The sequence below is a fragment of the Enterococcus sp. E4-150 genome (genome assembly GCF_035726465.1).
Taxonomy (GTDB): Bacteria; Bacillota; Bacilli; order Lactobacillales; family Enterococcaceae; genus Enterococcus_B; species Enterococcus_B faecium.
Genome location: NZ_JAPRGK010000015.1, coordinates 1 through 43,347 on the forward strand (window position 1 = coordinate 1; position 43,347 = coordinate 43,347).

The window sequence follows — 43,347 nt, forward strand, 5'->3', positions numbered from 1 at the left end:
AATTGGAGCTGTCCTTATGGACCTTCATGACGAATGGCTCAGTTCTACAAGAAAATATATTAAGTTTGATCAATGAGAGACCGGTAAAACATTGTATAGTATTTTACACAGGATTATGGACTTGACTTTCTGATGATTTTCCTACAGATGTTTTTTAACAAAGATTCCTTTTATAAAAGGTTTCTATAACCTTGGAATAATAACTCTCTTATTGATAATTATAACTTTGCCTTTCTAAGGCGAATACCATCTACTAAAAATAAACAAATAAATATGTTATTTAAAAACATAAAAAGAACGGGACAAAAATGTCCCGTTCTTTTTCTCACAACCGAATAAACAGTATTTGAGGGCTATTGATGCAGCTAAAACGAATTACGCTTTGTTAGCTGAACCGAACCAGTCGATATGAGATTTAGCATCTTCAACGATTGCTGCTTTACCTGGAGCTAATAATTTACGAGGGTCGAATCCTTTACCTTCTTTATCTTTACCAGCTTCGATATATTTACGAGTAGCTGCAGCAAATGATAATTGGAATTCAGTGTTAACATTTACTTTTGAGATACCCATTGAGATAGCTTTTTCGATTTGATCTTGAGGAATACCTGATCCGCCATGTAATACTAAAGGCATGTCTGGACCTACAGCATCAGCAATTGCTTGTAAGTGGTCAAAAGCTAATCCTTTCCAGTTTTCTGGATATTGACCATGGATGTTACCGATACCGCAAGCTAAGTAGTCGATACCTGTAGCAACCATTTGTTTGCATTCTTCAATATCAGCTAATTCGCCGTTACCGATGATTCCGTCTTCTTCTCCGCCGATTGAACCAACTTCACATTCAACTGAGATACCTTTTGCATGTGCTTTTTCAACAACGTCTTTAGCTAATTTCAAGTTTTCTTCAAATGGTAGATGTGAACCATCGAACATTACTGAAGTATAGCCTAATTCGATACATTCCAAAGCAGCTTCGTAGTCACCATGGTCTAAGTGGATAGCAACTGGAACAGTGATGTTCATTGCTTCAACTAAATCAGTGATTAAATCTTTACAGATTTTGTAACCACCCATGTATTTAGCTGCACCCATTGATGTTTGGATAAGTACTGGTGCTTGTTTTGCTTCAGCCGCTTCAAGGATTGCTTGAGTCCATTCCAAGTTGTTTGTGTTGAATCCGCCGACAGCGTAACCGCCTTTACGAGCAGCTTTTAAAAATTCAGCTCCTGATACTACTGGCATAATAAAATTCCTCCTAAGTTTTGTAAAACTAAATTTGTTAAGACAATTCTTAACCAACGACCCTATTTTACCAAACATTTCGGTAGTTTTCTACTAAAATCAATGAAAATGAAAATTTTCAAGAAGTTTTTTGCAAAAAATAAAATATCCAATAGCGCTTTAATCGAAAAAAGTCTTTTGCTTTCTATCTTTTTTCCTACAAATAATAACAAATCAGAAAAAGAGAAAAGTGACAAGAAAATTGCTTATCCCCTTTTCTTGCTACTTTTCTCTTTCTATCAAGTTCAAAAATTATTTTGTTTCGTGATCTGCTAATGATGCTCCGACAAATGCTTTGATTAATTTTTGCGGGCGATTTGGACGAGAAATCAATTCTGGGTGGAATTGGCATCCCACAAAGAATTTTTTCTCTGGCAGCTCTACGATTTCTACTAAACGGTTATCTGGTGAGACACCTGAAAAGACTAGCCCTTGTTCTTCAAACAATTGACGATATTTGTTGTTGAACTCATAGCGGTGACGGTGACGTTCTTGCACAACATCGGCTCCATCATATGCTTCAGCCGTCTTCGTTCCTTTTTTGATTTTACATGGGTATAATCCAAGGCGTAAAGTTCCACCCAAATTCTCGATGTTTTCCTGATCAGCCATTAAATCAATAATATTGTTTGCTGTATCTGGATTCGTTTCAGCTGATGACGCATCTTCTAATCCAACGACGTTACGTGCAAATTCGACACAAGCCATCTGCATACCAAGACAAATACCTAAAAACGGAACGTCATTTTCGCGAGCATAACGAATCGCTTCGATTTTCCCTTCTACTCCGCGATCACCAAATCCACCAGGAACCAAGATTCCATCTGCGTCTTTCAAACGTTCTTCTACATTTTCTCTCGTTAATTCTTGTGCTTTGATCCAATCGATCTCGATGTCTGAATTATAGGCGAAACCAGAATGTTTCAATGCTTCAACTACTGAGATATATGCATCTGGTAACTCGACATATTTACCGACAAGCGCAATCCGTACTTTTTTCTTCAAGTTCAAGACACGTTCTTCTAATTCTTTCCATTCTGTCATGTCTGCTTCTGGTGTATCTAGTTTTAAATGGTCGCAAACAATTTGATCCATTCCTTGTGCTTGTAAAACTAATGGGATGGAGTAAAGTGTATCTACATCTGGCGACTCGATAACTGCTTCTGGTTCGACATCACAAAATTGTGCCAATTTATTTTTCACGCTTTGAGAAACAGGTTGCTCTGTACGTACCACCAAAATATTCGGTTGGATACCTAAACCACGTAGCTCTTTTACACTGTGCTGCGTTGGTTTAGTTTTCATTTCTCCAGCAGCTTTCAAGTAAGGAATCAATGTTGTATGGATATACATAACATTATCTGTACCGACATCTGCTTTCATTTGACGAAGTGCTTCAAGGAATGGCAAAGATTCTATATCCCCTACTGTTCCCCCTACTTCTGTAATGATCACATCTGAATCAGTCATTTTAGCTGCTCGCATGATTTTTTCTTTGATCTCATTTGTAATATGAGGAATAACTTGAACAGTTGCTCCCAAGTATTCGCCCTTACGTTCTTTACGCAAAACTTCAGAATAGATTTTTCCTGTCGTCACGTTGGAGTATTTGTTCAAATTGATGTCAATAAAACGTTCGTAGTGGCCCAGATCCAAATCTGTTTCAGCACCATCATCTGTTACGAATACTTCTCCGTGCTGATATGGGCTCATCGTCCCCGGATCCACGTTGATGTATGGATCAAATTTTTGGATAGTTACTTTTAAGCCGCGGTTTTTCAATAAGCGTCCTAAAGAAGCTGCAACAATCCCTTTTCCGATTGATGAAACGACACCGCCGGTCACAAAAATATATTTTGTCATAAGTTCAAAAACTCCTTTTTAATTTATGTGCAGGAAAAGTCTCAGAAAATAAACAAAGCTCCCTATTCTTCAATAAGAATAGGGAGCCGAAATTTCTGTAAACTTCTGACCCTCTAAAAGGGTGCCCAAGGTGTATAATACAAGCTGACTAAGGGAAAGTCAAGTACTCAAATGAATACTATCCGCTTACAATTTTTTCTTTTTCGATATCCTTTGAGAAATTATTTCTTAAGTCCTTTATGAGTGCAAAAAAAATTTAACCCACATAATAAGCTTGATATAAACATAGCTAACGTTAAACCTAAGCAAATCAGAAAATCGTTACTGAAAAATTTTAAGTGAAACAATAGATAAAAAAATAAAACAAACATTATGATAGATAATATCCCACCTAACAAAGAACTACTTTTTCCTACTTGCAGCAACAGTTTATATAGCTTATCGTAGAAACAATCTTTTTCTTTCACCCTTATTTACCTCCTTTACGTAAAAAACGTAGTCCACAGTTCTCGGATTTTTGGCATATCTTTTCTATTAAATAATATCAAAAACAAAACAGTTCCACTAATTTTTTCAAAGATGACCTTTTTTTCAACAAAAGTGCCTTGTAGGGATTCATTGAAGGTAACGAATCACATAAGTAAAAAATAAGGAGATGCGACAAAAGTCGTGCCTCCTTATTTCTAAATAAACGGTGTTCTCCTGCCAACTCCTCGGTCACAAGTCACAATATCCATCAAACATGAGAAGCTGTTTTTGAAATTGCTCCTTGTGACTCAGAGTTAAACGGCAGGCTTACGACCTCTTGATAAACGGTGTTCAAAAGCCAGTTTCTCGGTATCAAGCCAAATTTATGCAAAAATGTAGAAAGCCATTTTCACAAAATTTTTCTTAATACTCGAAACTAAACGTCTTTTTCAAAACCTCTTGGTAAACGGTGTTCAAAAGCTTGCATCTGCGGTAATAAGTTCAGCCAATTCAAAAACAAGAAAAGCTGTTTTTGCTTGGCTATTCTTATTACTTGTTGCAGGGCAGCTTTTTCACAACCTCTCCACTAAACAGTGTTCAATCAGCTGACCCTCGGTATTAGCTCAAAAAACGGCAAAATATGAGGAACTATTTTGACGTTTGTTTCTCTAATACTCAGGTCAAAACGCTGATTTCACAGTCTCTAATTCACGTTATTCCTGTTTTAATAAAGTTCTAGATATTGTTCTCTTTCCCACTCGGAAACAGTTTGTCTGAATGCCGCCCATTCGAGACGTTTTGCTTCAACAAAATTTGAGAAGATATGTTGTCCTAATGCGTCAATCATTACATTATCCTTACGCAATTCTTTGATAGCATTATGGATAGTTGAAGGTAAGTCCTGGATATGTGCAGCTTCTCTTTCTTCCTCATCCATTACATAAATGTTACGGTCAACAGCTGCTGGCGGTGTGATCTGATTACGGATACCGTCTAGTCCTGCTTGCAACAATACTGCCATTGCCAAGTATGGGTTTGCAGATGGATCAACTGACCGCAATTCCAAACGTGTGGATAAACCGCGAGATTCTGGTACACGTACTAATGGCGAACGATTACGACCGCTCCATGCGACATAAACAGGCGCTTCATAACCTGGAACGAGACGTTTATAAGAATTGACTGTTGGATTGCAAACGGCTGTGTAGGCACGAGCATGTTTCAGCAAACCACCTAAGAAATGATAAGCTGTTTCACTTAGTTCCAATTCACCATCTTTATCATAGAAAACATTTCCTTCATCATTGAACAAAGACATATTGCAATGCATACCAGAACCATTGATCCCAAATAACGGTTTCGGCATGAAAGTCGCGTGAAGTCCATGCTTGCGTGCAATCGTTTTGACAACGAGCTTGAAGGTTTGGATATTATCACAAGCATCTACCACATCTGCATATTTAAAGTCAATTTCATGCTGTCCTGGCGCTACTTCATGATGTGAAGCTTCCACTTCAAAGCCTAGACTTTCTAATTCCAACACGATGTCACGGCGGCAATTTTCACCTAAATCTGTTGGTGCAAAATCAAAATAACCACCTTTATCATTCAAGGTCGTTGTGATCCCACCGTCTTCGTCTAATTTAAATAAGAAGAATTCTGGTTCAGGTCCTAAATTGAAAGAGGTAAAACCAAGGTCGCGCATATCTTTCAATGCTCGTTTCAAATTCCCGCGAGGATCGCCGGCAAATGGTGTCCCATCCGGATTATAGATATCACAAATTAAACGAGCAACTTTTCCATGAGCACTTTCCCATGGGAAGATCATCCAAGTGGAGAGATCTGGATACAAATACATATCGCTTTCTTCAATTCGAACAAATCCTTCAATCGAAGAACCGTCAAACATCATTTTATTTTCTAATACTTTGTCGATCTGGCTCACTGGAACTTCTACATTTTTGATCGTACCTAAGATGTCTGTGAACATCAATCGTAAAAATCGTACGTTTTCTTCCTCAATGATTCGTTTGATTTCTTCACCTGTTATCTGTTTCTTTACCATGGTATCCCTCTTCCTTTTTTAATTTATTCAGTCAAAGAATTGTCTTTGCAATCCTTGCGACTGATAATGACCTGTTTTGCTTAACCCACCTTGCGCCAAAATCTCATCACGAAAAATTTGTCGAACGTCATGATCTGTCAACGGCTTCTTGTTTTTTGCTTCTTGTTTTTTCGCCTGTGCCATTTCGTATACACGTTTGATCCCAGCCATATTCAATCCATCTGAAAGATAGTCTTTAATCTCAAGCAGCATATCAATATCATTCAGCGAATACATACGTCGGTTTCCTTCGCTTCGTTCCGGATGAACTAAATCTTGTTCTTCATAATAGCGAATTTGCCGAGCAGACAAATCAGTCAGCTTCATAACTGTACCAATTGGAAATACGGACATAGATCGGCGCAATTCCTTTTCTCCCATCAGACGTCCCCTTTCGTTTTATAAGTTGGCTAAAGTGTACCAATTAAAAAAAATATTGTCAACTGCATATGTTAGGTTTTCTAACATGAGATCTCTATTTTTTTATAAAATAACAAAAAACAAGAAAACAAAAAAGGTATCTAGTTGATTTTCGTACCAGATACCTTTTATTTTTTTATTATACTGTACTATCCTTTATTAGTGTTTTTATTGTTAAAAAAACAAAATTTTATTGGTTTTTTCTTAACCATTTTGAATTGGTTTTTGCAAACCCTTTAACTTCATATTCGTTTGTTTCTTCCATGTACGCTTCGTCCAAAACCATTGTTTGTCTTCTCAACTCGCTTAATTTCTGTCCTTCGTTGCTTGGCACAGAAAGTGTATAAGGGGTCATTAGTTCCATCAGCTGACGTTTGATTGCTTCGATCAACGCCATCTTACCTTCTTTCGTCTGAGTAGAAATCAATACATTTGGAAATAGCGTAGGCGTGAACATCGCTGGGTCGATCTGGTCTGCCTTATTGTAAACAGTCAGTATCGGCATTTCTTTCATATTCAGTTCATCCATCAATTTTAGGACAGTCTGCTCCTGTAAAATACGATCTGGAGAACTAGCATCGACTACATGTAGCAAAAGATCCATATTTTGACTTTCTTCTAATGTAGAATGGAAAGCATCGATCAGTTGCGTAGGCAGGTCTTGGATGAACCCGACGGTATCCGTTACAGTAATCTCAAATCCTTCAGCAAAACGCCATCTCTTAGTCAATGGATCTAACGTTGCAAACAATTGATCTTTCGAATAAGTATCCGCTTGTGTCAATAGATTCAAGATAGTTGACTTCCCGGCATTCGTGTAGCCAATAAGTCCAATCTGAAAAATCTCGCTATTTTTTCTTTTTTGGCGATTGCGCTCTCGATGAGCTTCTACTTCTTTCAATTCTTTCTTAACAGCAAAAATTTTATTCCGTATATGTCGGCGGTCTGTTTCTAACTTTGTTTCACCTGGCCCTCTTGTTCCGATCCCACCGCCAAGACGAGATAATGTTTTCCCTTGCCCTACTAAACGAGGCAGCAGGTATTCTAACTGAGCAAGTTCAACCTGCAGCTTCCCTTCTTTCGAACGAGCACGCATCGCAAAAATATCTAAGATCAGCTGCACGCGATCAATCACCGGAAGACCAACAGCATCGGTAATCAGTTGGCTCTGTCTCGGAGTTAGCTCATGATTAAAGATGATCAAATCCGCTTCATGCGCATCCGCTTGTTGAACTAATTCTTGTAATTTCCCTTTACCGATAATCGTTTGCCGATCCACTTGTGGTCTCTTTTGTGTAATTGTGAATACGACTTCTCCTGATGCGGTATTCGTCAGCTGAACTAGCTCTTCCATTGACTCTGAAAAGTAACGCTGGTTTGCTTCGGTTTCTACCCCTACGATGATCACTTTTTCTTCCATTTTATTCCGCCTCCAGCCATTTTTTGATTGTTTGCTCAATCTGACTTTTTTGATTTGGCTCACTTATAAGATCAAACCACTGTGCATCCAAACGGTTACGAAACCACGTCAACTGACGTTTCGCGTATCTTCTCGAATGTAGTTTGACTTGTTCTGTTGCTTCTTCCAATGTTTCTTTCCCTTCAAAATAAGGGAAAAATTCTTTATATCCAATACCTTGACTGGCCTGGACTTCTCCAAGCTCATACACCTTACGCGCTTCTGCTACTAAACCTTCTGCTAGCATCAAATCGACTCTTTGATTGATTCGTTCATAAAGAATACTACGCTTCGTATCTAATCCAATCATGAGGTAATCATACAATTGCTTTGGCTCTTCTTTAGGTGCCGTGATACTATGTCCTGTCGTCTCTAAAACTTCCAGAGCTCTTATCACCTTTCGTTGATTGTTCCAGTGGATTTTCTCAGCAGCTGCCGGGTCTTTTTCTTTCAACTGATTCCATAATGCTTGGGAACCAATTGTTTCAGCTAACGTTTCGTATTTTTTTCTAATCTCAGGATTCGCTTCTTCTGTCGCTCCTAACTGATAATCATATAGAAGGGATTGGATATACAGACCCGTACCACCAGCTATGATAGGTAGGTGCTCTCGGTTCGCAATTTCAGTAATCAATTGTCGACCTGAATGCTGAAAATCAGCGGCTGAGTAACGTTGAGTAGGTTCAATCACATCAATCAAATGATGCGGAACATCATTCATCTCTTCTTCTTTGATTTTTGCTGTACCGATATCCAGATTTTTATAGATTTGCAGTGAATCACCACTGATGATCTCTCCTCCAAATAGTTGTGCGAGTTCCACACTTAGCGCTGTTTTACCGACTGCTGTCGGACCGACGATCACTAATACTTTTTCCATATTTTACCTACTTTTCGTTGATTGTTTCCACCGAAGAGCTTTCTCCGGAAAATCAGTTATTATTCCATCTATTTTGAGTTCTTGACATTTGGCCATTTCTTCTTCATCGTTAATCGTCCATGCACGAATTGCTTTTGGAAAATCAGCTGCCTGGACTGGATGTTCGAACAACCAAGTATTTTTTGGATGTACTCCTTCTATATAAGGGGTTTCTGCTGCTAGCTGGATCTTTTTATCAGAAGTACTCATCAATAAGTCCAGCTGTATCTCCGGTTCCAGTAACGCGATTTTTTCCAAAGAATCCAAATGAAAGCTGCAATATGCATGTTGAAAAGGCCAATCTCTACTTTTTAATGTTTCGGCTAATTTTTCTTCGATACCGGGATATTCATACTGATCAGTTTTAATTTCAATCATTAGCATCCCTCGGTAATTTTTTTGGAGAAGCAGTCCTAACACTTCTCTCAATTCAGGAACTTTAGCTGCTGGAAATTCTTTGCTGAATTTGCCTCCTGCATTCAATTTTTTGAGTTCTTCCAATGTTTTTTCTCGAATCAGCCCTTTACCGTTAGTCGTCCGATCCACTTCTTCGTCATGCATAACGATCAAATAACCATCTTTGCTTAGATGAACATCTAATTCGATACCATCTGCACCTACTCGTACAGCTTCTGCAAATGCAGGAAGGGTATTTTCTGGGTGGGTACCGCTGCTTCCGCGATGAGCATAGATTTGTAACATCTTTCTTCACTCCGTTCAGTTCTATTGTATCATTAAGAAAAAAAGAAAGCATTGCCACGCTCTCATGTGCAACGGCAATACTTCAAAATATCAGCTCCAAACATCATCTTTCGAGAAGAAACCAATCGGCTGGCGCGTCATAGTCTTCAACTGTGCTTTTTTTTCATTGATCATTTCAGTCAAACTATCCGTAAAATTCTCTAAAATCACGCGTCCGCCTTTATAAGCATATCCACCAATCTTCATTGTTTCATCTGGAGATAAAATCACTTTTCGATGGGAGATGTTCTTAAACAGCTCATCTAAAATATAATTTGGCAGATAAAAACTATTCTGCGCTGAAAATGATTGGAGATACGCAAAATCGTCAATCGTGATATAACAATCATCGAATGCATCAAAGCTGACATATTCTTCCATCAGCGTCGTCCGTTTTTGCAAGATCTCGTTGATCTTTTTATTTAATTGGTTCAGCGTCTCGATTTCTTTGACTTTCAATTCCAATTCACGTCTACGCTGTTCTTTATTTTCCAAGTGACGCATTTGCAGTATCATGCCGATATAGACAACTACAGCACCCGTCAACACGCCGATAAGACCGGTAATACCAACTATCAATCTGTTGTTCCTCCTTGTTTTGCTTCTCTGCTTATCATACCATAAAGCAGGTTTATGCGACTAATTTGCCTAAGTTTTTTATTTGACCTTTTTTGACCAAAAATGTATACTACTTTTTAGGTATTAGAAACTAAATTATGGTACACTATTTCTAAACGAAACCAAGGAGGAACTCTATTATGAATTTAATTCCTACAGTCATTGAACAATCATCACGAGGCGAAAGAGCTTACGATATCTACTCACGTTTATTGAAAGACCGTATCATCATGTTAAGCGGCCAAGTAACTGATGATCTTGCTAATTCGATCATCGCCCAATTGCTTTTCTTAGATGCTCAAGATTCTGAAAAAGATATCTATCTTTATATCAATTCTCCTGGTGGTTCAGTTACAGCAGGTATGGCTATCTACGACACAATGAACTTTGTCAAAGCTGATGTCCAAACAATCGTTATGGGTATGGCTGCTTCAATGGGAAGCTTCTTGCTGACAGCTGGTACAAAAGGGAAACGATTTGCTTTACCAAATGCTGAGATCATGATCCATCAACCTCTTGGCGGCGCTCAAGGTCAAGCAACTGAAATCGAAATTGCGGCACGTCATATTTTACAAACACGCGAACGCTTAAACAAAATTTTAGCTGAACGCACTGGCCAACCGCTTGAAGTGATTGAAAAAGATACAGACCGTGACAACTATATGACAGCTGAACAAGCAAAAGCATATGGATTGATCGATGAAGTCATGGAAAACAGTTCTTCATTAAATTAATCTGTTTCAAAAGAAGCTTTTTAAGCTCTCTTATCTAAACCAAAAAAAGGATGGCCAGCTCAAACTGACCATCCTTTTTTTATTTTTATGGATGCTACTGCCTATCTTTTCTCCTTGAATTTTCCTTGCGCATGCATCCGACCTATTTCGACATAATGCTGGATGTTTTCTTTGTTTTTTTGGATTTCTTCTTTTGTCAAAGGTCGGATCACTTTAGCTGGACGACCAAAAGCCAAGACATTAGGAGGAATAACTTTTCCTTCTGTTACTAATGATCCAGCACCAATCAAACTATTCTCACCAATAACCGCATGATTCAATATCGTGGTTCCCATCCCGATCAGCGCCCCTTTTTCGATTGTACAGCCGTGTAGCATGCACTGATGTCCTACCGTCACATTCTCCGCAATATCTACAGGTGCATCATGATCGACATGGATGATTGTACCATCTTGGATATTCGTTCTTTGTCCTATTTTTATCCAATTACTGTCCCCGCGTAAAACAGCTTGATACCAGATCGTCACATCTTCTGACAATGTCACATCACCAATCACTGTGGCATTTGATGCTATAAACCGTTCCATATTTATTTTTCTCCTTTCATTTTTTGTAGAAACTAATCCTATTGAATAAAGATATCATAGCATATATTTATTTCATAAGAAAAAAACAGGTAAAACCTGCTCAGGCCAGATGTCTATTTACAGTATCTGGTAACTGACGTTTTACCTGTTTTTATTGTACATCTATATTTTCTTCTATTACTTTTTTTAAAATTAATTCGTACACTTCTATTTGTGCTGCCAAGCGTTCGATTTGAAACTCATTTTCAAAAAAATCAGCTGAATCAAATGGTTTTGTCTGACAGACGTGCGTTAAACGATCAATTTCTCTTTTGGCTTCAGTGATTTTTTCATTTAAAAACTGTTCCATCTCCGTGTCCTCACTATTCTTGATAACTTTACTTTACCATTATCAAGAATAGAGAACAAAAAATAAGTTTTAAACTGTTTTATTCTTATATGACTTATTCTGCTTCCTCAGCAAATTGGCTGTTATACAGTTTTTCATAAAATCCACCTTGTGCCAATAAACTCTCATGCGTTCCTTTTTCAATGATCTGACCTTGATCCATCACTAGAATCAGATCTGCATCACGGATTGTCGATAAACGGTGAGCGATGACGAAACTTGTCCGTCCCTCCATCACGCGATCCATTGCTTTTTGAATCAACGCTTCTAAACGGGTGTCTACTGAACTTGTTGCTTCATCTAAAATCAAGATTTTAGGATCGGAGACCACTGCTCGGGCAATCGTCAGCAACTGTTTTTGTCCTAAAGACACATTGTCTCCCTCAGAATTGATGGCCATATCATATCCATCTGGCATTGTTCGGATAAAATGATCTACGTTTGCTGTTTTCGCAGCATCAACTACTTCATAATCTGTCGCATCAAGCTTTCCGAAGCGGATATTATCTGCAATCGTTCCTTGATAAAGCCATGCATCTTGCAAGACCATACCAAATAGCGAACGCACATCACTGCGACTCATTGATTTGGTGTCAATTCCATCAATCCTTATTGCTCCTTTGTCTACGTCATAAAAACGCATCAATAGATTGATCAATGTCGTCTTGCCGGCACCGGTCGGACCGACCACAGCTACGGTTTGACCAGCTTTCACTTCAAAATTCAAATCTTGGATTAATGGTTTCTTCGGATCATATGCAAAATCGACATGATCGAATGTCACATCTCCTAAAATCGTTTCTGGCAGTGAAGCATCTACTTTGTTTTCTTTTTCTTCTGGCTCATCTAAAATCTCGAATACACGTTTCGTTGCCGCTGATGCACTTTGCAAAACTGAAGACAATTGTGTCACGTTCCCCATTGGCTGACTGATTTGCCAAATATATTGGATGAATGCTTGTAGTTGACCGACAACGATCGCCCCAGTAATAACATAAAAGCTTCCTAGAACAGCCATACCAATATAAGTAGCATAGGCAGTTAACTGAACTAGAGGCATCATCAAGCCAGAAATGAATGCTGCACGAAACCCAAAGTATTTCAAGCTGTGATTAACTTTTTTGAATCCTTCCAATGTTTCTTTTTCGCGTCCATATACTTTCAATACACTAAAACCTGTCATATTTTCTTGGACGTAGCCGTTTAGCTCACCAAGAGAATTCTGCATGCTTTGAAAATATTTCTGCGAAGCATTGATCACTCGTTTGGAGATCCAGATCGATGTTGGAATCATGATCATAGAGATCAGCGCCATCATCGGCTGGATATAAAACATCATTGCTGCAGCCAACGTAATTCCCAATATCGCATTTACGATACCAATAAAAGCTTGTTGTAAAGCACCGCTGACTGCATCTACATCATTCGTCACACGAGACAAAATATTTCCTTGCTGGTTTTTATCGAAATATGAAACCGGAAGACGATTGATTTTTTCTTCTATGTCTCTTCTCAAATCATGCATGGCACTTTGAACGACATTTGTCATCAAAACACCAGAAAGTAATTGCGAAATACAATACCCTATTCCAACAACTGTGATCCAAATGAGACATTTGAATATATAAGAAAAATTGATTGATTCGCCATTGGCAATATTACGGCTGATTTCTGTAGTAGGAAGTCCTGTAACATATGGCAAAGCCACGTTGAAAGCCACTGTTAGAACTGTAAATAGGATCACTAAAAGAAAAGTCCCACGATACGGTCTGATATATCGAGCTAAACGTTTTAAGGAAGAAAAGGTTTTTTTCATGCTAATTCCTCCTTTGATAATTGAGAAGCGGCAATATCATAATAAATCGGGCATTCTTCCAACAACTCCCGATGCGTCCCCATACCGACGACTTCTCCTTCATTTAATACGATGATCTTATCTGCATGCATGATCGTTCCCACACGTTGTGCTACGATCAATACAGTAGATTCTGTCGTTTCTTTTTTCAGACGAGCACGTAACTTCGCATCCGTTTGATAATCTAATGCAGAAAAGCTGTCATCAAAAATATAGATTTCCGGACGGCGTATGATGGCTCTGGCTATTGCCAATCGTTGTTTTTGCCCACCTGAAAAATTGGAACCACCTTCTGATAAATGTTCATTAAATCCATCTGGTTTTCGAGAAATGAATTCTGAAGCTTGAGCAATCTCAGCTGCACGTTCCATTTCTTCTTGCGTAGCATCTTCTTTCCCGTATCGCAAATTATCTGCAATCGTTCCAGTAAATAGCAACGCTTTTTGCGGAATAAACCCAATCTTATCTCGCAACTTGCTTAGCCGATAATCTCTCACGTCTACTCCATCGATCAAGATCTTTCCTTCACTCACATCATAAAAGCGAGGAATCAATTGGATCAACGTAGATTTTCCGCTACCGGTACTTCCAATAAAAGCAACGGTTTCTCCTGGAGAGGCTGTAAAACTGACATTTCGAATCACTGGTTCTTGCGAATGGCCTGGATAAGCAAATGTTACATTTTGAAATTCGATATACCCTTTAGTTTTTGTATCAGATATACCCTTTGGATCTTCTACAATCGAAGGTTTGGCATCTAGGGCTTCTTGGATACGTCCAGCTGAAACAGCTGCTCTTGGATACATCATGAACACACTGGCAAATAACATGAATGAGAACAAGGCATGGAATATATACTCGATAAACGCAATCAAATCTCCTACACGAAGCTCGCCTGCATCGATTTGCACTGCCCCGCTCCAGATGATCAATACCATTACGATATTAAATAAGAAATAAAAACCCGGTTGTGCAACAGCCATCAAACGGAATAAGCTTTTTGAACTAGAAGCATAATTCTCATTGACTACAGCAAAACGTTTTTCTTCAAACTTTTCATTGACGAATGCACGAATCACACGCAATCCTGAAAGATTTTCCCGCAAGATACTGTTGATTTTATCTAAGTTTTTTTGTTGCTTTTTAGATAACGGTTCAGACACCTTAGCAATCGCTACGACTGCCAATAATAGTAAAGGTAATGCACCTACTACATACAAACTGAGTGTCACACTTGTACGCATGACCATGTACAAACTGACAATGAACATCATTGGTGCCATAAAACCGATACGTAAAATATTTTGCAGGAACAACATGATCTGATAAGCATCGTTTGTTGTACGAGTGATCAATGAAGATACGCCTAGATTTTCGTATTCCTGATGCGAATAACTTTGGATCTTTTCGAACAAATCATCTCGAATATCTGCTACGATATTAGTCGTAATCCTCGAACCAAAATAACCTAACAAGATATTCAAAATAATACCGATTACAGTAATAACGATCATAAATATCCCTTGTTGCTTCACATAATCAAAATCATCATTGCGGATTCCTACATCGATCATACGTGCTAAAATCGTAGGAAGTCCTAATTCAATCAAAATAAAACCAAATACGCATATGAAATTGAAAAACAAGAATTTCTTATAACGCATGGTATAATGCCACATTAGTTTCACTTTCTCATCTCCTTTTAATCTTTTGTTACATTTTCATTACTAAAAATGATAGCACAACGAGCCTATTAATAGAACACTTCTCTCATAAAAAAGTCATTATGATTATAGCGGGATGATAAACATTGATTTTTTCTTTCAATCTAGTTGATTTCTATACTTATTTGCTGTTTTATGCTAGAATAACAATTAATTGTTGTATATTTTTTATACAGAAGGTACGGTTGAAAAAATATCCGAACAGATAAGCAAAAACGAGGCTTGTCTCTTTGACTCGAATCCAGTATTCTAGTCAAAGTATATGAAAAACCAGGTGGCTTGTCCCCTCGTTTTGTGTTGTCTAAAAAAATCAACTAGCTAAATCACTGCTTTACGCAGATAAAGGAGACAAAACAATGATCTATAAAGTTTATTATCAAGAAACAAAAGTACGCAACCCTAAACGGGAAGAAACAAAATCTCTTTACATTGAGGCAAAAAGCGATGTAGACGCTCGCCAACGTGTGGAAGAAAATACCCCATACAATATTGAATTCGTTCAACTTCTAGAAGGAAGTCATCTAGAGTACGAAAAAGAAAATGCTGATTTCTCATTAGTGGAGTTTTAATATGAAACTTTCCATCAAAAATAACGAGACAGGCGTCTTTGCTATTGGTGGATTAGGTGAAATCGGGAAAAATACGTATGGGGTACAATTCCAAGATGAAATCATTTTGATTGATGCCGGGATCAAATTCCCGGAAGACGATTTACTTGGAATTGACTATGTCATTCCCGACTACAGCTACATCATACAAAACTTACACAAAGTAAAAGCCTTGGTGATTACTCACGGGCACGAAGACCACATCGGCGGAATACCCTACTTGCTGAAACAAGCAAATATTCCTATCTATGCTGGTCCTCTCGCATTAGCGTTGATCACAAACAAATTAGATGAGCATGGCTTGCTTCGAGATGCAGAGCTCCATGAGATCAATGAAGATACGATCATCCGTTTTAGAAAGACTTCTGTCAGCTTTTTCAGAACGACCCATAGTATCCCAGATGCATTAGGGATCGTGGTGAAAACACCTTCTGGAAATATCGTAGCGACCGGAGACTTCAAATTCGATTTCACTCCTGTTGGCGAACCAGCAAACTTGCATAAAATGGCTCGTATCGGGGAAGAAGGAGTCTTGTGCCTTTTATCTGATAGTACAAATGCTGAGATTCCAACATTTACTAAATCAGAAAAAACGATTGGGCATTCTATTTTGAAGATCTTTTCAAAAATCGAAGGACGTATCATTTTTGCCAGCTTTGCTTCTAACATCTTCCGTTTGCAGCAAGCAGCAGATGCCGCTGTGGCAACTGGTCGTAAAATCGCTGTTTTCGGACGAAGCATGGAAAATGCCATCGTCAACGGTCAACGTTTAGGATATATCAAAGTTCCAGACGGCACATTTGTAGATGCACACGAAATCAATCGCTTGCCTGCCAATGAAACGATGATCCTATGTACAGGTTCTCAAGGAGAAGCGATGGCCGCGTTGAGCCGCATCGCGAATGGTACTCACCGTCAAATCCAAATCCAGCCAGACGATACAGTGATCTTTTCAAGTTCACCTATTCCTGGTAATACAACAAGTGTCAATCATTTGATCAATTTGCTGTCTGAAGCTGGTGCAGAAGTGATTCACGGAAAAATCAATAACATCCATACTTCCGGTCACGGTGGTCAAGAAGAACAAAAATTAATGCTTCGTTTGATGAAGCCAAAATATTTTATTCCTGTCCACGGAGAATTCCGCATGTTGAAAGTACATGCTTCTCTAGCACAAGATGTAGGTGTTCCTGCAGAAAACTGCTTCATCATGGAAAATGGCGATGTTTTAGCGTTAACTAGCGATTCTGCGCGTCCTGCTGGGCATTTTGTGGCTGGAGATGTGTATATCGATGGTAGCGGGATCGGTGATATTGGTAATGTCGTTTTACGTGACCGTCACCTGCTTTCAGAAGAAGGTCTTGTATTAGCTGTCGCGACAGTGGATATCAAGAAAAAAGAAATCTTGGCTGGTCCAGATATTCTCTCTCGTGGATTTGTCTACATGCGAGAATCAGGAGAAATGATCAATGAAGCTCAGCGAATCTTATTCCACGCTTTAAGAGAATGTTTGAATGGACCTGACTGTTCAGAATATAAATTGAAAGAAGCGATGACTGGCGCGCTTCAGCCTTTCTTATTCGAACGTACAGAAAGACATCCAATGATTTTGCCAATGGTAATGACACCAGATGAAGAATAAATAAGAGGTTATGAAATCAGCACCTTGTCCTGAATATGAGAGAAAACAAATGAAAAACATGAGAAGCCATTTTTGTTTGTTCTTATTCCTTGATACAAGGTGGCTCTTTCATAGCCTCTTAAATTTATTTACTTTTTCATACAAAAAAATACCTGCCACAAGAGAAATTGTCTCTTGTGGCAGGTATTTTTGTTACTCGCTTTGTTCTCTCGTAAAAATTGATGTCTACCATCAATTTGATTTACAGATAAAATTAAGCTTTTACAACGTTTGCAGCTTGTGGGCCACGGTCTGATTCTTCAACGTCGAAAGTCACTGCTTGACCTTCTTCTAATGTTTTGAATCCGTCACCTTGGATAGCTGAGAAGTGAACGAATACGTCGCTTCCATCTTCACGTGAGATAAATCCAAATCCTTTTTCAGCGTTGAACCATTTTACTGTTCCGTTTTCCATAATAATATCCTCCTCGTGCCAAAAGCACTAATTTAAATTGTAACATTGCTCGTGTACGATAGAGGTGCAACAGATGTTTCAACTTCTATTCCCAAACAAAATTACAATATAATTGTACACTTGCTTCATTTTTTTTGCAAGAAAGCAACTTACTTCTCTTCCATCATTCCTTCTTCTCTCAAACTAAAATATCGTTTGCGTCCGATGATCAAGTGGTCCAATACAGTGATCCCCATCATTTCTCCACACTTTTGTATCCTTTTGGTAAAATTCATATCCTGCTGCGATGGAATTATATCTTATCAAGAGTAAATTACAAAAGAATCATTTAAATCAATACTTTCACTTTGAATACATGTATTTGAAGTGAAAGGTAATTATTTCAAAAATAGTAAAACCTGTATCTTAAATTACTTAATAGTAACATAAGATACAGGCTGATTTTTATTCATTGTTATTTAACTAAAGCACCCGTTAGTTCAATAAGCTTTTCGTTCATAAATATGAAAATAGTATGTATAAGGATTTTTTTCATCTGTTATTCCTTGTGTAACAGATACTTCGCTCCACTCTTCATAATTCACTTCTGGAAAGAATGTATCTCCTTCAAATTCGTAATGAATTTTTGTAATGTACATTTTCTCAACATATGGTAGAAACAAATTATAAATTTGTTCTCCCCCGAAAATGAAAATTTCCTCTTCGTTATTACATATCTCAAAAACATCTTCTATTGAATGGACAATTTCACAACCATTAAAGCTGAAACCCTTATCTCTTGTCAGAATAATATTTCTTCTTCCAGGTAATGCTCTTCCGATTGATTCAAGATTCTTCCTTCCTAATATAATTGGATATCCCTTTGTAGTATTTTTAACATACTCCCAATCCTTTGGGATTCTCCAAGGTATGTCATTCTCTTTACCTAATACCCTATTCTTATCCATCGCAGCAATTAAAGAAACTTTCATATATCACACAGCCTTTCTTAACTATTTTACCATTTAATTTCTTATTCCTTGTTAAGCTATCCTGCCCCGTTAGTTTAAGTGCATCCTTTCACAATCTGTCTACAGATTAATAATTAAAACTACTCTTTATTATACAGATCTCCATATAATTTTTGAATTTGGTTCTGTAATTTTTTATTTTCTTTTTCTAATTCCATAACTCTTCTTTTTAAGGTTTTAATAAGGATTTCCTCCGAACGAGAACTTTTCTTGGGTTTTGAGACTACATTTGATGTTATTTGACGCTCACGAAGGGATTCTATTCTTTGCCTAATATCGTGTTCCTTATAAAGCCATGATTTAGAAACATTAGCTTCCTTTGCTATTGAATTAAAATTAATAGCTTTACCTTCAATCGAAAATTTAGAAATCGCTTTGTCTACTTTTTCCCTTGTCTTTTGTGATTTCTGCTTCGCCAAACGTACAATTTCTGTTGTATTTCTAACTTGTTTATCCATTGATAATTACCCCGTCAAGCTTCCAATGATTTGTTCTAAACGCTCTTTAACACGGCTATTAGTCTCTATTTGTCTTTGCCATTGTTTATCCTTTGCTATGGTTAATAACTCTTCTGTACGCTCTAACTGTTCTTCGTGCTGTGGTAAGAATTGCTTACTGGTACAGAAGTGAGTGCAATCTAAGCATGCATTCGCATGTGGACAACCACCTGCTATTACTGGCAATCTACAATAACCATTTGGAAGCACTTGTGCATTTATATTTTTCTTGAACCATTGAAGCTCTACATCATCGACTTCACTATCATCATCTAGATTGAGCACATCTCCATTATTGGTAACCAGTTTTTCTTGAAATTTAGTAAATTCATTTTTTAGAGTTTCATCAAAGATATGAGCGTATCTGCTTGTCATTTCTGGGCTTTCATGTCCCAAAAATTTCTGCACAATATGCTGGGGCACCCCGTTGTTAATCATTCTTGTTCCTACTGTATGGCGAAAGGCATGGGCATGGAATCTATAAATCTCGCCTGATTTATCCACTATATTTTGCTCATAAGCTAATTTATTTAATTCGCCTCTAAATGTTTCTTGTTTTAATGGCGATCCATCTTTTCTTGGAAAGAGGTATTCACTATCTGGAAATTCCTCTGAAACTTTATCTTCCCGAACTTTAATAAGTAAAGCTACCTCTTTAGATATTGGAACTATATGCTCCTTTTTCATTTTCCATTGATAATACTTTAAAAAGTAATCTCCATCTTTGTCCTCTAATAGACAGCCTTTTTTCAAGGTGCACAATTCACTTATCCTCATTCCACATTCTTGAACAATCATAGTCATCGTAGCTATATATTCGGGTAATTTATCAAGATGACTGTTCAATTGCTCTAGAACGAATTCGTCTATAAAGCGAGGTTTTGCTCTTGGTATTTTCGGATAGTCCTCGGGATAAATTAATAATTTGGAAGGAACATCATCCCATTCTAGCCTATGAAGGGTACTAAATAGTCCTTCCAATATAGAGATCCTCCCAGTTATTGTACTAGGTTTTATCCCCATCATGTTTAGTTCACTTAAATATGCTTCAATTTCCACTCTCGTTAATTGGTGTACTCTCTGAACGTGTTTAAACTTTATGTCCAGAAAATTAAAGAACTCTTTAAGTTTTTGGGCAATATCACTTACATAGGAAAAGCTATCCATGTTCAATCTTAACTTACAATATCTTTTTACAAGCTGTTTAAAATATGTATTCCGAAACCCTTTAAAGTTAATTGTATATTCATATTGTGTTGGGTTAACCTTATCATCTGGCAAAGGTAAGTTTCGTCTATCCCAAACGTCTTTATCCCACTCCTCTCCATCAAAATAAAAATCCTCATAAAACTCAATAAATTGTTTTAGATTAGTAACATAGTAAGAATTAGCTTTTACAGGTGTTTTTTCTTGATTAGCAGTAATCTTATAATTAGTGGTGGTAATTCTAACACCCTGTTTTGTCAAATATGTTCTATACTCCGTCATTGCTTTATCAATAGGAACTTCAGTAATTGAAGTAATGCTGGGATACTTTAAATCTAAAAAATCCAACATTTTATTAATTACTGTTCCTTTTCTAATCCAGACAGTTTTTGCATTCCATATTCTATTGTTTAAATGGTAAAAATAAAAATATTTCAATTCTGTTCTTAACCACAGATTTTTAACACGTTCAAAACGAACCCAACGATTTCTTAAAGCAGGATTCTTACTTAATTCTATGGCAGAAGGATGTGGACATTTTCTTATATCCCAACTATTATTAGCCCAAAACCCTTGCATTTCTTCATTCATTACAGCTATTTTTTTGCTGATCTCACTCTGACTGATAATTTTCCTTTTACTAGAAGCATTCATTTCTTATGCTCCTTTCTCTCAAGGTATTTATTAAACTCATTTTTCATATCCTGATCTGAAAGATGAACATAGGTATTTAACGTTGTCTGAACATGTGCGTGACCTAATCTCTTTTGAACGAACGCAACATCCCATCCTTCCCTAATTAGCTGCGTTGCGTGAGTGTGGCGAAGCATATGCGATGTAAATTCTATTCCAGTCCTTTTAACTATTCTTCTAACTAGATCAAGAACACTTTGGTACTTTAGTGGTTTCCCAAAATAGCCTTCTTTTAAGGAAATAAAAACATAGTCATGCTCCAATTCCTCACTATACTCATATACCAAGTAATCTGTATAAAGTGACATCAGTTCTTTACTCACATGTATTGTTCTTTCCTTCCTTAATTTAATATAAGCTTCATTAACATTAACATCTCTAGGTGTTAAATGGATTTGATTGTCCCAAGTGGCAATATCTTCAAGCCTAAGCGATAACACTTCACCGATTCTTAAACCACCCTCATACATAAGCATTAAAATTAACTTATCTCTTTTCGTATGACAAGCGTCAATAATTTGCTTAACTTCCTCTGCTGTCAATGTTCTTATCTGTTTCTTTTTAACCCTTAACTTTAAGACATTCTTTTGGTATCTACCCTTATTAACATGATGTAAAAATCCTTTGAAGTTTCTTCCCTTTGCTTGTTTAAATACATCAATTGATTTAAATTCTCCTAATCTACTTAAATAATCAAGAAAACTCATAACGGCATTTAAAATTGTATTCACTGTCGTTTCTTCTCTTATGGCTTCTTTTGACTGAAGATCAATTACATTATTTGCTGTTGGATATCTCAACCAACCTACGAAGTCTGCTAACAACTCAAAGTTAATATCATTAAGAATAACGCCTCTCTGTTCCATGAACTCATACAGCAACTTTAAATGATAGCAGTATGCTTTAATGGTATTTGGAGACTTACCAGTGTTATCTAAGTATTTAATAAATTTCATTACTGGTTCAATTAGCTGGTATTCTTTATCTAGTAATAAATACAATGGATACGGCTTATTCTCCACTTCTATCCTTTGAACCCTCACACACTCCCCCCCTCTTTAAACACTTTAAGTACTACAAATTATAAACCTTGTTAAATTTTATTTAAAGTAAAATCTCCCTTTAACATCTCCTCCTAAACTACTTTAACTACTATTATTTATTATACTATGGTTAAAACATTACCAGAAGGATGATTATGCGCTAAAACGATCCTTGCTGCACAATAACGTACAGCATAATGGAAAATTTCTCTAGGATGAGCGACTGACTGATTCAGCGAACCGATGAACACTGTTTTTTTTAAGATCACTTGATTCTTCGTGTCCAAATAAATACAAACCAAATGTTCTTGTTTGTGATCTTTCATTTCCAGAATCAATTGCTGGGCCAATTCGTAGCTGGTACGAACCGGCGAAGCCGCTCTTTCATGATCCGTCTGAATTCGTCGACCTAATTCGATCAAGGCTTTGATTTCGATTGCTTTCACGCGTCCTATCCCTCGAATCTCTTCTAACTCATGCAAAGTAGCCTGTCGTAAAGAGGCCAGTCCTCCAAACGTTTTTAACAGATTTCCAGCAATCGACATCACACTATAAGGGTGTTGACCGGTACGCAGTAAGATTGCCAAAAGCTCCTGATCCGATAAAGCTTCAGCGCCATAAATTTCCATACGTTCCCTTGGTAAAGAGCTAGTAGGTACTTCTTTGATCAATCGTTTTCCCAAAAAAACATCTCCTTTCTATCTTATCTAAAATAAGATACGAAAAGAGATGGATTTTTATTTTAACAATGCAGGGATTTCATGTAACGAAGAAACAACCCCAGCTGTTTTTTTGATCAATTCTTGGGATGGTGGAAGCAGATCTGGTACCATGACTACCGGGATCTCAGCCGCAGAAGCTGCTAAAATACCATTTTGTGAATCTTCTAAAATCAATGTTTCTTTCTTCGCTGTACCTAGCTTCTGATTAGCTAACAAGAAAATTTCTGGGTCTGGTTTTGCTCGTTGAACATTTTCTGCAGAAACAATCGTCTCAAATCGTTCAAACAGATTGTTCTTCTTCAATAAAAGTTCAATGACTGCTCGTTGGTTACTGGAAGCGACAACTTTGGGAATCTGATGTTCTTCTAAAAAAGAGAGGAGTTCCAACACACCGGGCTTCATTTGTACCGCTCCTTGCGAAAAACGTTCAAGCGTTTCCTGGTATGAATCATCTATGAATCTTTGTACACTTGTTTTGCCAAATTCCGAGAAAATCATATGATAATTCGCCCATACTTCTTCATCTGAAACACCTAAGAATTTTAAATACAGGTCTTTATCATAAGGAAAACCCATCTTGTCTGCTACTACTTGTGTGGCTTCGTAATACACTAACTCTGTGTCGAACAGCAAACCATCCATGTCAAAAATCACTGCATTATACTTCATGATCTCCTCCTAATTGTATTAATAAATGGCGAACTTCTGAAATGAAATAAAGTGAACCGGTCACAACTAATACGTCTTCATTTGTCATCTTTTCCAATATATCTGCTAATCCGAATTGCCACAATGAAACGATTGATACTCTCTCACTTGCTAAATCTGATACTTCACTTAATTCGATGGCTTTTGGATGTTCAAAGGTCGTCAAATAAATATGGACATTTGGTACTTGCTGCAATCGTTCTAGCATTTCTCTAACATTTTTAGTTCGTAAGGCGGAAAACAAAATGTTGATTTGATATCCTTTGAATTCTTTTTTCAAATTCTCAACAAGCCGGTTCATTGCATGCGTATTATGGGCACCATCTAAAACAACTAATGGCTCGTTACTCAAACGCTCCATTCTTCCTGGCCATCGAGATTTCTTCAATCCCTTCAAAACATCTTTTTCTCGGAAAGGCAGCTTTTCCAATTGACAGTAAACAAAATACAATTCGATGGCTACTCCTGCATTTTCAGCTTGATGTTGCCCTAAAAGCGGAGTGGTTAATTGAGGGATCTTTCCTATTTCATTAAAAAATTCAAATACTTCTCCCCACATCTCATCAGGATGCAGATAGTTTATTTTATAATTTTCCCCGTATACATAAAGCGGTGCATTTTTTGCTTTAGCTGTTTGTTGGATGACAGTAAAAGCTTCTGGGGCAATATTTCCTGTTACTACTGGAACGCCTTGTTTGATGATTCCAGCTTTTTGTGCAGCGATTTCTTCAATTGTATCTCCAAGTATTTCGGTATGATCAAGTCCAATCGTTGTTATTCCCGTCAGCATTGGTACAGCTACATTGGTAGAATCCAATAAGCCGCCTAAGCCAACTTCGATAATCGCTACGTCCACTTTCTTCATCAAAAAATAATCAAATGCCATTGCTGTTAATGTCTCGAATTCAGTAATACCAGCTACTGCTTCAAATTGATCAAGTTGTTTGATCAGTGGCTGATATTTTTTTACAAGCTGGATCAAATCATTGTCTGGGATGCTTTTGCCATTGATTGCGATCCGTTCATTGAACGTTTCGATATAAGGTGAAGTAAATGTACCTACTGTCAGCCCAGCCTCTTCTAATAGGCTTCTCAAATAAGCTACAGTAGAACCTTTTCCGTTTGTTCCAGCGATATGGATCGTTTTTACTTTTCTCTCTGGATGCCCTACCACTTCTAATAAAGCTTCGACTCGGTCAAGGCCAGGACGTGAACCAAATGGTAATCGACTATGGATCCATTCTATTGCTTCTTCAATCGTCATCAACAATTCCCCCATTTCTCTTTTATTATAACAAATAGAACACATAAGAAAAATAAAAGTATGACAAAGAGAAAAGAAACAGAGAGAGGAACGATTTTATCAACTACTTTATTGACTCTTGATACATGATCCATCTCCCTCCTTCTCCTACATAATAAGAGTAGACTAAAAAAGAGATGTGACAAAATTTATGTCACATCTCCTTATGAATCGAAGCTAAGAGTGAGGCTCAAACTCTTTCCTGTAACGATGTTCAATCAGCTAGCTTTTTGTAATAGCTAGCTGATTTCACACTCTCTTTTTCTATTCTTATTGAATAGTACGCAAACTTTCGATTCGTTCTTTGACAGCCGTTTGCTTCTCTAAATAATCTTTTTCTTTTGCACGCTCTGCCTCTACTACTTCTTCCGGCGCGTTAGAAACAAAACGTTCATTAGAAAGTTTTCCTTGGACACGTTTTACTTCGCTTGTCCACTTTTCCAGTTCTTTTTCTAATCGTTTGATTTCCTCTTCGATATTGATCAATCCTGCTAACGGCAAGAAGATTTCTGCACCTGTCAGAACAGCTGACATCGCTAGATCTGGTGCAGTGATCTCACTTGATATCGTCAACTCTTCGGGATTACAGAAGCGTTCGATATAGCTTGTATTTTCAACTAAAAATTGATCGATTTTAGCATCGTTTGTTTTAATTAGCAACGTAATTGGTTTAGACAATGGTGTATTCACTTCTGAACGAATATTTCGAACGGCTCGAATCAATTCTTTCAATACTTCCATCCCTTTAGAAGCTGTTTCATCATCAAACTCTGGACGTACAACAGGATATTCTGCCACTACTAGAGAATTTCCCTGATGAGGAATATGTTCCCATATTTCTTCTGTAACGAATGGCATGATTGGATGCAATAAACGTAGGATCTGATCAAGTGTATGAACTAAGATGCTACGGGTGGTTTGTTTTGAAACAGCATCATCTCCATAAAGTACTTCTTTACTCATTTCGATGTACCAGTCACAAAAATCATCCCAGATAAAGTTATACAGTTGTCGACCTGCTTCACCAAATTCAAAACGATCAAATAGCTCAGTTACTCGTTCGATCGTTTCATTCAAACGAGTAAGGATCCACCGGTCAGCCACTGATTTTTCTCCAGATAAATCGATCTCTTCTACGGTCATTCCTTCGATATTCATGATAACGAAACGTGAAGCATTCCAGATTTTGTTGATAAAGTTCCAAGAAGCATCCATTTTTTCATAGCTGAAGCGGACATCTTGTCCTGGTGCAGAACCATTCGATAAGAACCAGCGGAGAGCATCTGCTCCATACTTTTCGATTACTTCCATCGGATCGATTCCATTACCTAATGATTTACTCATCTTCCGCCCTTGTTCGTCACGGATCAATCCATGAATCAAGACATTCTCAAATGGACGTTCGCCAGTAAATTCCAAGCTTTGGAAAATCATTCTGCTTACCCAGAAGAAAATGATGTCATAACCGGTTACTAAAGTGCTAGTAGGGAAGTATCGCTTATAATCTTCGCTTTCCGTATCTGGCCAGCCCATTGTTGAGAAAGGCCACAAAGCTGAACTAAACCAAGTGTCTAAAACATCAGGATCTTGTACCCAGTTTTCACTATCCGCTGGTGCTTCCATCCCTACATACATTTCACCTGTTTCTTTGTGATACCATGCAGGAATTTGATGTCCCCACCATAATTGTCGTGAGATTACCCAATCATGGACATTTTCCATCCAACGTAAAAACGTTTGATTGAATCTTGGAGGGAAGAATTCCACTGCTTGATCTGTTTCTTGGTTATCAATGGCTTTTTTCGCTAACGGCGCCATTTTTACAAACCATTGAGTAGACAGCCGAGGTTCAACAACGACACCTGTCCGCTCGGAATGACCCACACTGTGGATCATCGTATCGATTTTAATCAATCGACCGATTTCTTTCAGATCTTGCACGATTGCTTTACGAGCAGCAAAACGATCCATTCCAGCATATTTTCCTGCTAGTTCATTCATCGTACCATCATCATCCATAACATTTACGCGTGGAAGATCATGACGATTACCTACCTCAAAGTCGTTTGGATCATGTGCTGGAGTGATTTTTACTACACCTGTCCCGAATTCCATATCTACATATTCATCTGCAATGATTGGGATTTCTTTATTGACTAAAGGTAGAATCACTTTTTTGCCGATGAGCGCTTGATAACGCTCGTCTTCTGGATGAACAGCAATCGCCGTATCTCCCAACATCGTTTCTGGACGGGTTGTCGCAATTTCTACTACGCCTGATCCATCTGCTAGTTCATAGCTCATATGATAAAAGGCGCCTTCGATATCTTTATGAATAACTTCGATATCAGATAGAGCTGTTCGTGCTTGAGGATCCCAGTTGATGATATATTCACCACGATAAATCAAACCTTTTTCGTATAAGGTAACAAAAACTTTACGTACTGCTTCAGATAATCCATCATCTAATGTAAAACGTTCCCTACTGTAATCTAAAGATAAGCCCATTTTAGCCCACTGTTCGCGGATGTGGCTCGCATACTCTTCTTTCCATTCCCACACTTGATCGATGAACTTTTCACGACCTAGATCATAACGAGAAATCCCTTGCTCTCTAAGCTTCGCTTCTACTTTTGCTTGTGTCGCGATTCCTGCATGGTCCATACCAGGCAGCCATAAAGTATCATATCCTTGCATTCTCTTTTGACGAATCAGCATATCTTGCAAGGTCGTATCCCAAGCATGCCCTAAATGAAGTTTTCCAGTAACATTTGGGGGCGGGATCACGATTGAATAAGGTTTTGCTTTTTTATTTCCGCTCGGTTTAAACAAATCTTGTTCTAACCAATGCTGATAACGTCCAGCTTCAACTTCTTGCGGATTATATTTTGTTGATAGGTTATTTTCTTCCGTCATGCTGTTTTCCTCCTTTAAACTAAAAAACGTCCTAAAATACTTTCGTATTCTAGGACGTATGATTTACGCGGTACCACCTAAATTGCAATAATCAATCATTATTGCCTCTCAAGTGAGTTAACGATCACGACTCGTCTATCTCTACTCCATTCAAGACAGAAACTCCCAAGCTACCTTCACTGGTTGTCATTGAGAACCTTTCAGCAGATAGTTCTCTCTCTAAGAATGAATGTGCCAGTTACTCCTCTTGTTCAGCGTTATGCTTCATTCTACAATGGTTTTTTTTTTTAGTCAACAAGTGGTCGTGAAAAAACCACTTCATTTAGTACTAAAAAATTTTTGAAAGAATTACGACGAGTTCTCGCAAGATCAATAAGCCTACTCAAATTTTCCTAAGAAAAAACTTCTGAGTAATTCTCATCAAAGTAAATAAGCGTCTGCAACTCGGTTGTCAAATCAATGTATTGAACATTGACATAAGCTGGAACAGTTACTCTGTCAGGCGCAAAATTAAGTATAGCGGTTACATTTCCTTTGACAATTTCATCAATAGCAGATTGTGAATATTTACTTGGTACCGTAGAGATTGCTACTGTCACATTTTTTGTTTTGGCTATCTCCGCGAAACGATCAATCGGATAGATCATTTCTCCATCAATTACTCGATTGATCAGTGCTGGATCATTATCAAAGACGCACACGATATTTAGATTTTCATTTCTTCTAAAATTGTTGTGTTTCAATGCTTTGCCAAGATTTCCATATCCTACTAATGCGATTCGTTTTTCTTCTTTAGTATTAAGGATATTATTGAATACATCGATAAGGAAAGGGACATCATAGCCATATCCGCTTCTGCCTAGCTCGCCTAATTGCGAGAAGTCTCTGCGGATCGTTGCAGAAGGAATTTGGGTGATTTCGCTAAACTCATTTGATTTGATTCTACTTATGCCTGAGTCATCCAGCATCTTCAAGTAGCGTAAATATAAAGGTAATCTTTTCGCAGTTGCTTTTGGCAGTGTATCTGTTTTTTCTCGCATAACGACGCTCCTTGTTAATAATTTCACATATTTAGTGTAACATGTTTCTAACCCGGGAGCAAGGTTACAAGTAGGAAGGAAAAGGGTGTGAGACAAATAAAACGGTGTTCAAAAGCTTGCATCTGCGGTAATAAGCTCAACCAAACGTAAAATATGAGGAACTATTTTTGTTTGGCTGTTCTTATTACTTGATGCAGGGCAGCTTTTTCACAACCTCTGATACACGGTGTTCCAGAAGTAACTTCTTCGAAAAATAAGCCGAAATTTCACAAAAATTTGAAAAGCAATTTTCGTAAATTCCTTCTTATTTCTTGAAGCTGCCCACTTCTGTCACAACCTCGCTATTTCATGGGAAATTCTCTTTTTTATATCATTTATCAACTGTAGCTTGATCTCTAAATAAAATTTTATTTTTCAGTTAGTAAAAAAGAACCGGCTTTTCCATAACTTCTTGATAAATGGTATTCAATCAGCTAATCTTCGACATTAGTTCAAAAACGGTAAAATACATGGAGCTATTTTTTCGTTTTGTTTCTCTAATACTCTGGTCAAAACACTATTTTCATAACCTCTTATAGCAATTCTGAAAATTCTTCAGTTTTTTCATTAGACGATTCTGCTTGTATCTCTTCCATCTTCAAGCCAGCTAGTGCTCGTTGGATCATTTCATCTATTGCTAAACGCTCTTCATATTGATGGACCTTTTCCAGTTGAGGGCGTGTTTTTGGCTGTGGAGGAGCAAAAATCGTACAGCAGTCTTCAAAAGGCTGGATAGAAAGATTAAATGTATCGATCTGTTCTGCTACTTCAATGATTTCAAGTTTATCCATTGTCGCTACAGGCCGAATGATTGGCGTATTCGTTACTTCATTGATAGCTACCATACTTTGCAAAGTTTGCGAAGCCACTTGACCTAATGATTCACCATTCAAAATGACTAAACCATGACGAATACGGCGAATTTCATCGGTCAAACGCAACATCATTCGACGAGTAATTGTCATCCAATATCCTTGTGGCACTGACTTTTTGATTTCTTCTTGAATCTCGGTAAATGGCACTTCGATAAAATGGATCGTTCCCACATAAGGTGCTAGTTTGGCTGTTAGATCTTTTGCTTTTTGCAGTGCTTGTTCACTTGTATACGGCGGACTAGCAAAATGAACAGCTTCAATTTCCACTCCCCGCTTCATGGCAAAGTACCCTGCTACAGGAGAATCAATCCCCCCAGAAAGCATAAGCATTCCTTTTCCGCTTGTTCCTACGGGCAATCCTCCAGATCCCTTGATCGTTTCATACGATAGATAAGCGCCATCACGCCGAATCTCTACACGTAATGGAATATCTGGTTGACGCATTTGAACTTGGATATGCGGGAAAATATCAAAAACAGCATTACCTAATATTTGATTCAATTCATTACTTGTCAATTCAAATTGGTGATCGCTTCTTTTAGCGATAATTTTAAATGTTTCTTTCCCAGTATAAATTTCTTTCATGATGTCTTGAACAGCTTGTTTCAAAACTTCGACATCTTTTTCTACACGAATACTTGGAGAAAAATTTTGGATCCCAAATATTTTTGCTAGTTTTGGAATAACTAGCTGCCCGTCTGCGCCATTCAATAAAAGATGCATCCGGTCCCGATCAGCATGGATTTTGATTTCTGGAAAGTCTTTCAAAGCTTGTCTGACATTTTGTGCTAGTTGCATGATAAAGCTTTTTCGATTCTTTCCTTTTGTCGAAAGTTCCCCATAACGGACCATAATTTCACTGTATTTCACAAGAACACTCCTCTTTTAATTGATTGCAGAAAATTTCTTATAAAGCTGCTTGAAAATAATCATAAATTGCTCGACTTCTGCAAGCGAATTGTTTTCATCTAAGCTGATTCGAACAGCAGATGTAGCCAGATCATTTGGTACATGCATTGCGTGCAATGTACTGCTTGCCATATGTTTACGTGAGGAGCAGGCACTAGTAGTAGAAACAAATATTTGTTTTTCTTCTAAGGCATGGACGAGAACTTCGCCGCGAATTCCTTTTAGAGCAAAACATAAAATATGCGGTGCATAGTCAGTTCCTTCTGAAAAAATCGTCACTTTCTCATACGTCTTCAACGCATTGATTAGAGCTACTTTTAAGCGTTGTGTCTGCTCAGGTTTTTGTTCCTTTATCTCTAATGATAAACGTAAAGCTTTAGCCATAGCCACAATACCTGGAACATTTTCTGTCCCACTTCGCTGATTTCTTTCTTGCCCTCCACCTGTCAGTAATGGTGCTAAACGACGACCCTTTTTCCAATAAATGAAACCAGTTCCCCGTGGGCCATGGAATTTATGAGCTGAAAATGTTGCAAAATCAACTCTTTCTGTCAACCATTGCGAGAATGGTACTTTTCCAATCGCCTGAACAGCATCTACATGGAAATGAATTTTAGGAAAATCATCCAAAAGATCACTGATTTCCTGGATGGGCTGAATCGATCCTACTTCATTATTCACAGCCATAACAGAGACTAATACTGTCTCTTTTCTTATTAATTCTTTCAATTCGTCGACACGTACAAATCCGCGTTTATCCACTGGGGCGATACTTACTTCGATTCCTAATTCTTTTAATTGTTCTGCTGTCTCGCTGACGGCCGGATGTTCGACTCCTGAAATGATCATATGATTCCCATATTCTCTTTTTTCGATCATCGTTCCTTTTAATACCCAGTTATCTCCTTCTGTTCCGCCTGAAGTAAAATAGATTTCTTCTGGTTCTACATGGATCAAATCAGCGATCTGCTTTCTTGCTTGCTGCAACAACCGGTTAGCTTGATTGCCTAAATCATGCAAGCTTGATGGATTCCCAATAATCCGCTGACTGGTTTTTACATATGCATCTAAGCTTTGCGGAAAGATTGGGGTTGTTGCACTGTTATCAAAATATATCATAAGAAACCCCTCTTTTTTGAAATTCTTTTCTATTATAACGGTTGTCCAAGGTGCTTTCAAGAGCAGGTGAAATTTTCACTTGTTTCAATTTTCAAATATACAAAAAAAGACAAGAACAAGACAATAATCCGTCTTGCTCTTGCTGGTTTACTAACTTTTTTGCTTTATACTAAGTCTGGATGATTAAAATAAAAATCTTCGATGCGTTTGAAAGCACCTGGTTCTACTCGCTCTAATGCTGTACCGATTTCGTCTAATGCTTCTTGATAGTGATATTCTTTATTGAATAAATAGTAGCTTTTATCAATTGCTTCTCTCACTTCTTCGTGTGTATGACGATAACGATTTGCATATTGGAGCATTTGCTCCGTTAATGCTGCTGCATCTACTAAATCATGTGTCTTCTTATCTAATAATTCTAGATCTTCTTCACATAGAGCAACTAAACGATTGACCTCTTCCATGTTTACTCGAATTTTATTCAAGACAACACTTAGTTCTTCAATACGGTCAGTAGCAACAAAAAAGAATTCTAGGTAATCATTCGGCAAGCCAGGCAAACGTTGTTTTTCTACAAAACGTTTCAAACTGCGCAATTTGAATTCGAATGTATCGATCTTTTCTTGCGCTTCTTTTTCGCCTTTTCTCAATTCATGTAATGAGTCGTCGATCTCTACTTGTTGCTTTTCGATATCTTCTAAGACTTTGAAGACTGTTTTATAGAACGTGCGCACTTCTGAATAAGGAATTTCGTGTTGACGGATCTGTGGAATCATCTGTTCATTTTGACGTTCCATTTCTTCCACTTCGGTTTGGAAACCTCGTACACGGCCAATTTCATTGTGGTTCAATGTATAGCTTTGAGATGTGTGATCCAGCTCAATCAATAATTGACGGTTATTCTTTGTTGTATGTTTGATATACTCTGCAATCGTTGATTGGTTAGTTTTTACATATCTCTGAGCTTCCATTTCCCGTTCTAAGATATCATATAACGAATCAATCAAATCAGCTGTTTCACGGTTTTCAAATTCGACCGTTTCAACTTCTGTTTTTTCAAGATTGGCTAATGAATTTTCAATTCTTCGACTTACTTTTGCGATATCTTCAGCAAGATCTTCTTCTGGGAATACATATTGTTCTTCCATCAATTTCTCGTAAGTATCACTGATTTCTTCAAGTTGTTCAGGGAAAGTGGTATGGAGCTCCTCATACAGCGGTGGAATTTTTTTCATCAGAGCTTCCACTTCATACGTATGTTTTTCTGCTTTATCCAAAACCTCGCGGGCTTCAACAGGGTCTCCAGAAGTGTTTAAAGTCACAAACTGCGTAAATTCTTTTTCGATCACTTTGATCTGTTTTTGCAATTCAAAAAGAGCTGGTCCGTATTCATGCTCGTCTTCTCTGACTTTTTCTTTCAGCTCTTCATAGACGTCAAGTGCCTGCTGAACAGCTAGTGAGTTGCGTTCTTCCGTTTCCCGCAATTCCTTTAGACCTTCACGGATTTCCGTCACTTGTTTCTCCATTTGGTCCATTGTAGCTTCTGCTTCAACAACTGCTTTTTTTCCTTTTAAGAACCGAAAACTTTCATTGAGGTTTTCCACTTCGAAAATTTGACTTTCTAGCTCAGCGAACGAGGAAGTAGATATGTCATTCCATTTTTGACTCCATTCACGAAAGGTATTTTGGCTTTGCCCAACCAGATGCATTTTTTTAACATCATCGACTTCTTCAATCACTGGCAAGTCAAATAATTCTTCCTTGCGTTTTTCTAAGGCATCCAATCGATCTTGGTTTTTTTTCTTCATCAAGTAACTAACCAAAAAGACGACAATGGCGACTATAATGATTGCAATGACGATTCCGATGATAACATTATTTCCCATTTATGGTTCCTCCGTTTTCAGTATGCATCTTTTATGCAACAGATGGCGTTCTGCTTGGCATAAATCCAAATAATACGTCTCTCGTGCAAAAGACATCTATTCTAGATTATAGCATACTATTTTCATGCATTCACTAACTTAAACGAAAATCTTTTGTTTTTCCATCGTATAAAGATAACAAAAATAGTGAAACTCTGATCACTCTTTTTCATTTGTACACATGCCTATATCAGCGGATTTTTTCTTAGCAATCGCTTCTTGAATCTGACGTTGGATTTCTGCCGCGATTTTAGGTTCTGGAGCATATTCCATCTGCCAGTTTTCAGGTTTCAACACTTTATTTGTTACAGGGTCATAATGAGGTTTTCCATCTGGAAATAATTTCCCCATATTTGCCTGATGGACGATTTCGAATATTCGATCAGGCACTATTCCTAGTAATGAAAAAGAACCATAAGTAAAGTAAAGGATATCTGTCAGTGCATCTACTTGTTCAATCAGCGGATCACTTCCCCACTGTGTTTTACCAAATATTTTTTCTTCTGCTTTATCTAATGCTTCGTGCAGCAGCATAACAGCTTCATGCAGTTGTTCTTTATTAGGTGAAGTAGCTGCAACAAATTCAACAAGTTCTTCTATTTTGAACGCAGCACGTGTATGAGCTTCATTTTCTGTAAAAGCCGTGGGTATCTCTGGTCTTCTTGGATCAAAAGTTTTGTGGAATGTTTCTACTTTTTGAAAAGGTGTCTCTGCTTCCATACTGATTTTTTCCTTCTTTCATTGACTAATAAATCAGACCGAAGTGTTTCAGTCCTTCGTATATCCCATCTTCTTCATTTGATTGAGTCACAAAGTCTGCAGCATGTTTTACTTCGATCTGAGCATTCCCCATGGCCACTCCAATTCCTACACCTTTCAGCATCTCGATATCATTGTAATGATCGCCAAATGCCATAATTTCTTCCATTTCAATTCCGACAGCATTTGCGAAAGCTTGGATGCCTAGTAATTTTGAACCACCTTTTGGGATGATATCTACAGTATACGTATTTGAACGCTGAAACGTACACTCGGGAAAGCGATGTTCTAACTTTTTCTGTTCTGACTCCGGACTGAGCAATATACATTGATAAATTGGTTCTTTTAATATCTCTAACGTTTCATAACGATCCTTTTGTCGGTGAGGGCTAAAAACCTGGAGGATTTTTTTCATCAGACGTACCGGGAATTTACGCGGTAAAAAGCTGACTAGTCGCTTGATAAAAATCGATTGTCCTAATAGCATCGTCGTTGATCCATCTAACCGATTTCTCGCACCAAAAACGATTTGTCGATGGTTCTCATCTGCAAATTCAACAATATGTTCCAATACTTTTTGTTCAAAAGGGTGGTCGATAATCGTGCGATCTGCAGTAAAAACCAGTTGACCATTATACACGACATACATATCTAATTCCAATTCATCAATGATTTCTTTGATCTTTACTGGGCTGCGCCCCGTTGCTACACCGCATAAAATGCCGTTTTTCCGAGCATATTCAATTGCTTGTTTTGTTGATTCCAACGCTTTTGAACGATTGGTGACCAATGTTCCGTCAATATCAAAAAAAATAGCTTTGATCATAGACTTCGCCCCTTTCTTGAATAAAATAAGCCCTTAAAACAGATCCATTTGGGTTGGATTGAGTCCATCTGGCTTGATATTTAATATTTTTTGCAGTGCTAATGCATTTTCAGCCGCATCACCACCAGAATTATTATTAAAAATCACACCTACCTCTTTTGTCTTAGAATCAACTACTTTGACTTCATGTGCTAGTTCTTGCAGTTCTTTTTCTGAATAACGATATAACGTTCTTTTTTTACGCCACTCTTTATCATTTGCTTGCCATCCTTGCGCATTCCTACCATGGAATCGAAAAAGAGCAAAGTTCGGATTGGTGACAAATGGATCAAAAGGAATCGTTGTATTCAGCAACTGTGGCTCATCGATGATGGCTAAAGAAAAAGCGGCTTTAGACATAAAGTTTCTTGTACGTTCAAGAAATTCATCGCTGTACCAAGAATAATCCCGCAATTCTATAGAAACAGGATAACCCTCAAACCACTTTCTAAGTTTGCGCAAGTACTGGACATTTTCTTTAGTACATTTGAATGATGAGGGGAATTGGACTAAAAAGCAAAACATCTTTCCAGCATCTACCATCGGCGACATAACATCTAAAAAATGCGCAATCATCTCTTCTTCGGTCTGATAATAAGGCTTCCAGTCTCCTTGACCGCTGATTCCTTGATAGACTTTGACTACAAAGCGAAATGATTCAGGTACTTCATTTATCCAATTCTCAACTGAGGACTTTCGGGGAATTCCATAATAGGCAGTATCTAATTCCACTAAGGGTAGAAATCCGGCATATTCATACAGAGTGTTATTCTTTTTGCCAGTTAATTTGTCATGTTCTTTAAACGATGTTAATCCGATTCTGATCATTTTCGACCACCTTCGTAATTGTTTTCTCTTGACTGCTTTTTTATAAAAGAAACTCAACCAAATACTCCGTGCATTAAGAGGTCAAGGTCGAGTCTTCTTCGTTTAAGTAAGGGCAGCTTTTTTATAATAAGTCTGGCTATTGTTATTCTTCACTGATAGCAAAACTCTTTTATATAGTATACAATAAGATTTAACGGCTATGCAAAATTATTCGTAAGGAAGTCTGTAAAATGAAAAAAATACTTGTACTACACACCGGCGGAACGATCGCCATGAAAGAAAACATGCTCACGGGCGGTGTTAGTCCTGATGTGGCAAACCCATTATTAGATGCAGAAATCACAATCCCCAAGCATGTAGAATTATTAGTTGAAGATATCTTCAATCTTCCCTCACCACACATCATGCCTTCTCACATGTTGGTATTAAAAGAACGTATCTTGTCCGCTTATGCATCAGGTATATCCGGAGTGGTGATCACACACGGTACAGATACATTAGAAGAAACTGCTTTTTTTCTTGATACAACGATTGGCGACAAATTACCAATTGTTTTGACTGGGGCAATGCGTTCAAGTAATGAACTTGGAAGTGACGGCCTTTATAATTTTGAAAGTGCGATTCGTGTCGCAAGTTGTGAAGAAGCGCTAGATAAGGGGGTTTTGGTGGTCATGAACGATGAGATCCATTCTGCACGCTACGTGACAAAGACCCATACCACAAATGTTGCTACTTTCCGAACACCTACATTGGGTCCCATCGGCTTAGTAACTAAGAATCGAATTTTATTCTTGCAGGAACTTTTAGAAACAAAGCGACTGGACATTTCCGCTGTAGATGGGACTATCCCGATCGTTAAAGCATATGCTGGGATGCAAGGGGACTTATTGGAAGCCATCGCCCATACGAAAGTAGACGGTTTGGTAATCGAAGCTTTAGGTGCGGGGAATCTCCCTCCACAAGCCTTAGCTGCTTTGGAAAAGCTTCTTGTCCAAAAAATCCCTGTAGTACTTGTTTCTCGTTGTTTCAATGGAATCGCAGAGCCTGTTTATGATTATGAAGGCGGGGGAAAAGAACTAGAAAAAATGGGGATTATTTTCTGTAACAGTATTAATAGTCAAAAAGCACGTTTAAAACTATTGATTGCTGTAAACTATGGTTTGTCGGGTGAAGAATTGATTTCGTTTATCCAAAACTAAACATCATTATCTAATAGCTAAACTTAAAAAGAGAGGCTGTGACAAAAATAGCTTCTTCGAAAACTAAGTCGAAAATTTACAAAAATTTGAGAAACAATTTTCGTAAATTTCTTCTTATTTCTTGAAGCTGACCCCTTCTGTCACAACCTCTTTTTTATTTATTTTTCCATATAATATTTGCTTCACAATACAGCTGTTCTTGCATTCGGATTTCATGTTTTGTTTTGACACCATTTTCGATAGGGATTTGTTCAAAATGGCTTTCGATCTCATTCCCGTACTCTACTTCTTTATCAAATCGAATAATTACTTTTTCTGGAACATGCGTAGTCAAAAAGTCATATCCTAATACGTCAATGATCCAATTAAAATACATCGCATTATTAACATGCTGATTACTATCGATATCATAAAAACGAACACGATATGGCAACATGAAGCCCGAATCAATCTTTTCAATTTTTTCCTGACGCTTGATTTTCTTGATCTTCTCACTCTCAAAAGGAGCAATGATCTCTTCATTAACACTGCTCATTTTTCGATTCACAAAATCCATCAATACGAAAACAGATTCTATTTTGACTAATTCTTTCCCATCTTCATCATGGATCCAGAAGTTCCGATAACAGAAAAACTTATTGTACTCCATGGCTTGAGTCGTTACTGAGATTACTTCACCGACTCTAGGGAGACGATTAATCTCCATGGAATAATTCGTGATGACCCAAGTAAGTCCAAAGCTATTGACGAATTCACTGCCTCTTCCCAACTGGTCGCTTTGATCTTCAGACGTTTTGATAACTACTCCTAACATCGAAGGAAATGTCATCGTTTGGTTGATGTCACACTCATAATATGAAACTTCATGCTTTTTGGTATATTTTTTTGCCAAAAACACGCCCTCCTCTTAAAAATTTTCTAGTAATTGATCTACTTGGGAACCGTAACTTTCTCCAAACATATTCAAATGTGCCAAAAGATAATATAACTGGTAAATCGGCAGTCGGTCTTTCCATCCCTTTTCTAATGGAAATATAGTTTGATAAGCATCTAAAAATTCCGGTCGGAAACCACCGAATAACTGGCTCATTGCAATATCTTGTTCCCGATTCCCATAAGAAACAGCTGGGTCGACAAAAACTGGATTCCCTTGCTGGTCAAAGAACACATTACCACTCCACAGGTCTCCGTGCAAGAGGCGTGGAGTGATCTTTTTTGGTTCAACCGATTTCAATACACGTTCTTTAAATCGCAGATACTTTTCTTGACGCTGTACATTCCATCGATTCGTTTCTTCTGCCAAAGAAATCTGGGATTCAAGCCGATCTTTAAAGAAAAAAGTCCACCAATCTTCTTCAAAAGAATTTTTCTGAACAAGTGTACCCAAATAGTTATCTTTACGAAAACCAAATTGTGGCGCTGTTTGCTGATGGAGATTAGCTAAAGCTGCAGCAAGATCTCGTTGATCCCCTTTTCCCGGCTCGATCCATTCCATTAACAAATAAGCGCCTTCACTTGTTTCACCTAGCATATACGTATCAGGTACACGTACGAATGCTGACAGTTCTTTTAATCCGTCTACTTCTGCTTCAAAAAATCCTTTTTTTACATTCGGATGGATTTTTAAAAAATAAGCACGATGTTCGGTTTTTATACGATAGGTCTGATTAACATCGCCACCAACAACTGGAATCACTTTACCATTTAATTTCAGATCAGATAAAACAGTTTGGATATCCATGACTTTCCCCCCTACTCCCAATTTTATTCTACTTCGTCATCATATTTTTAATGATAAAAGGATTATTTCCAATCCTTATCCTTTATTTAGAATTATAGCACAGAGACCATAAAAAACAGGGAATGGACTTTAAAGATAAAAAGAGCTGGCTTAAGCCAGCTCTTTTTATCTTTACTACATACTCTTCATTGAAATACTCGTCTATGCTAAAGCACCCATTGGATCCCACGGAGATAGAACAATTGGTTCTTCATTGAACGCATTTAATTGCTCTTTCGTCAATAAATCTTTTCTTACAACGATTTGGTACGTATATTCGTCCATCCAGGCATCACTCATAACGAAGAAGCCATTCTTTCCAACTTTTTCGCCCCAGCTATTTTCGACTTTCCATTTTGTTGATTGCCCGTCTATTAAGTCAACACCGGTCAATACCATCGCATGGGTCATCAGACTTTCTCCAAAATCTAAACGTTCAGCTTTAGTCATTGTAAAATCCGTATCAAATAGATCATCCATTGAATAAGCATCTAAGGCCATGATGCCGCTAGTTCTAGTAGAAGATTGACCTACATCACAACCAAACCAAACAGATTCTCCTTCTTCAAGCTGAGCAATCGCTAATTTTTTGAAAGTTTCCATATCAACATTCAGATATTTGACTTCTTTCCCGCCAACGACATTTCCTAGCATCTCTACTGTATAAGAACGATTGAATGGTTTGTCTTTTGTTGGTGCATTGATCACGCTAACATAATCATCTAATTTTACACCGATGTATTTATCATAAAAAATTTGTGGTGTCAGTCCTCGGTCAAGATGATAGTTTTTTTCTTCATCGCGGTACTCAAAATCGAATTCTTTTGGAGGTGTTCCTAATGAGATAGATAAGAAGTTATAAATGCTTTCTAGCATTTCTTCTTTCTTTTCTTCAATAGCGTCTAATGTTTCTCCTTGAGCAACCATTTTCCGTAACACTACTGCATCTTTACGCAGTAATTTGTTCAAGTAGTTATTCAAATCTCGAGAATTTGAACTATTCGCACTTTCCGGCATCACCGATTTAGGCACAACGCCATATTTTTGGAATAATGAAACGATCATATCCCATTGGCCGCCATCTTGTTGAGGAGTAGCGAGTAAGAAAGCTACTTTCCGGCTATCGATTGCCTCTTTTCCTGTTGCAATGATGTTTTCATAGAAATAATTTGCCTTTTCATATTTATCCCAGAAAAAAGTGTAATTTTGTGATAATTCAAACTCTTTTAAATGGAATTGATTCAGCATCTTATGACGGAATGTGTTCAGTGCAGCAAACATCCAGCAACGCCCCGATTGCATTTGATTAGCCACTTTCCCCGTAGCCAAATCTATAGAAAATACCGGTGTATTCTCCACATGTGCTGAAACATTTTCAGCAGAATCGGTAATTCCGTTCTTCACAACTGCCCGCTGCAATGCCTGCTGTTTGATATTTGCTTGAAACTGTTTGTTAAATTTTGTTGTCATATCAGGCGTAATAGCTTTCATCCAATCATCCTTCCAAATCCAAGTTATACTTCGTATTTTACTCTTAAGAATTTAGAAATACAATCTCTTCTATGATGAAAATTTCACTTGAATGAGAATATACTTACAATTTCATGAAGGAAAACTTCATACGGTATCGATAATTTTCAGATAAAAATGGGGATATTTCTATGCGATCATGATAATGGACTGTATAATAAAGAAAAGGCTTAGAAGAACATAATTCTACAAAATAACGTTCAAGAATGCTGAATGAATAAAATACTATAATGCAAGAAAGGAGGATAAATAAAATGAAAAATCTGATGGCTGGCGGCTTTTTGTTTGTAGGTGGTAGCATACTTATGAATACAGAACATTTTGGAAATATTGTCCCTTTCCTTGGGGTAGCTTGCGCCTTGATTGGTGTAGGGATGCTGATTTATTTCGTATTTAGCGATGATGGGAAGTATGGTTGATTATGAGTAGCCAACTCTACTCTTTCGTAAAGATTACAACATACGTGACAAAAACAGAAAGCTTGATTCATCATAATAATAAAAGAAAAAGAAACCCAAGTGATTGGATTTCTTTTTCTTTGCATAAGCTTTATTTACTCCGGCAGTAGGACTCGAACCTACGACATCATGATTAACAGTCATGCGCTACTACCAACTGAGCTATGCCGGAATCAAGTACATGAATATAATATCAATTTCTTCTAAATAACGCAATACTTTTTTTGAATTTTTTTATTATATTATCAAAGAAACCGTTCGCATTTTTTGTTATTTTTATTTTTTCTAAAATCTGTTTTCCTATTAGAGAAACACATTTTTTCGAAAAAATTCTGTTGACAAATACATTAATATTCGTTATCCTATTATTTGTATTAATGATAATGCCGCTTTAGCTCAGCTGGTAGAGCGCTTCCATGGTAAGGAAGAGGTCGCCGGTTCAAACCCGGCAAGTGGCTTCCTTAAACAGTGCAGCATATTGGTTTAACAATGTGTCTGCGCTGTTTTTTTATTTTATGTCATAAGAAATGAATGTTTATATTTTAATAGCACAAAGAAAGTCTATATGATAACTATAAAAAGGAGAGCAATATGAAAATTGTTTTTTTGCATGGTCTAGGCCAAGACGAACAATCATGGAAAGATGTAATCTCTTATCTACCCAATAGTTATTCTTGCAAAAGCCTTTCATTGTTCAATCATTTAAACAGCACAGACACTGCTACTTTAGACGACTTAACCAAATACATCGAAGTACAATTGAATCAGATAAAGGAACCTTTTATTTTATGTGGATTATCTTTAGGCGCTGTTATTGCTTTAAACTATCTTGCAACTCCTTCTCCATATTTAAAAAAGGTTGTTTTAGTCGCTCCACAATTTGAGTCTCCTAATCGCTTATTGCTTACTTTCCAGAATATTTATTTTTACTGCGTACCTTCTAAGATATTTGAAAAATTAGGTCTATCTAAAAAACAAACCCTTACCCTACTTCGTTCACTTGAAACATTAGACTGCAAAAAACAGCTTCGTACATCACGACTTCCTAAATTGATTTTATGTGGTACCAAAGATCATGCGAATAGACCAGCAGCAAAACGTTTATATAAACTTTCAACGAATGGCCGGCTACTCTTTATTAAAAACGGAAAACATGAATTGAATAGAGAAAAGCCAGAAATAATGGCACAAGCTATGCGATCTTTTATCGAAAATAGTTAATTTAAAAAAAGACGACAAAATGTGTCGTCTTTTTTATTTACCATGGTAAGAATGTTGTCTTGTTTTTTCAATACAGCTTGATTGAGACTAGTTTTATGGATCATGGATCAATGAAGAGAAAATTATTGTTTCATGCCAGAGAATTTTTCTGGTCGTAGATCTACTAATTGAACATGACTGTCTAAAGAACCACTTGGGCTTTCAAGAGTAAATACACCTAGACGTGGATCTAAAGAAAGGGTCATATGTTCATCCATGTACATTTTTGAATAATCTTTTATATAAACATCCCCAATATCACTATCTAATTGGAGTTTATAATCATTTTTTCTCTGTTCTTTATCAAGAAGAAGTAAACGAAAACTAGTATCTAAAGAGCAAACACCCATTTTAGAATATTCCCCAACGCCATCATCTAAATCCAATATAACTGTTGCGCCTTCATCAATATATTTTTGTAATCTTTCTTGTGCTTGTTCCGTAATTTTAAGATACATAACTAATACGCCCTCTTTCTTTTTCTTACAAAAGCATGCTAGCATATATTAATAAAATTATCTAAAGTCCTGCTCAAAACAAAAAGATGTAAGAAATATCTTATGATATTTCTTACATCTACTTTTACTCCGGCAGTAGGACTCGAACCTACGACATCATGATTAACAGTCATGCGCTACTACCAACTGAGCTATGCCGGAATAACATCAGCGTGGCGACGTCCTACTCTCACAAGGGGCAACCCCTCACTACAATCGGCGCTAAGAAGCTTAACTTCTGTGTTCGGCATGGTTACAGGTGTATCCTTCTCGCTATCGCCACCACACTGTGGTGTTA

The 43,347-nt window shown here is 37.5% G+C and carries 39 protein-coding genes, 3 tRNA genes, 1 rRNA gene, 2 pseudogenes and 1 other annotated feature; of the genes and pseudogenes, 8 read left to right on the forward strand and 37 right to left on the reverse strand.

Annotated elements, in window-relative coordinates:
- Window positions 1-375: 375 nt before the first annotated feature.
- On the reverse strand, window positions 376-1,245 hold the full coding sequence (locus OZ002_RS11110; protein ID WP_002294057.1) for a class II fructose-bisphosphate aldolase: 870 nt from the start codon (window positions 1,243-1,245) through the stop codon (window positions 376-378).
- Between the two features lie 102 nt (window positions 1,246-1,347).
- Here OZ002_RS11110 and OZ002_RS11115 point away from each other — a divergent pair, with 102 nt between their 5' ends.
- Entirely contained in the window at window positions 1,348-1,560 is a 213-nt protein-coding gene (locus OZ002_RS11115; RefSeq protein WP_231596137.1) for a hypothetical protein, read from the forward strand.
- Here OZ002_RS11115 and OZ002_RS11120 read toward each other — a convergent pair.
- The 8 genes from OZ002_RS11120 to OZ002_RS11155 all read right to left on the reverse strand — a co-directional run bounded on the left by OZ002_RS11120 (window position 1,537) and on the right by OZ002_RS11155 (window position 9,837).
- The gene (locus OZ002_RS11120) at window positions 1,537-3,147 is read right to left on the reverse strand and encodes a CTP synthase (RefSeq protein ID WP_002286999.1); all 1,611 of its coding nucleotides are present in this window, start codon (window positions 3,145-3,147) and stop codon (window positions 1,537-1,539) included. The two genes, OZ002_RS11115 and OZ002_RS11120, sit on opposite strands and share 24 nt — an antisense overlap.
- A gap of 221 nt (window positions 3,148-3,368) precedes the next feature.
- The gene (locus OZ002_RS11125; RefSeq protein ID WP_002326505.1) at window positions 3,369-3,614 is read right to left on the reverse strand and encodes a hypothetical protein; all 246 of its coding nucleotides are present in this window, start codon (window positions 3,612-3,614) and stop codon (window positions 3,369-3,371) included.
- A 725-nt stretch (window positions 3,615-4,339) separates the two neighbouring features.
- A complete protein-coding gene (gene glnA / locus OZ002_RS11130) occupies window positions 4,340-5,680 on the reverse strand; it encodes a type I glutamate--ammonia ligase (protein WP_002287001.1) in 1,341 nt (446 codons plus the stop codon).
- Between the two features lie 27 nt (window positions 5,681-5,707).
- Window positions 5,708-6,100 (reverse strand): MerR family transcriptional regulator, encoded by a 393-nt coding sequence (locus OZ002_RS11135; RefSeq protein WP_002299672.1) that lies wholly within the window; start codon window positions 6,098-6,100, stop codon window positions 5,708-5,710.
- Window positions 6,101-6,329: 229 nt separating this feature from the next.
- Window positions 6,330-7,559 (reverse strand): GTPase HflX, encoded by a 1,230-nt coding sequence (gene hflX / locus OZ002_RS11140; protein ID WP_002289406.1) that lies wholly within the window; start codon window positions 7,557-7,559, stop codon window positions 6,330-6,332.
- A 1-nt stretch (window position 7,560) separates the two neighbouring features.
- Window positions 7,561-8,478 (reverse strand): tRNA (adenosine(37)-N6)-dimethylallyltransferase MiaA, encoded by a 918-nt coding sequence (gene miaA, locus OZ002_RS11145; RefSeq protein WP_002299669.1) that lies wholly within the window; start codon window positions 8,476-8,478, stop codon window positions 7,561-7,563.
- A gap of 3 nt (window positions 8,479-8,481) precedes the next feature.
- The gene (locus OZ002_RS11150; RefSeq protein ID WP_002289404.1) at window positions 8,482-9,219 is read right to left on the reverse strand and encodes a glycerophosphodiester phosphodiesterase; all 738 of its coding nucleotides are present in this window, start codon (window positions 9,217-9,219) and stop codon (window positions 8,482-8,484) included.
- A gap of 90 nt (window positions 9,220-9,309) precedes the next feature.
- Window positions 9,310-9,837: a hypothetical protein gene (locus tag OZ002_RS11155; protein ID WP_002289403.1), complete on the reverse strand. Its 528-nt coding sequence runs from the start codon at window positions 9,835-9,837 to the stop codon at window positions 9,310-9,312.
- A 179-nt stretch (window positions 9,838-10,016) separates the two neighbouring features.
- On the opposite strand from OZ002_RS11155, the gene clpP reads away from it, so the two are divergent.
- Entirely contained in the window at window positions 10,017-10,610 is a 594-nt protein-coding gene (clpP, locus tag OZ002_RS11160) for an ATP-dependent Clp endopeptidase proteolytic subunit ClpP (protein WP_002289402.1), read from the forward strand.
- A gap of 101 nt (window positions 10,611-10,711) precedes the next feature.
- Here the strand turns inward: clpP and OZ002_RS11165 are convergent, their stop codons facing one another.
- The 4 genes from OZ002_RS11165 to efrA form a co-directional block, all read right to left on the reverse strand.
- Window positions 10,712-11,197 carry a gamma carbonic anhydrase family protein gene (locus OZ002_RS11165; RefSeq protein WP_125179327.1) on the reverse strand — a complete coding sequence of 162 codons (486 nt, stop codon included), beginning with the start codon at window positions 11,195-11,197 and terminating at the stop codon, window positions 10,712-10,714.
- 151 nt (window positions 11,198-11,348) lie between these two features.
- Window positions 11,349-11,546, reverse strand: coding sequence for a hypothetical protein (locus OZ002_RS11170; RefSeq protein ID WP_002294061.1), 198 nt, complete (start codon window positions 11,544-11,546; stop codon window positions 11,349-11,351).
- A gap of 94 nt (window positions 11,547-11,640) precedes the next feature.
- The gene (gene efrB, locus OZ002_RS11175; RefSeq protein ID WP_002299665.1) at window positions 11,641-13,401 is read right to left on the reverse strand and encodes a multidrug efflux ABC transporter subunit EfrB; all 1,761 of its coding nucleotides are present in this window, start codon (window positions 13,399-13,401) and stop codon (window positions 11,641-11,643) included.
- Entirely contained in the window at window positions 13,398-15,128 is a 1,731-nt protein-coding gene (efrA, locus tag OZ002_RS11180; RefSeq protein ID WP_049141984.1) for a multidrug efflux ABC transporter subunit EfrA, read from the reverse strand. Before efrA ends, efrB begins: the two co-directional genes overlap by 4 nt.
- Before the next feature lie 392 nt (window positions 15,129-15,520).
- On the opposite strand from efrA, the gene OZ002_RS11185 reads away from it, so the two are divergent.
- Together OZ002_RS11185 and rnjA are read left to right on the forward strand one after the other, a co-directional pair.
- Window positions 15,521-15,733 (forward strand): DNA-directed RNA polymerase subunit epsilon, encoded by a 213-nt coding sequence (locus tag OZ002_RS11185; RefSeq protein ID WP_002287947.1) that lies wholly within the window; start codon window positions 15,521-15,523, stop codon window positions 15,731-15,733.
- Between the two features lies 1 nt (window position 15,734).
- Window positions 15,735-17,414, forward strand: a complete 1,680-nt coding sequence (rnjA, locus tag OZ002_RS11190) for a ribonuclease J1 (RefSeq protein ID WP_002287948.1) — start codon at window positions 15,735-15,737, stop codon at window positions 17,412-17,414.
- Between the two features lie 253 nt (window positions 17,415-17,667).
- Here rnjA and OZ002_RS11195 read toward each other — a convergent pair whose 3' ends face one another.
- The 17 genes and pseudogenes from OZ002_RS11195 to OZ002_RS11275 all read right to left on the reverse strand — a co-directional run bounded on the left by OZ002_RS11195 (window position 17,668) and on the right by OZ002_RS11275 (window position 36,325).
- The gene (locus OZ002_RS11195; RefSeq protein WP_002294067.1) at window positions 17,668-17,868 is read right to left on the reverse strand and encodes a cold-shock protein; all 201 of its coding nucleotides are present in this window, start codon (window positions 17,866-17,868) and stop codon (window positions 17,668-17,670) included.
- A 149-nt stretch (window positions 17,869-18,017) separates the two neighbouring features.
- A pseudogene (locus tag OZ002_RS11200) lies at window positions 18,018-18,167 on the reverse strand (JAB domain-containing protein); the annotation flags it as partial.
- A 180-nt stretch (window positions 18,168-18,347) separates the two neighbouring features.
- Window positions 18,348-18,839 carry a trimethoprim-resistant dihydrofolate reductase DfrK gene (locus tag OZ002_RS11205; protein WP_031775848.1) on the reverse strand — a complete coding sequence of 164 codons (492 nt, stop codon included), beginning with the start codon at window positions 18,837-18,839 and terminating at the stop codon, window positions 18,348-18,350.
- A 119-nt stretch (window positions 18,840-18,958) separates the two neighbouring features.
- On the reverse strand, window positions 18,959-19,336 hold the full coding sequence (locus tag OZ002_RS11210) for a DUF6262 family protein (protein WP_020977319.1): 378 nt from the start codon (window positions 19,334-19,336) through the stop codon (window positions 18,959-18,961).
- 6 nt (window positions 19,337-19,342) lie between these two features.
- Window positions 19,343-21,235 carry a site-specific integrase gene (locus OZ002_RS11215; RefSeq protein WP_031775849.1) on the reverse strand — a complete coding sequence of 631 codons (1,893 nt, stop codon included), beginning with the start codon at window positions 21,233-21,235 and terminating at the stop codon, window positions 19,343-19,345.
- The gene (locus OZ002_RS11220; RefSeq protein ID WP_031775850.1) at window positions 21,232-22,317 is read right to left on the reverse strand and encodes a tyrosine-type recombinase/integrase; all 1,086 of its coding nucleotides are present in this window, start codon (window positions 22,315-22,317) and stop codon (window positions 21,232-21,234) included. Before OZ002_RS11220 ends, OZ002_RS11215 begins: the two co-directional genes overlap by 4 nt.
- A gap of 131 nt (window positions 22,318-22,448) precedes the next feature.
- Window positions 22,449-23,000: pseudogene (radC, locus tag OZ002_RS11225) on the reverse strand (RadC family protein); the annotation flags it as partial.
- Window positions 23,001-23,054: 54 nt separating this feature from the next.
- Entirely contained in the window at window positions 23,055-23,708 is a 654-nt protein-coding gene (locus tag OZ002_RS11230) for an HAD family hydrolase (protein WP_002287951.1), read from the reverse strand.
- Window positions 23,698-25,011 (reverse strand): bifunctional folylpolyglutamate synthase/dihydrofolate synthase, encoded by a 1,314-nt coding sequence (locus OZ002_RS11235; RefSeq protein ID WP_002294071.1) that lies wholly within the window; start codon window positions 25,009-25,011, stop codon window positions 23,698-23,700. Before OZ002_RS11235 ends, OZ002_RS11230 begins: the two co-directional genes overlap by 11 nt.
- Window positions 25,012-25,320: 309 nt before the next feature.
- Window positions 25,321-27,966 carry a valine--tRNA ligase gene (locus OZ002_RS11240; protein ID WP_002332120.1) on the reverse strand — a complete coding sequence of 882 codons (2,646 nt, stop codon included), beginning with the start codon at window positions 27,964-27,966 and terminating at the stop codon, window positions 25,321-25,323.
- 47 nt (window positions 27,967-28,013) lie between these two features.
- Window positions 28,014-28,230, reverse strand: a binding site (T-box leader).
- A gap of 128 nt (window positions 28,231-28,358) precedes the next feature.
- The gene (locus OZ002_RS11245) at window positions 28,359-29,006 is read right to left on the reverse strand and encodes a redox-sensing transcriptional repressor Rex (protein ID WP_049141987.1); all 648 of its coding nucleotides are present in this window, start codon (window positions 29,004-29,006) and stop codon (window positions 28,359-28,361) included.
- 572 nt (window positions 29,007-29,578) lie between these two features.
- Entirely contained in the window at window positions 29,579-30,790 is a 1,212-nt protein-coding gene (gene thiI, locus OZ002_RS11250) for a tRNA uracil 4-sulfurtransferase ThiI (RefSeq protein ID WP_125179269.1), read from the reverse strand.
- A 15-nt stretch (window positions 30,791-30,805) separates the two neighbouring features.
- On the reverse strand, window positions 30,806-31,948 hold the full coding sequence (locus tag OZ002_RS11255) for a cysteine desulfurase family protein (RefSeq protein ID WP_002294077.1): 1,143 nt from the start codon (window positions 31,946-31,948) through the stop codon (window positions 30,806-30,808).
- Window positions 31,949-32,112: 164 nt separating this feature from the next.
- Window positions 32,113-33,834, reverse strand: a complete 1,722-nt coding sequence (locus tag OZ002_RS11260) for a septation ring formation regulator EzrA (RefSeq protein WP_002287957.1) — start codon at window positions 33,832-33,834, stop codon at window positions 32,113-32,115.
- 198 nt (window positions 33,835-34,032) lie between these two features.
- Window positions 34,033-34,593 carry an HAD family hydrolase gene (locus OZ002_RS11265; protein WP_325083345.1) on the reverse strand — a complete coding sequence of 187 codons (561 nt, stop codon included), beginning with the start codon at window positions 34,591-34,593 and terminating at the stop codon, window positions 34,033-34,035.
- A gap of 25 nt (window positions 34,594-34,618) precedes the next feature.
- Complete coding sequence (locus OZ002_RS11270) at window positions 34,619-35,458, reverse strand: Cof-type HAD-IIB family hydrolase (RefSeq protein ID WP_002294078.1); 840 nt, start codon at window positions 35,456-35,458, stop codon at window positions 34,619-34,621.
- Between the two features lie 33 nt (window positions 35,459-35,491).
- The gene (locus OZ002_RS11275) at window positions 35,492-36,325 is read right to left on the reverse strand and encodes a DUF72 domain-containing protein (RefSeq protein ID WP_002307060.1); all 834 of its coding nucleotides are present in this window, start codon (window positions 36,323-36,325) and stop codon (window positions 35,492-35,494) included.
- 230 nt (window positions 36,326-36,555) lie between these two features.
- On the opposite strand from OZ002_RS11275, the gene OZ002_RS11280 reads away from it, so the two are divergent.
- Entirely contained in the window at window positions 36,556-37,524 is a 969-nt protein-coding gene (locus OZ002_RS11280) for an asparaginase (protein WP_002298855.1), read from the forward strand.
- Between the two features lie 154 nt (window positions 37,525-37,678).
- Here OZ002_RS11280 and OZ002_RS11285 read toward each other — a convergent pair whose 3' ends face one another.
- The 3 genes from OZ002_RS11285 to OZ002_RS11295 form a co-directional block, all read right to left on the reverse strand.
- Window positions 37,679-38,416: an acyl-ACP thioesterase domain-containing protein gene (locus tag OZ002_RS11285; RefSeq protein ID WP_002287962.1), complete on the reverse strand. Its 738-nt coding sequence runs from the start codon at window positions 38,414-38,416 to the stop codon at window positions 37,679-37,681.
- 15 nt (window positions 38,417-38,431) lie between these two features.
- On the reverse strand, window positions 38,432-39,265 hold the full coding sequence (locus OZ002_RS11290; protein ID WP_156249187.1) for a fructosamine kinase family protein: 834 nt from the start codon (window positions 39,263-39,265) through the stop codon (window positions 38,432-38,434).
- A 201-nt stretch (window positions 39,266-39,466) separates the two neighbouring features.
- On the reverse strand, window positions 39,467-40,795 hold the full coding sequence (locus OZ002_RS11295; protein ID WP_325083348.1) for a C1 family peptidase: 1,329 nt from the start codon (window positions 40,793-40,795) through the stop codon (window positions 39,467-39,469).
- Between the two features lie 293 nt (window positions 40,796-41,088).
- On the opposite strand from OZ002_RS11295, the gene OZ002_RS11300 reads away from it, so the two are divergent.
- Window positions 41,089-41,253 (forward strand): hypothetical protein, encoded by a 165-nt coding sequence (locus OZ002_RS11300; protein WP_002319627.1) that lies wholly within the window; start codon window positions 41,089-41,091, stop codon window positions 41,251-41,253.
- Between the two features lie 137 nt (window positions 41,254-41,390).
- On the opposite strand, the gene OZ002_RS11305 is transcribed toward OZ002_RS11300, so the two are convergent.
- Window positions 41,391-41,464, reverse strand: a tRNA-Asn gene (locus OZ002_RS11305).
- Window positions 41,465-41,677: 213 nt separating this feature from the next.
- On the opposite strand from OZ002_RS11305, the gene OZ002_RS11310 reads away from it, so the two are divergent.
- Together OZ002_RS11310 and OZ002_RS11315 are read left to right on the forward strand one after the other, a co-directional pair.
- Window positions 41,678-41,750 (forward strand) — tRNA-Thr (locus OZ002_RS11310).
- A 133-nt stretch (window positions 41,751-41,883) separates the two neighbouring features.
- Window positions 41,884-42,513, forward strand: coding sequence for an alpha/beta fold hydrolase (locus OZ002_RS11315; protein WP_123840458.1), 630 nt, complete (start codon window positions 41,884-41,886; stop codon window positions 42,511-42,513).
- Window positions 42,514-42,635: 122 nt separating this feature from the next.
- On the opposite strand, the gene OZ002_RS11320 is transcribed toward OZ002_RS11315, so the two are convergent.
- From OZ002_RS11320 to rrf, 3 genes are all read right to left on the reverse strand, one after another.
- Window positions 42,636-43,010 carry an iron-sulfur cluster biosynthesis family protein gene (locus tag OZ002_RS11320; protein WP_002298848.1) on the reverse strand — a complete coding sequence of 125 codons (375 nt, stop codon included), beginning with the start codon at window positions 43,008-43,010 and terminating at the stop codon, window positions 42,636-42,638.
- Window positions 43,011-43,137: 127 nt separating this feature from the next.
- Window positions 43,138-43,211, reverse strand: a tRNA-Asn gene (locus OZ002_RS11325).
- Between the two features lie 9 nt (window positions 43,212-43,220).
- Window positions 43,221-43,336, reverse strand: a 5S ribosomal RNA gene (gene rrf / locus OZ002_RS11330).
- Window positions 43,337-43,347: the final 11 nt, after the last annotated feature.

Excerpts from the sequence above, each read along its gene's own strand:
- hflX (WP_002289406.1), bottom strand. The coding sequence starts at position 7,559 with ATGGAAGAAAAAGTGATCATCGTAGGGGTAGAAACCGAAGCAAACCAG.
- OZ002_RS11120 (WP_002286999.1), bottom strand. The coding sequence starts at position 3,147 with ATGACAAAATATATTTTTGTGACCGGCGGTGTCGTTTCATCAATCGGA.
- efrB (WP_002299665.1), bottom strand. The coding sequence starts at position 13,401 with ATGAAAAAAACCTTTTCTTCCTTAAAACGTTTAGCTCGATATATCAGA.
- OZ002_RS11195 (WP_002294067.1), bottom strand. The coding sequence starts at position 17,868 with ATGGAAAACGGAACAGTAAAATGGTTCAACGCTGAAAAAGGATTTGGA.
- OZ002_RS11215 (WP_031775849.1), bottom strand. The coding sequence starts at position 21,235 with ATGAATGCTTCTAGTAAAAGGAAAATTATCAGTCAGAGTGAGATCAGC.
- OZ002_RS11270 (WP_002294078.1), bottom strand. The coding sequence starts at position 35,458 with ATGATCAAAGCTATTTTTTTTGATATTGACGGAACATTGGTCACCAAT.
- OZ002_RS11115 (WP_231596137.1), top strand. The coding sequence starts at position 1,348 with ATGAAAATGAAAATTTTCAAGAAGTTTTTTGCAAAAAATAAAATATCC.
- OZ002_RS11315 (WP_123840458.1), top strand. The coding sequence starts at position 41,884 with ATGAAAATTGTTTTTTTGCATGGTCTAGGCCAAGACGAACAATCATGG.
- OZ002_RS11265 (WP_325083345.1), bottom strand. The coding sequence starts at position 34,593 with ATGGAAGCAGAGACACCTTTTCAAAAAGTAGAAACATTCCACAAAACT.
- OZ002_RS11235 (WP_002294071.1), bottom strand. The coding sequence starts at position 25,011 with ATGACGATTGAAGAAGCAATAGAATGGATCCATAGTCGATTACCATTT.
- OZ002_RS11245 (WP_049141987.1), bottom strand. The coding sequence starts at position 29,006 with ATGCGAGAAAAAACAGATACACTGCCAAAAGCAACTGCGAAAAGATTA.
- glnA (WP_002287001.1), bottom strand. The coding sequence starts at position 5,680 with ATGGTAAAGAAACAGATAACAGGTGAAGAAATCAAACGAATCATTGAG.
- OZ002_RS11185 (WP_002287947.1), top strand. The coding sequence starts at position 15,521 with ATGATCTATAAAGTTTATTATCAAGAAACAAAAGTACGCAACCCTAAA.
- OZ002_RS11205 (WP_031775848.1), bottom strand. The coding sequence starts at position 18,839 with ATGAAAGTTTCTTTAATTGCTGCGATGGATAAGAATAGGGTATTAGGT.
- OZ002_RS11290 (WP_156249187.1), bottom strand. The coding sequence starts at position 39,265 with ATGGATATCCAAACTGTTTTATCTGATCTGAAATTAAATGGTAAAGTG.
- OZ002_RS11260 (WP_002287957.1), bottom strand. The coding sequence starts at position 33,834 with ATGGGAAATAATGTTATCATCGGAATCGTCATTGCAATCATTATAGTC.
- rnjA (WP_002287948.1), top strand. The coding sequence starts at position 15,735 with ATGAAACTTTCCATCAAAAATAACGAGACAGGCGTCTTTGCTATTGGT.
- OZ002_RS11320 (WP_002298848.1), bottom strand. The coding sequence starts at position 43,010 with ATGTATCTTAAAATTACGGAACAAGCACAAGAAAGATTACAAAAATAT.
- OZ002_RS11135 (WP_002299672.1), bottom strand. The coding sequence starts at position 6,100 with ATGGGAGAAAAGGAATTGCGCCGATCTATGTCCGTATTTCCAATTGGT.
- OZ002_RS11255 (WP_002294077.1), bottom strand. The coding sequence starts at position 31,948 with ATGATATATTTTGATAACAGTGCAACAACCCCAATCTTTCCGCAAAGC.
- OZ002_RS11170 (WP_002294061.1), bottom strand. The coding sequence starts at position 11,546 with ATGGAACAGTTTTTAAATGAAAAAATCACTGAAGCCAAAAGAGAAATT.
- OZ002_RS11210 (WP_020977319.1), bottom strand. The coding sequence starts at position 19,336 with ATGGATAAACAAGTTAGAAATACAACAGAAATTGTACGTTTGGCGAAG.
- OZ002_RS11165 (WP_125179327.1), bottom strand. The coding sequence starts at position 11,197 with ATGGAACGGTTTATAGCATCAAATGCCACAGTGATTGGTGATGTGACA.
- OZ002_RS11275 (WP_002307060.1), bottom strand. The coding sequence starts at position 36,325 with ATGATCAGAATCGGATTAACATCGTTTAAAGAACATGACAAATTAACT.
- clpP (WP_002289402.1), top strand. The coding sequence starts at position 10,017 with ATGAATTTAATTCCTACAGTCATTGAACAATCATCACGAGGCGAAAGA.
- OZ002_RS11240 (WP_002332120.1), bottom strand. The coding sequence starts at position 27,966 with ATGACGGAAGAAAATAACCTATCAACAAAATATAATCCGCAAGAAGTT.
- OZ002_RS11300 (WP_002319627.1), top strand. The coding sequence starts at position 41,089 with ATGAAAAATCTGATGGCTGGCGGCTTTTTGTTTGTAGGTGGTAGCATA.
- OZ002_RS11280 (WP_002298855.1), top strand. The coding sequence starts at position 36,556 with ATGAAAAAAATACTTGTACTACACACCGGCGGAACGATCGCCATGAAA.
- OZ002_RS11230 (WP_002287951.1), bottom strand. The coding sequence starts at position 23,708 with ATGAAGTATAATGCAGTGATTTTTGACATGGATGGTTTGCTGTTCGAC.
- miaA (WP_002299669.1), bottom strand. The coding sequence starts at position 8,478 with ATGGAAAAAGTATTAGTGATCGTCGGTCCGACAGCAGTCGGTAAAACA.
- OZ002_RS11295 (WP_325083348.1), bottom strand. The coding sequence starts at position 40,795 with ATGAAAGCTATTACGCCTGATATGACAACAAAATTTAACAAACAGTTT.
- OZ002_RS11150 (WP_002289404.1), bottom strand. The coding sequence starts at position 9,219 with ATGTTACAAATCTATGCTCATCGCGGAAGCAGCGGTACCCACCCAGAA.
- OZ002_RS11110 (WP_002294057.1), bottom strand. The coding sequence starts at position 1,245 with ATGCCAGTAGTATCAGGAGCTGAATTTTTAAAAGCTGCTCGTAAAGGC.